We start from the raw sequence: 57,671 nt of genomic DNA, 5'->3' as shown, positions 1-57,671 counted from the left end.
AGGTGATAGTCCGCGAGAATCAGCTCCGGTGCCCTGCCCTGCAACGCAACCAGCGCGCCGGCCTGGTCGGTCGCAGTGACCACCTCGCAGCCCCACTGCCCAAGCAGCGCGCTCATGCTGTCGAGGATGCTGACTTCGTTATCCAGCACCAGCAGCCGCCTCCCCGGCAGCGGGTTGCCGGTGCTCGGTTGCGCGGCCACCACACTGATGGGCAGCGGCATGTCCTCGCTGATGGGGACTTCGATGCTGAACATCGAACCGCGCCCCGGCCACGAACGCACCGCCACCGGATAACCGAGGACCTCGGCGATACGCTCGACAATCGCCAACCCCAGTCCCACGCCCTTGCGGTCGGCGGCGCGGCCCACGTCCAGTTGATTGAACTCCAGGAAGATGGCGTCCAGGCGGTCCGCCGCAATTCCGCGCCCGGTGTCCCAAACCTCCAGGCGCAACCGCTCACCCCGGCGGCGGGCGCCCAGCAGGATGGAGCCCGCGCTCGTGTAGCGGCAGGCGTTGCTGAGGAAATTGCGCAGGATCCGCGTCACCAGCCGCAGGTCGGTGTTGATTGCGTAATGGCCTGTACGCGCCCGCAGGTTCAGCCCGGACGCCGCGGCCACCGACTGGAATTCCGAGACCAGCGGTGCGAACAGTTCGTCGAGACGGTACAGGGCGATGTCCGGCTTGACCGCCGCTTGATCGAGTCGGGAAATGTCCAGCAAGTCGGTGAGCAAATCCTCGGCGCCTTCCAGGGCCTGATGGGTGCGCTCCACCAACACGTGTTCGACGCTGGGCAAGTTGCGCTCGCGCAGGGTGGAAATCAGCAAGCGTGCGGCGTTGAGGGGTTGCAGCAGGTCATGACTGGCGGCGGCAAGGTATTTGTCCTTGCTGCGGTTGGCGGCCTGGGCGGCATCCCGGGCATCGCGCAAGTCCTGCTCGATCTTCTCGCGCTGGGCGATTTGCTGTTGCAGGTTGCGGTTGGCTTCCAGCAACTCGTCGGTACGCGCCGCGACCCGCTGTTCCAATTCGTCGTTGAGGCGGATGTAGCGATTGCGCTCGGCTTCCAGCTCGTCGAGGCGCGCGGTCAGTTCGGGGTAATGACTCTTGCGCGCCGAGTGGTTGCCCAGCCCCAGGAGCCCCGCGAGTGCCCGTTGCTGATCGTCAGAGAGCTTCGCCATAGACGACCTCGACGTCACGCTGGCTGGACTCACGCGGGTTGGTAAGGATGCACGGGTCGTGCATGGCGTGCTGCGACAGAAAGGGAATGTCCGCCACTCGAATCCCATGCAGGCCGAGGGTTTCATGGAAGCCGATCGCATGCTTCAACGCGATCAAATGGTCCACCAGCCGGCCGCAGATTTGCCGGTGGTTGAGGCCCCGGCAATCAATGCCGAAGGTCTCGGCAATCACCTTGAAACGCTCCGGTGCCGCGCTGTAGTTGAACGCCACCACATGTTCCACCAGCACCGCGTTGCACAGGCCATGGGGCAGGTCGAGAAAGCCGCCAAGGCTGTGGGACATGGCATGCACCGCGCCGAGGATCGCGTTGGAAAACGCCAGCCCGGCCTGCATGCTGCCCAGCATGATTTTCTCCCGCAGGGCGATGTCGCCGGGGTTGGCGATCATCTGCACCAGGTTGCCATTGATCAGGCGCATGGCTTCCAGCGCGTGGGGATCGGTCAGCGGGCCGTGGCCGGTGGACACGAAGGCCTCGATGGCATGCACCAGCGCATCGATGCCGGTACAGGCCGAGAGAAACGGGTCCATGCTCGCCGTGGTTTCCGGGTCGATCAGTGAAACATCGGGCACCACCGCCTTGCTGACGATGGAGAACTTCATGCGCTCCTGCTGGTTGGAAATGATCACGAACTGCGAGACATCCGCCGAGGAGCCCGCGGTGGTCGGGATCAGGATCAGCGGCGGGCTCGGCACGCGGATGGTGTCGACGCCTTCGAAGTCGAGGATGCTGCAGCCATGGGCGACCACGATGCCGATGGCCTTGCCGCAGTCCATCGGGCTGCCGCCACCGACGGCGACGATCACATCGCAATGGTTTTCACGGTAGACCTCGGCGCCGAGCATCACCTCTTCAACCCGGGGGTTGGGCGAAACGGCGGTGTACAGGCAGTAGTCGATGCCGATCGCTTGCAGGCTGGCCTCGACATCGGCCACCCAGCCGACAGCAACCACGCCGGGATCACTCACCACCAACACCTTGCGCGCGCCAAAGGTCTTGGCGTAGTTGCCTACGTTGTGCCGGCAGCCGGCGCCAAAGATGATTTCAGGGGAAACGAATTTACGCAGGAGACTCAGGTTCGGGCTCATTGGTAAGCCTGTTTTTATTATTCTGGAAGATGCGCTCCACACTAACCCATCCGACACTGAATGCAATCAGACCAATGGGTGGCGCTGAAACCGCGACGTACGGCACGATCTACTACTTTGGTACTGATTCCCCTCTCTATCGTCGCATTCCCAAGGCATCGAGACTGGCATGTAATGGGCGCATGACCCTATGGATCGGACCTGCTTGAATAAGCAAAAATAATAAGGCGAACGTCCATGTACAAAATTCTGATAGCCGACGATCACCCACTGTTTCGCGAGGCGATCCACAACGTCATCAGCGACGGGTTCCCGGGCAGCGAAGTGATGGAAACCGGCGACCTGGACAGCGCCCTGGCCCTGAGCCAGGAGCACGACGACCTGGATCTGATCCTGCTGGACCTGAACATGCCGGGCATGCACGGCCTCAATGGCCTGATCAACCTGCGCAACGAGTCGCCGACGATTCCGGTGGTGATCGTGTCTGCCGAGCAGGACAAGCAGGTCGTGCTGCAAGCCATCACCTATGGCGCGGTGGGGTTTATCACCAAGTCCTCGCCCAGGCTGCAGATGACCGAGGCAATCCAACAGATTCTCAACGGCAATGTGTATTTGCCGCCGGAGATTATTCGCAGCCAGAAAATCGGCGGGCAACGCCGCATGAATGATTGCCTGGGGCTTGCGCCGGAGCTGCTGCAGGCCCTGACCCGCAAGCAATTGCTGGTGCTGGAGCGGATGACCAAGGGTGACTCGAACAAGCAGATCGCCTATAGCCTGGAGATTGCCGAGACCACGGTGAAGGCCCATGTCTCGGCAATCCTGCGCAAGTTGAACGTGCACAATCGGGTGCAGGCGATTCTCAGCGCCGGGGACATCGACTTTGGTGCCTACCTGCGGCGCTGATACCCGTGCATTTCAAGGCACCTGCATGAGGGCCCGAAACAGCATGCCCGCCGCCACCAGCACACACAGGGTGGCAAAACCCACCTGCAAGGTGCGCGCCTTGATCACCGAGCACAGGCGCCGCCCCGCCAACATGCCGACAATGCTCGACCCGATAAACACCCAGCCCATCGGCTCGATACTGACCCCGGCATGAAACGCGCCGATCACGCCGATCAACGAGATCAGGCTGATCACCATCAGCGAGGTGGCGACGATGCCGCGCATCTGCACATCGGTCAGTTGCTTGAACGCCGGTACGATCAGGAAGCCGCCGCCCACGCCGAGCAGGCCCGATACCGCACCGGTCACTGCGCCGAGGGCGGCCAGGGTGGCGGTGCATTTGGCGGTCCAGGAAAAGCGCCCGGTCTGCTGGTCGAGCATGCAGTTCTTCTGGCCCCACGACGCGGTGCCGTGGTCGCTCGGCCCGGCCTCAAGCTTCTCCCGTTGCAGCATGCGCCAGGCCACCAGCACCATCAGCGCACTGAACAGGCCCATCAGGACTTTCTCCGACATCTGGTGGGCGAAGAACACTCCCAGCGGCGAAAACAGCGCGCCGAGCAGCGCAATCAGCAGCGCCGCACGGTAGCGCACCAGGCCATGGCGCAAACCGTCGACAGCCCCCACGGCAGCGGCCGCGCCCACCGCGAACAACGACACGGGCGCGGCCTGGGTCATGGTCAACCCCAGCCCCAATACCAGGGCCGGGACACCAAGAATGCCGCCTCCGGCACCGGTCAAGCCCATGACCAACCCCATCACCACGCCCAGAAAACTTGCCAGCAGCATAGGGTTGCCTCAATCCACCTTGGCCAGACGGGTCAGCCACTCGCGGCCCTTGAGCATGCCGTTCCAGTAGAACCACGGCAGGAAACTCGCCTTGAGGAACCACGCCGAACGCCGCGCCACAGTCGGGTCGAGGGGAAAGGTCGGCAGCAACTTGCCGCCATAGCCGAACTCGGCCAGTACCACCTTGCCCTTCTCCACCGTCAGCGGGCAGGAACCGTAGCCGTCGTACTTGAGGGACAACGGTGCCTGTCTGCGCAGGGCCAGCAGGTTTTCCGCCACCACCACGATTTGCTTGCGCACCGCCGCGGCGGTCTTGGCGTTGGTGGTGGAACACACATCGCCCAGGCCGAAGATGTGCGGGTAGCGCAGGTGTTGCAGGCTCTGGGGATTCACTTCGCACCAGCCGGCGGCATCGGCCAGGGGGCTGTGGCGAATGAAGTCCGGCGAGACCTGTGGCGGAACGACGTGCAGCAGGTCGAAGGTTTTCTCTTCGACGCGCACATTGCCTTCGGCGTCCTTGATTTCGAACCAGGCCTTGCGCGCGGGGCCGTCGACCTTGACCAGGTTGGAGTTGAATGCCAGTTGCGCCGAGTACTTTTCAACGTACTTCATCAGCGGCGGCACGAAGGTCGGCACGCCGAACAAGGCGGCACCAGCCAGGTTGAATTCGACCTTGATGTTTTTCAGGTCACCCTGGCGGAGCCAGTGATCGCACGACAGGTACATGGCTTTTTGCGGAGCGCCGGCACATTTGATCGGCATGGCCGGCTGGGTGAACAGCGCCTTGCCATTTTTGAGTTGCCGCACCAGCTGCCAGGTGTAGGCGGCGTGTTCATAGCTGTAGTTGGACGTTACGCCATGCCGGCCGAGGGTCTCTTGCAGGCCTTCGATCTTCTCCCAGGCCAGGCGCAGGCCCGGGCACACGATGAGGTTCTTCCAGCTGACGCGCTGGCCGCTGTCGAGCACCAGGGTTTGCTCGTCGGGCAGTAATTCGCTGACCGCGGCCTGGATCCAGGTGACGCCGTTGGGCAGCACGTCGGCCATGGGGCGCACGGTCCTGGTAACGTCATAAGCCCCACCGCCCACCAGGGTCCAGGCCGGCTGGTAGTAGTGGTGGTCGCTGGGCTCGATCAGGATGATGTTCAGGTGCGGGTCGCGCTTGAGCAGGCTGGCCAGCAGGCCGATGCCTGCCGAGCCGCCACCGATGACAACGATATCGCCACTGATGGTAGGTCCCCAGTGTTGGTCGTTCATGGTCTATGGCCTTTTTCAGTTAATGCACGCAAGGGTCGTTGCCGTATGGCACCACGCCCTAGCTGTTTGCCACCACGATGCCATCCTTTGCCTCGGGTCCTTTAATTCACTTAAGCTCACAAGGTTATGTGGAAACCTAACTGAATGTAAGTCGCCATTAGCTATCTGGGAAACCCGTCATGTCAGCGTTGATTCAATCCTTTCTGGACGAGGCGTCGTCGACCTACACCTACGTCGTCTATGAAACGGACGGTGGCCCATGCGCCATCGTTGATTCGGTGCTCAACTACGACCCGGCCTCCGGACGCACCGGCACCGGCCAGGCGGACAAGGTGATCGCGTTTGTGCGCGAGCATGGCTTGCAGGTGCAGTGGTTGCTGGAAACCCACGCCCATGCGGATCATCTGTCGGCTGCGCCTTATTTGCGTCGCCAGCTGGGGGGCAAGATCGCGATTGGCCAGTCCATCAGCAAGGTGCAGGGAGTGTTCAAGAACCTGTTCAACCTGGAGCCGGAGTTTCGGGTGGATGGGTCGCAGTTCGACCATCTGTTTGCGCCGGATGAGGTGTTTCACATCGGCAACCTGAAGGCCCAGGCGCTGCATGTGCCGGGGCATACGCCGGCGGATATGGCTTACCTGATTGATGACCAGTTGATTCTGGTGGGCGACACGCTGTTCATGCCGGACGTGGGCACGGCGCGCTGCGATTTCCCTGGTGGGGATGCGCGCCAGCTGTATGGGTCGATGCGCAAGTTGTTGGCCTTCGCGCCTGAAACCCGCCTTTATGTGTGCCATGACTATCCGCCCGAAGGACGCGCAGCCAAGTGCCTGACCACGGTGGCTGAACAGCGGGCGGGGAATATTCATGTGCATGACGGGGTGGATGAGGCGGCGTTTGTCGAGATGCGCACCACGCGGGATGCCGGGTTGGGCATGCCGACGCTGTTGTTGCCGGCGATTCAGGTGAATGTGCGGGCCGGGGTGATGCCGCCGGCGGAAGGAAATGGGGTGGTTTATTTGAAGATTCCCCTCAACCAGCTTTGAAATGCACTACAAAATGTGGGAGCGGGCTTGCTCGCGAATGCGGTGTATCAGTCTATATTTTCGGTGACTGACACTCCCCATTCGCGAGCAAGCCCGCTCCCACATTTGTTTTGTGTCGTTCGTTAGCCGAGGTTGATGCCGTTAGCCGGTAGCGGCAGCGCGGTCTTGTAGCGCACTTGCTTGAGGGCAAAGCTGGAGCGGATGTTGGCGACACCCGGGACTTTGGTCAGGAAGTCCATCATGAAACGCTCCAGGGACTGGATGGTCGGCACCAGCACCCGAATCAGATAATCGGGGTCGCCGGCCATCAGGTAGCACTCCATCACTTCGGGGCGATCCGAAATCGCCCCTTCGAATTGCTGCAATGCCAATTCGTTCTGCTTTTCCAGGCTGACGTGGATGAACACATTGACGTGCAGCCCCAGCAGGTCGGCGTCCAGCAGCGTCACCTGGTCGCGAATCAGCCCCAGTTCTTCCATGGCCTTGACCCGGTTGAAACACGGCGTGGGCGACAGGTTGACCGAACGGGCCAGGTCGGCGTTGGTGATGCGAGCGTTCTCCTGAAGGGCGTTCAGAATGCCGATATCGATACGGTCCAGTTTGCGCATGAGACAAAACCACCTGTTTATTATGTTTATGCAGTTTTTTTATCCCCAAATGATCTCCAACGCAATGAAACAGAGATAAATATTCTTCTGAGCCGAGCCTATGATTGTTGTAGGACAAGATTTCTTCTACCCGAAGAAGGACTGTCAGCTACCGCGCCCACTACAAGAAATTCACAAGATAGAGCGTAGAAAGCCATGACTCAGCAGTACGAACCACTGCGCCTGCACGTTCCCGAACCCTCGGGCCGCCCAGGCTGCAAGACCGACTTTACCTACCTGCGCCTGACTGACGCTGGCCTGGTGCGCAAACCCCCAATCGACGTAGAACCCGCCGACACCGCCGACCTGGCCAAGGGCCTGATTCGCGTACTCGACGATCAGGGCCAGGCCCTCGGCCCATGGGCTGAAGGCGTGCCGGTGGAGATTCTGCGCAAGGGCATGCGCGCCATGCTCAAGACGCGGATCTTCGACAACCGCATGGTGGTCGCCCAGCGTCAGAAGAAGATGTCGTTCTACATGCAGAGCCTCGGCGAAGAAGCCATCGGCAGCGCCCAGGCCCTGGCCTTGAACATCGACGACATGTGCTTCCCCACCTACCGCCAGCAAAGCATCCTGATGGCCCGGGAAGTGCCGCTGGTAGACCTGATCTGCCAGCTGCTGTCCAACGAGCGCGACCCGCTCAAGGGCCGCCAGTTGCCGATCATGTACTCGGTAAAAGATGCCGGCTTCTTCACGATTTCCGGCAACCTCGCCACCCAATTCGTACAAGGCGTGGGCTGGGGCATGGCCTCGGCCATCAAGGGCGATACCAAGATTGCCTCGGCCTGGATCGGCGACGGCGCCACCGCTGAGTCCGACTTCCACACCGCCCTCACCTTCGCCCACGTGTACCGGGCACCCGTGATTCTTAACGTAGTGAATAACCAGTGGGCGATCTCCACCTTCCAGGCCATTGCCGGCGGTGAAGCCACAACCTTTGCCGGACGCGGCGTGGGTTGCGGCATCGCCTCCCTGCGGGTGGACGGCAACGACTTTGTCGCGGTGTACGCCGCCTCCGCCTGGGCCGCCGAACGTGCCCGCCGCAACCTGGGCCCGACCCTGATCGAATGGGTGACCTACCGTGCCGGCCCGCACTCCACCTCCGATGACCCGTCCAAATACCGTCCCGCCGACGACTGGAGCCACTTCCCGCTGGGCGACCCGATCGCCCGCCTCAAGCAGCACCTGATCAAGATTGGTCAGTGGTCCGAAGAGGAACACGCGGCGGTCAGTGCCGAACTTGAAGCCGAAGTGCTCAAGGCCCAGAAAGAAGCCGAACAGTACGGCACCCTGGCCGGTGGCCAGATTCCAAGCGCCGCGACCATGTTCGAAGACGTTTATAAAGAGATGCCGGAGCACTTGAAGCGCCAGCGTCAAGAGTTGGGGATCTGACATGAACGATCACAACAACAATATCGAGCTGGAAACCGCCATGACCACCACGACCATGACCATGATCCAGGCCTTGCGCTCGGCCATGGATGTGATGCTTGAGCGAGACGACAATGTGGTGGTGTTCGGCCAGGACGTCGGTTACTTCGGCGGCGTGTTCCGTTGCACCGAAGGCTTGCAGAACAAGTACGGCACCTCGCGGGTGTTCGACGCACCGATCTCCGAAAGCGGGATCGTCGGCGTGGCGGTCGGCATGGGCGCCTATGGCCTGCGGCCGGTGGCCGAGATTCAGTTCGCCGACTACGTGTACCCTGCCACCGACCAGATCATTTCCGAAGCCGCCCGCCTGCGTTATCGCTCGGCCGGCCAGTTCACTGCACCGCTGACCATGCGCATGCCCTGCGGCGGCGGCATCTACGGCGGCCAGACCCACAGCCAGAGTATTGAAGCGGTGTTCACCCAGGTCTGCGGCCTGCGCACGGTGATGCCGTCCAATCCGTACGACGCCAAGGGCCTGCTGATCGCCTCCATCGAAAACGATGACCCGGTGATCTTCCTCGAACCCAAGCGCCTGTATAACGGCCCGTTCGACGGCCACCACGACCGCCCGGTAACCCCGTGGTCGAAACACCCGCAAGCGCAGGTGCCGGACGGTTACTACACCGTGCCGCTGGATGTGGCCGCCATCGCCCGCCCGGGCAAGGACGTGACGATCCTCACCTACGGCACCACGGTGTATGTGTCGCAAGTCGCCGCCGAAGAAACCGGCATCGACGCCGAAGTCATCGACCTGCGCAGCCTGTGGCCGCTGGACCTGGAAACCATCGTCAATTCCGTGAAGAAAACCCGTCGCTGCGTGATCGTTCACGAAGCCACCCGTACCTGCGGGTTCGGCGCCGAGCTGGTGGCGCTGGTGCAGGAGCATTGCTTCCACTACCTGGAAGCGCCGATCGAGCGCGTCACCGGTTGGGATACCCCGTATCCCCACGCGCAAGAGTGGGCGTATTTCCCTGGCCCGACCCGAGTGGGCGCGGCTTTGCATCGGGTTATGGAGGTCTGAATGGGCACGCACGTTATCAAGATGCCGGACATTGGCGAAGGCATCGCAGAAGTTGAATTGTCGGTATGGCACGTCAAGGTCGGCGACCTGGTGGTAGAAGACCAGGTGCTGGCGGACGTGATGACCGACAAGGCCATGGTGGACATTCCGTCGCCGGTGCACGGCAAGGTGATTTCCCTCGGCGGCGAGCCGGGGGAAGTCATGGCGGTGGGCAGTGTTTTGATCAGTATCGAAGTGGAAGGCGCGGGCAATACCAGGGAGTCGGCGTTGTCGGCGGTGGTTGAAGAGGTCGCGCCGGCACCGGCTCCTGCACCGAAAGTCGAAGCCAGGGCCGCGCCGGTGGTTGAACCCAAGCCGGCAGCCAAACCTGCGGTGGCGGCTGCGCAAGCGCCCGTGGCCCGCGAGGCCGATGACCGCCCGCTGGCCTCCCCGGCCGTGCGCAAACATGCGCTGGATGCTGGCATCCAGCTACGACTGGTCCAGGGCTCCGGCCCGGCCGGCCGGATTCTGCATGAAGATCTGGACGCTTACTTGCTCCAGGGTCCGGCGAAAAATTCCGGGGCCTCCAACCCGTACGCCGAACGCAACGACGAGCAGCAAATCCCGGTGATCGGCATGCGCCGCAAGATCGCCCAGCGCATGCAGGACGCCACCCGGCGCGCCGCGCATTTCAGCTATGTGGAAGAGATCGACGTCACGGCCCTCGATGAGTTGCGCGTGCACCTCAACGAGAAACACGGCGCTACCCGCGGCAAGCTGACCCTGCTGCCGTTCCTGGTGCGGGCCATGGTCGTCGCATTGCGCGACTATCCGCAGATCAACGCGCGTTATGACGACGAAGCCCAGGTCATCACCCGCCTCGGCGCGGTGCATGTGGGTGTCGCCACCCAGAGCGATGTCGGCCTGATGGTGCCGGTGGTGCGTCACGCCGAAGCCCGCGACCTGTGGGGCACGGCGCAAGAAATCAATCGCTTGGCGAATGCGGCGCGCAATGGCAAGGCCAGTCGCGATGAGCTGTCGGGCTCGAGCATCACCCTGACCAGCCTCGGTGCGTTGGGCGGGATTGTCAGCACCCCGGTGCTGAACCTGCCGGAAGTGGCCATCGTCGGGGTCAACCGCATTGTCGAGCGGCCGATGGTGATCAAGGGCCAGATCGTGATCCGCAAGATGATGAACCTCTCCAGCTCCTTCGATCACCGGGTGGTCGATGGCATGGACGCGGCGCAATTCATCCAGGCCATCCGTGGCCTGCTCGAACAACCCGCCAGCCTGTTCCTGGAGTAACCCATGTCTCAAACATTGCACACCACGCTGCTGATCATCGGCGGCGGGCCTGGCGGTTACGTGGCAGCGATTCGCGCCGGCCAGCTGGGCATCCCGACCATCCTGGTGGAAGGCCAATCGCTGGGCGGCACCTGCCTGAACATCGGCTGCATTCCGTCCAAGGCGCTGATCCATGTCGCCGAACAGTTCCAGCAAACCGTGCACCACAGCCAGGGTTCGCCGTTGGGTATCGAAGTCGATGTGCCGACCCTGGACATCGGCAAAAGCGTTGAATGGAAAGACGGCATCGTCGACCGCCTGACCACCGGCGTAGCCGCGCTGCTGAAAAAACACAAGGTCCAGGTCATCCAGGGCTGGGCCAAGGTCGTGGACGGCAAGACCGTCGATGTCGGCGACCAGCGCATCCAGTGTGAACACCTGTTGCTGGCCACCGGCTCGAAAAGTGTCAACCTGCCGATGCTGCCGATTGGCGGGCCGATCATCTCCTCCACCGAAGCCCTGGCGCCGAAACGCATCCCGAAACGCTTGATCGTGGTGGGCGGCGGCTACATTGGCCTGGAATTGGGGATTGCCTATCGCAAGCTCGGTGCCGAGGTCAGCGTGGTTGAGGCCCAGGACCGGATTTTGCCGGCCTACGACGCCGAACTGACCCAACCGGTGGCCGAATCCCTGAAGCAACTGGGGGTGAAGGTGTTCCTCAAACACAGCGTCACCGGTTTCGAGAACAATACCCTGCAAGTGCGCGACCCCAGCGGCGAGACGCTGTCGCTGGAAACCGACCAGGTGTTGGTTGCCGTTGGTCGCAAACCCAACACCCAGGGCTGGAACCTCGAAGCCTTGAACCTGGACATGAACGGCTCGGCGATCAAGATCGACAGCCGTTGCCAGACCAGCATGCGCAATGTGTGGGCCATCGGTGACCTCAGCGGTGAACCGATGCTCGCCCACCGGGCCATGGCCCAGGGCGAAATGGTCGCCGAACTGATCAGCGGTAAATCCCGCGAATTCAACCCGGCCGCGATCCCGGCGGTGTGCTTCACCGACCCCGAACTGGTAGTGGTCGGCAAGACCCCGGACGAAGCCAGGGCGGCCGGGCTGGACTGCATCGTGTCGAGCTTCCCGTTCGCCGCCAATGGCCGAGCCATGACCCTGGAGTCGAAAACCGGCTTCGTGCGGGTAGTGGCGCGCCGCGACAATCACCTGATCGTCGGCTGGCAGGCGGTAGGCGTTGGCGTCTCGGAACTGTCCACGGCCTTCGGCCTGAGCCTGGAAATGGGTTCACGCCTGGAAGACGTGGCGGGCACCATCCACGCCCACCCGACCCTCGGCGAAGCGGTACAGGAAGCAGCCCTGCGGGCCCTGGGGCATGCATTGCATCTATAAAATGGCGAAGTTCAAATGTGGGAGCGGGCTTGCTCGCGAAAGCGGTGGATCAGCACCGAATGCATCGAATGACACGCCGCATTCGCGAGCAAGCCCGCTCCCACACAAGCCAAGAATGAAGTATTGTTGCGCCCATCCAGAAATAAACCATAAGCCTGCCTTCGACCAGGCGGTTGACAAAAGATAGAGGGTGTCATGGGTAACGAAAGCATCAATTGGGACAAGCTGGGTTTTGACTACATCAAGACCGACAAGCGTTTCCTCCAGACCTGGAAAGACGGCGAGTGGCAAAAAGGCACCCTGACCGACGACAACGTGCTGCACATCAGCGAGGGCTCCACCGCCCTGCACTACGGCCAGCAATGCTTTGAAGGCCTCAAGGCCTACCGCTGCAAGGACGGTTCGATCAACCTGTTCCGCCCCGACCAGAATGCCGCGCGCATGCAGCGCAGCTGTGGCCGCCTGCTGATGCCACAAGTGCCGACCGACGCCTTCATCGAAGCCTGCAAGGAAGTGGTCCGCGCCAACGAGCGGTTCATCCCGCCGTACGGCACCGGCGGCGCGCTGTACCTGCGCCCGTTCGTGATCGGCACCGGTGACAACATCGGCGTGCGCACCGCGCCGGAATTCATCTTCTCGATCTTCTGCATCCCGGTCGGCGCCTACTTCAAGGGCGGCCTGACCCCGCACAACTTCCTGATCTCCGGCTACGACCGTGCGGCTCCCAACGGCACCGGCGCAGCCAAGGTCGGTGGCAACTACGCCGCCAGCCTGATGCCCGGTTCCCTGGCGAAAAAAGCCAACTTCGCCGACTGCATCTACCTCGACCCGGCCACCCACTCGAAGATCGAAGAAGTCGGCTCGGCCAACTTCTTCGGGATCACCCACGACAACAAGTTCGTCACCCCGAACTCGCCGTCGGTGTTGCCAGGCATCACCCGCCTGTCGCTGATCGAGCTGGCAAAATCGCGCCTGGGCCTGGAAGTGGTTGAAGGCGACGTGCTGATCGACAAGCTGTCGGACTTCAAGGAAGCCGGCGCCTGCGGCACCGCCGCCGTGATCACCCCGATCGGCGGCATCGAGTACAAAGACAAGCTGCACGTGTTCTACAGCGAAAAAGAAGTCGGCCCGGTCACCCAGAAGCTCTACAAAGAGCTGACTGGCGTACAGTCCGGCGACGTCGAAGCGCCTGAGGGCTGGATCGTCAAGGTCTAAGCAACACTGCAAAACCAAACTGTGGGAGCGGGCTTGCTCGCGAATACGGAGTGTCAGTCGACAGATTTATTGACTGATCCACCGCATTCGCGAGCAAGCCCGCTCCCACATTTGCTTTCAGTGCTTGGAAAACCGGGCTTCAGGCCTTATCCATCGGGATGTTTTCCAGGATCTTCTTGCCCATGCTGATCCGCGGCTCCGCGCCATAACCCAGCGCCTCATAAAACCCCATCACCGCGTCATTGCCACTGGTGATCTGCAGGTTGATCTTCATGCAACCCAGCGCCGTCAACGCCTGCTCCGCATGCCGCACCAACGAGGCGCCCAGGCCCTGGCGGCGATAGTCGTTGTGCACCGCCACTGAATACAACCAGCCACGATGCCCGTCGTAGCCGGCGAGGATGGTACCGATCACCGCCTTCTTGTCGGTGGCCACGAAGAACAACCCATCGTTGACCGCCAGCTTCTTGTCGATCGCCAGGCTCGGCAGGTTATGCGCCGCGTCATAACCAAACGCCGCCTGCCACAACGCCACCACCTGCGCCCGATGGGCCCGATCGCGATAGACGCCGATGGGATGGCGGGATGACAACGCCTTCTCCATCACCAGCGTGCGTTCATTACCATGGTAGACATCGCGCACCGTGTGGAAACCCAGCTTGGTGTAGAACGGCTCGGCCGTCAGCGAAGACGGCACATGCAACAAGGTCACCCCGGCTTCCCGGGCACGCAGCTCGATTTCAATCATCAGCAAGCGCCCGATGCCCTGCCCTTGCAGCGCCGGATTGACGAAGACCGAGCGCACCACATTGGCGTCAAGTGCCGCCGTGGCAACGATCACCTCATCCTGAATGGCCACCAGCACCGTTCGACGCGCGAGCAACGCCACGACAGCCTCGGGAGTAAAGTTGCTCGCCACCCGCGCAATCACATCCGCCGGATAATCCCGGGCGTTGCTGTCATGCAGGGCCGCCAGGATGACCTGGCTGATGCCCTCGGCATCGGTAGTTTGGGCGAGACGAACTTCAGTGGGCATGGTTTCTCCATCCAGACAAAAAACCTCAGGCAACACAATACCAATGTGGGAGCGGGCTTGCTCGCGAAGGCGGTGTATCAGCCACCGAATTTATTAACTGACCCACCGCTTTCGCGAGCAAGCCCGCTCCCACATTTTGATCTCCACTCACCTCCACAGCCGATTCGGCTGCCCCACCCCACTTTTCAGCTTTCCCGGCTGAGCCACCCCCTCAGTTCAGCCGGGATTCTTCCTTCACACCGCACAAAATAGCCTCACTGCCCACCCCATGGACCCGTGCCCCCATGCAAACCACCAACACTGTCCTGATGATCCGCCCGGCGCACTTCGCCTTCAACCCGGACACCGCGATCAACAACCGCTTCCAGCGTGCGCCCCTCGACCCGTTGGCGGCACAGCAGAAAGCGCTGGAAGAGTTCGACGGCTACGTCGACACCCTGCGCCACCACGGCGTGGAAGTGCTGGTGGTACAAGACACCCCCGCTCCCCATACCCCGGATTCGATCTTCCCCAACAACTGGTGGAGCAGCCACGCCGACGGCAGCCTGGTGCTGTATCCGATGGAAGGCCGGAACCGACGACTGGAACGCGACAAAGGCGTGCTGCAAGTGCTGGAGCAACGCTTCGCGATCCACAACACCATCGACTTCAGCCACCTCGAACAACAGAACATGTTCCTCGAAGGCACCGGCAGCATGGTCCTCGACCGCCAGCACCGCATCAGCTACGCCTGCCATTCCGGGCGGACCCATCAGGATGCCCTGCGCCAGTTCGCCGAACGCCTTGACTACCAGGTCTGCGTATTCCACGCCGTCGACCGCCACCACGCGCCGATCTACCACAGCAACGTAATGATGAGTGTCGGCCGCGACCTCTCCGTGGTGTGCCTGCAAGCCCTGCCCGATGACCACGAGCGCCAGGGCCTTGAACGCTCCCTGCGCGACACCGGCAAAGACATCGTCGCCCTGGACTTCGATCAGTTGGAAGCCTTCGCCGGCAACATGCTGGAAGTCCACGACCGCGACGGCCAGCCGCTGCTGGTGATGTCGGCCAGCGCCTGGGGCTCGCTCAAGCCCGCCCAGCGTCAGCATGTGGAGCGTCACACCCGGCCGGTGGTGGTGAACATCGACAACATCGAACGCATCGGCGGCGGCAGTGCCCGCTGCATGTTGGCGGAAGTGCATCTGCCCACCCGCCCCTCATTTCAATAAGGAGTCTTCCCATGACCCGCTATATCGACGTCAACGACTTGAGCTACCTGGTTTCGCAAAAAGGCCTGCAAACCTGCATTACCGAGATGGCCGAGTACATCCGCGCCGACTACCTGCGCTGGCAGGACTTTGAAAAATGCGCGCGCCTGGCCAACCACTCGCCCGAGGGCGTGATCGAGCTGATGCCGGTGTCCGACGCGTCGCTGTACGCCTTCAAATACGTGAACGGCCACCCGAAAAACACCCAGAGCGGCATGCTCACCGTCATGGCCTTCGGCGCCCTGGGTGATGTGGACACCGGCAAACCGGTACTGCTGGCGGAAATGACCCTGACCACCGCGATCCGCACGGCCGCCACCTCGGCCCTGGTGGCGCGCTACCTGGCCCGGGACAACAGCCGCAGCATGGCGCTGATCGGCAACGGCTCCCAGAGTGAGTTCCAGGCCCTGGCCTTCCACGCGATGCTGGGCATCACTGAAATCCGCCTGTTCGACATCGACGCCAAGGCCACCGCCAAACTGGCCGCCAACCTCAAAGCCTTCCCGGCGATCAAGGTGATCCTGGCAGGCAGCGTGGCCGAAGCCGTGAAAGGCGCCGACATCGTCACCACCGTCACCGCCGACAAGGCCTACGCCACCATCCTCACGGACGAGATGATCGAACCGGGCATGCACCTGAATGCCGTCGGTGGCGACTGCCCCGGCAAGACCGAACTGGACCGACGAATCGTCGAACGGGCCCGCGTGATTGTCGAGTACGAGCCACAAAGCCGCATCGAAGGCGAAATCCAGCACATGCCGGAAGATTCGCCGGTCACCGAGCTGTGGCAAGTGATCAACGGCCAGGCGCCAGGCCGCGAAAACGCGCGCCAGGTCACCCTGTTCGACTCGGTAGGTTTTGCCATCGAAGACTACTCCGCCCTGCGTTACGTACTGGACGTGGCCAAGGCGCTGGACGTGGGCAGCGAACTGGAACTGGTGCCGGACCTTGCCGACCCCAAGGACCTGTTTGCCCGCCTGGCCCAAGCACCGGTGGCACAGCAGAAAAAGCGCGCCTGAGACCGCTCTGGCCTGCCGCTTTGCGTGAAAGGCAGGCCGGAAAAACCCGGTCAACAAGCCGATTCAGCGGGTGCCGCAGCCGTTTCCGCTGTGACCCGCGTTTTAACAGCACATTCCGCCCGCCGCAGCGGGGGTAAACGACACAAAAAACGCACCATCTTGAAGCATTCTCTCTGACAACAAACAGCCCAATTTAGTGAGGCAGCCCAATGTGGCGAGGGAGCTTGCTCCCGCTGGAGTGCGTAGCGCTCCCGGGATTTTGGGGCCGCTGCGCAGCCCAGCGGGAGCAAGCTCCCTCGCCACAAAAGCCAGCTCGCCTTAGCTTTCAACTTTTCTACTGCCCTGACATCAATTACAAAATATAGGGAATACACATGACTCCGCTCCGATCACTTTTCGCTGCGCTGCTCCTGCCATTGGCCGCAACCGCTGCCCAGGCTCAGGAATGGAAAGAAATCCGCTTTGGGGTTTTCCCCGAATACCCACCGTTTGAATCCGTCGCCGCCGACGGCAGCCTGCAAGGTTTCGACATCGACCTGGGCAACGCCATCTGCGCCAAGCTGGAAGTCAAATGCGTGTGGGTCCACAACGAATTCGACGGCATGATCCCGGCCCTGCGCGCCCGCAAGTTCGACGCCATCATGTCCTCCATGGCCGTGACCCCGGCCCGCCAGAAAGTCATCGACTTCAGCGACCGGCTGTTCCTCAGCCCGACCTCGGTGATCACCCGCAAAAGCGCCGACTTCGGCGACACCCCCGAATCCCTGAAAGGCAAACAGGTCGGCGTGCTGCAAGGCTCGCTGCAGGAAGCCTACGCCCGTGCGCACCTGGCAAAACTTGGCGCGCAGATCAAGGCGTACCAGTCCCAGGAACAGAACTACGCCGACCTGCAAAACGGTCGTCTCGACGCCACCCTGACCGACAAGCTTGAAGCCCAGCTCAACTTCCTGTCCAAACCTGAAGGCGCCGACTTCAAGACCGGCCCGGCCTTCAAGGACCCGACCCTGCCGCTCGACATCGCCATGGGCCTGCGCAAGAACGACAAGGACCTGGTGGAGCTGATCAACAAAGGCATCGCCGCCGTCCAGGCCGATGGCACCTACACACAGATCCAGAAGAAATACTTCGGCGATCAGGATATCTACAACGAGTGACGCCTCATGTGGGAGCGAGCTTGTGTGGGAGCGGGCTTGCTCGCGAAAGCGGTGGGTCAGTCACACATGTATTGACTGAAACTCTGTCTTCGCGAGCAAGCCCGCTCCCACACAAGCTCGCTCCCACCGTAAAACTCTGCGCCCCATCGAGATACTTCCCATGAATGAACTCCTCAACTTGCAAGGCTTCGGCCCGCTGCTGGCCCAGGGTGCCTGGATGACGGTCAAGCTGGCGTTCCTGGCGCTGCTGCTGAGCCTGTCCCTGGGACTGCTCGCCGCCGCCGCCAAGCTCTCCAGCGTCAAGCTGCTGCGGGTTCCGGCCACGCTCTACACCACGCTGATTCGCAGCGTGCCGGACCTGGTGCTGATCCTGCTGATTTTCTACAGCCTGCAACTGTGGCTGAACGACCTGAGTGAAATGCTCGGCTGGGCCTACTTCGAAATCGACCCGTTCACCGCCGGTGTCATCACCCTCGGTTTTATCTACGGTGCGTATTTCACCGAAAACTTTCGCGGGGCGATTCTCAGCGTGCCCGCCGGCCAACTCGAAGCCGCCACCGCCTACGGCCTGAGCCGCTGGCAGCGCTTTCGCCTGGTGCTGTTCCCGCAACTGATGCGCTTTGCCCTGCCGGGCCTGGGCAACAACTGGCTGGTGCTGCTCAAGTCTACCGCGCTGGTGTCGATCATCGGCCTGTCAGACCTGGTCAAGGCCGCACAAAACGCCGGCAAGACCACCAATGACCCGCTGTATTTCCTGATCCTCGCGGGCCTGGTGTACCTGGTGATCACCACCCTCTCCAACCGCATCTTCAAACGCCTGGAACGGCGCTACAACGTGGGCATCAAGGGGATGGTGCGATGATCGAACTGATCCAGCAATACGGCCTGGCCTACCTGTTCACCGACGGTAACGGCTTTTCCGGGGTGGCGATGACCCTGTGGCTGTTCATTATCTCGGTGGTGCTGGGCTTCATCCTGTCGATCCCGCTGGCGATCGCGCGGGTGTCGGAACACTTCTGGATTCGCTGGCCAGTGGAGGTCTACACCTACCTGTTTCGCGGCACGCCGCTGTATATCCAGTTGCTGATTTGCTACACCGGCCTCTACGGCCTGGACGTGGTGCAGGACAACGCCCTGCTCAACCAGTTTTTTCGCAATGCACTGAACTGCACGCTGCTGGCGTTTGTACTGAACACGTGCGCCTACACCGTGGAAATCTTTGCCGGGGCGATTCGCAACATCCCCCACGGCGAGATCGAAGCCGCCAAGGCCTACGGCCTGCATGGCTGGCGCCTGAACCTGTTTGTGGTAGTGCCCGCCGCACTGCGTCGCGCACTGCCGGCCTACAGCAATGAAATGATCCTGATGCTGCACGCCACGTCCCTGGCGTTCACCGCCACCATTGCCGACATCCTCAAGGTGGCCCGCGACGCCAACGCCGAGACGTTCCTGACGTTCCAGGCCTTCGGCATCGCTGCCCTGTTGTACATGCTGCTGTCCTTTGCACTGGTGGGCCTGTTTCGACTGGCCGAACGTCGCTGGATGCGTTTTCTTGTTCCTACCCGAGGCTAACCCATGAATCAGTCCGCGCAGGCCCTGGCCGCTTATCCCACCGATGTACGCCCCGCTACCCAGCCGGTCGCCGTGGCCGAAAACGCCAACGTCAAACTCCAGGTCGAAGGCCTGCACAAACGCTATGGCGAGCATGAGGTGCTCAAGGGCGTTTCACTGAACGCGCGCAACGGCGACGTGATCAGCCTGATCGGCGCCAGCGGCTCCGGCAAGAGCACGATGCTGCGATGCATCAACTTCCTCGAACAGCCGGACGCCGGGGTTATCACCCTCGATGGCATCAGCATCGAAATGCAGCAAGGCCGCGCCGGCACGCGCGCGCCGCACCAGGCGCAATTGCAGAACCTGCGCACCCGCCTGGCCATGGTGTTCCAGCACTTCAACCTGTGGAGCCACATGACCGTGCTGGAAAACATCACCATGGCGCCGCGCCGGGTGCTGGGGGTGAGCGCCGCCGAGGCGGAAAAACGCGCACGCCTGTACCTCGACAAGGTCGGCCTGCCGGGCCGGGTGGCGGACCAATACCCGGCATTCCTCTCCGGCGGCCAGCAACAGCGCGTGGCCATCGCCCGGGCCCTGGCGATGGAACCGGAGATCATTCTGTTCGACGAACCCACTTCGGCCCTCGACCCTGAACTTGTAGGAGAAGTGCTCAAAGTCATACAGACGTTGGCGGAGGAAGGTCGTACCATGCTCATGGTCACCCACGAAATGGGCTTTGCCCGCCAGGTGTCCAGCCAAGTGCTGTTCCTGCATCAGGGCCGCGTCGAGGAACAAGGCGCAGCGGATATCCTCGACCAGCCGAACAGCGAACGCTTGCAGCAATTTCTTTCCAACCGATTGAAGTGAACACCACACACCATGGATACCAAGGCCACCGGACCGAACGCCTCACCTGTGCTGGACCGCATCGATGAAGCCATCATCGACGTGTTACGGCACCAGGGACGCATCACCTACGAAAAACTCTCGTCGCTGGTGCACCTGACGCCCAGGCCGTGCCTGGAACGGGTACGCAAGCTGGAACGACGCGGGGTCATCCGGGGTTATGGGGCGATCATCGACGTGCAGATGGTCTCGCCGGGGCTGTCACTGCTGGTGCTGGTGGCCCTCTCCAACCAGAGCGGGCGCTCGGCGCAGAAGGCGTTCGAGGCATGTGTCAAAGCCTGCCCGCAAGTGTTCGAGTGCCAGTTGATCAGCGGGCCGTTCGACTACAGCCTGCGCATGCGCTGCCGGGACATGGAGCACTACCGCGTGCTGACGGAAACCTGGCTGAACAATGATGAATTGCACATCGATAAATTGGTGGCGCATCCCGAGCTGGCGGTCGTAAAAAACACCGCCACCGAACTGGCCTGAACCCGCCCCTACAGGCAATAGAGATCAAATGTGGGAGCGGGCTTGCTCGCTCCCACATTTAACCGTGCCCGCTTGAAATTCGCTTGCCTGGACGCGCCCCAATCATCTTCGCCTGCCCATCCCGCTGCTTGCCCGTACGCGCCTCGCTGATCAGTCCCGGAATCAACTTGCCCTCCGGCAGATTCTTCCAGAACCGGCTCGGCAAATGCCCTTCCATCACCTTCGGATTCAACCGCGCCGGGTTAAAGATATGGCTGTAGTACGTCAACCACATCGCACTGTGGGGATCCTCGACATTCTGCGCCAACGCCTGCCATTCCACCGGGCATTGCCGCTGGTGAATCAACTGCTCCCCGTCGTAATAAACCCCATCCAGGGGCGTGGCGATCATCCAGCGATGACGCCCCATGCGCCCGACAAAATGCTGGCTGGCCACCTTCAAGATGTCGTGGGCCGGCTCATGCCACGCCACGTACTCCGGCAACTGCGGCCCCGCCTCTGCCGGCAATGCGATAAACCGCACAAACGCATGCAGGTGATGGGCCTCGCGCTGCACCTGCTTGATCCGCCGCTGCAATTCGCTGCCCAGCTTGTCCCCCGACATCATCGCCGTGCGGTCCCCATGGCTGACGCGCCACAGCACCTCATACAGCAGGCTCCAGCGCTGTTCACCGTGATAACACGCGGCAGACTCCAGCAGCTCCAGCAGCGCCTTGGGAATCCGCGCCTGGAACGGCCCGCACTCGGCCGGGTACTGCTCGTCGGTGGCAAACAGGTCCGCCACCTCGGCCACGCCCCAACTCACGTGGCTGGGGTCGATCTGATGGCTGAGCAACCAGCGCGCCTGCTCGCGCCAGGTGCTGAACAGGTTGTCGCATTCCAGGCTGATCATCCCCACAGCCCCATTTGCTGCGGCTGCGGGCGGTCGCGCAGTTGTTCGCGCAGCAGCACGCTGTTGCTTTCCGCTTGCTGCGGGTGGTAGTCGCTGGTGATGAAAAACGGCTTGGCCTTGGTCAGCACACACCGCATGCGCGCCAGGTCTTCGAAGCGGATCTTGCGCTGGCGACGCAGGTCCACCAGCCGCTGGGTGGTGCGCAGGCCAATTCCGGGAATGCGCGCAATAAGCGTTGGCTCGGCCCGGTTCAAGTCCAGCGGGAACACCTCGCGGTGCTCCAGCGCCCAGGCCAGCTTGGGGTCGATATCCAGGGCCAGGTCGCCCGGCCCGTCAAACAGTTCATTGGCGCTGAACCCGTAGCTGCGCAACAGGAAATCCGCCTGGTACAAGCGGTGCTCGCGCATCAGCGGCGGCGCGGCCAGGGGCACGCTTTTCGGGCTGTTGGGGATCGGGCTGAACGCCGAGTAATACACCCGGCGCAGTTTGAAATTGCCGTACAACGCCTCGGCGCTGTGGAGGATGGTGCTGTCGTCGGTGTCATCGGCGCCGACGATCATCTGCGTGCTCTGCCCGGCCGGCGCGAAACGCGGCGCGCGGGGTTCGTTGAGCACCGTCTGCTCACCGGTATAGATGGTTTGCATGGCCTGCTTGATCGAGACGATCTGCTTCTCGGGCGCCAGGGTTTGCAGGCTCTTGTCCGTTGGCAACTCGATATTCACGCTGAGGCGATCGGCATACCGCCCCGCCTCGGCAATCAGTGCCGGGTCGGCTTCGGGAATGGTCTTGAGGTGGATGTAGCCGCGAAAGTCATGCTCTTCGCGCAGGAGTTTGGCGACCCGCACCAGCTGCTCCATGGTGTAGTCGGCCGAACGGATGATGCCGGAGCTGAGAAACAGCCCGCTGACGCAGTTGCGCCGGTAAAAGTCGAGGGTCAGGGTCACCACCTCCTCCGGGCTGAAGCGTGCACGGGGCACGTCGCTGGAGCGGCGGTTGACGCAGTATTGGCAGTCGTAGAGGCAGAAGTTGGTCAGCAGCACCTTGAGCAACGACACGCAGCGACCGTCGGGCGTGTAGCTGTGGCAGATGCCCATGCCATCGGTGGAACCCAGCCCCGCCTTGCCTTCCGAGCTGCGCTTGGGCGCACCGCTGCTGGCGCAGGACGCGTCGTACTTGGCGGCGTCGGCGAGGATGCTGAGTTTTTCGATCAACTGCATGGGGCTTCTACCGATACTGGTTTTTTGTACAGTATCAGCAGCCGCCCCCGCGGTTCAAGTGCAGCCTGTCAGCTGGCGGTGGCCAGCAACACGTCCTGCACCGAACGGCTCTTGCCGCGGCTGCGGTCGTACTCGTACAGCGACGCGGCAATCTCGTCGGCACGGATCGGCAGGATCGACAGCAAGGTATCGCTCAGGCCATGGCTGGCCTGGCTGAAGCCCTGCATGTAGATGCCGGCCTTGCAGCGCTCGTCGGTGACGATGCGGTAGTCGCGGCTGACTTCAAAGTCGCCCATATAGTCGGCCAACGGTGCGAGCAACTGACGATGCATCTGGCGCTCGTAACCGGTGGCCAGTACGACGGCATCGTAATGGTTGAGGCTGGTTTCGCCGGTGGCGTTGTTGCGCAGCGCCAACTCCACACCCAGCGGCCCGGCCGTGGCTTTTTCCACGGTGGTCAGGGTACGGAACGCGTGACGGGCAATGCCGGAAACTTTCTGGCGGTAGAAGATCCCGTAGATGCGCTCGATCAGGTCCAGGTCCACCACCGAATAGTTGGTGTTGTGGTACTCGTTGACCAGGCGCTCGCGTTCGCTGCCGTTCTGCTGGAACACCAGGTCGGTGAACTCCGGCGAGAACACTTCGTTGACGAACGGGCTGTCATCCGCAGGCTTGAGGGCCGAGCCGCGCAGGATCATGTCGACCTGCACCGACGGGAAGCTGTCGTTGAGGTCGATAAACGCCTCGGCTGCGCTCTGGCCACCACCGATGATCGCGATGCGCATCGGCTTGCCGTCGACACACGGTTGCTGGGCCATGCGTTCCAGGTACTGGGAGTGATGGAACACCCGACCGTCATCCTTGAGCGCCTTGAACGACGCCGGAATACGCGGCGTACCACCGGCGCTGACCACCACCGAGCGGGTGGTGCGCACGTGCTGTTCACCCTGGGCGTCCCGGGAAATCACCCGCAGCGCCTCTACCTGCTGCTGATGCAGGATCGGCTCGATGGCCAGCACTTCCTCGCCGTAGCGGCTTTGCGCCTGGAACTGCCCGGAGACCCAGCGCAGGTAGTCGTTGTACTCCATGCGGCACGGATAGAAGGTACCCAGGTTGATGAAATCCACCAGGCGCCCGTGGGCCTTCAGGTAATTGACGAAGGAATAAGGGCTGGTGGGATTGCGCAGGGTCACCAGGTCCTTGAGGAAGGAAATCTGCAATTCACTCTGGGTGACCAGGGTGTTGCCGTGCCAGCGGTAGTCGGCCTGTTTGTCGAGGAACAGCACGTCCAGTTTGCCCTGGGCTTTCTCGCGTTCCTGCAGGGCGATGGCCAGCGCCAGGTTCGAAGGGCCGAACCCGATACCGATCAGGTCGTGAACGGCGGGCGATGCAATTGCCTGTGTCATTCCAGTGTCCTCTGGATAAGCCCCGTGGCAGTGGGGCGGGAAAGCCTCAGAGACCTGAAGGCACAGCAACAGGTCGTGTGTTGATAGGAGACGAGGACAATGAAATAAAATTTAGCTAACGCTGGAATCAGTGCGCATCCCACTCACGCATGCGCGCCCGGCAATGCTTCATGGCATTGACGATGTGTTTTTCCACCAGCGCGCGGGAAATACCCAGGCGCTCGGCGATTTGCAGGTGGGACAGGCCGTCGAGCTTGCGCAACAGGAAACTGTCACGGCAGAGCGCCGGCAGCTCGGCCAGCGCGCGCTCAAGCATTTCCAGGCGCTGGCCGTGGTCCAGGCAGTGATGGGGCGAAGACAGCGAAAAACGCTCCTCGCTGTCGAGTACTTCCAGGGGTTCATCCTGGCGCAGGGCGTTGCGCCGATGACCGTCGATCACCAGGTTCAGCGCCGTGCGATAGAGAAACGCCCGGGGCTGCTCGATCGGGACCTCGCTGGCACGCCCCAGCACCCGCACATAAGCGTCATGCACCACATCTTCGGCCACCTGACGGTTGCCCAGCTTGGCGTTGAGGAAACACACCAGCTCGCGATAGTAGTTTTCCAACATGACTCCCGACCGCCTGTAGGCGGCATTAGGTCCTTTGAGTACGAAGATAACGGCCGATTCGATGATGGCAGTTTGAGGTGCGTGTAATTTATAGTAATTCTCATCTAGTTTTAAACAAGACTTGCAACGCCGGCCAATTATTTTGCCTGACACACCTGTAACGGCATATGTAACGGCCTAAATCCCCGGACAATTTCCTCGTCTACCTGTCAGCTTCCCGCTCCTGCGGGCCGATCTTTCCTGGCTGGAACTCTGCATGAAACGTCCTCGACCTGCCCGACGCGCCCTGCTTGTGGTCGCGTGCCTGATCCCCGTCATCGCTTTAGCTGCCTGGCAGGTCCTGCCGCCGGGCCGGGACAAGCTGGCGACCGTCACCGTGACCCGGGGCGATATCGAAAGCAGCGTCACCGCCCTGGGCACCCTGCAACCCCGGCGCTACGTCGACGTGGGCGCCCAGGCGTCCGGACAGATCCAGAAGATTCATGTCGAGGCCGGTGCCCAGGTCAAGGAAGGCCAATTGCTGGTAGAGATCGACCCCTCCACGCAAAAAGCCAAGCTCGATGCCAGCCGCTACGCCATCGAGAACCTGCAGGCCCAGTTGCAGGAGCAACGGGCCCAGCACGAACTGGCCCGCCAGAAGTACCAGCGCCAGCAACGCCTGGTCGCCGGCAACGCCACCCGCGAGGAAGACGTGCAAACTGCCAGGGCCGAACTGAGCGCCACCCAGGCGCGGGTCGAGATGTTCCTGGCGCAGATTCGCCAGGCCAGGGCCAGCCTGCGCAGTGACGAGGCAGAGTTGGGCTACACGCGCATTTATGCGCCAATGAGCGGCACCGTGGTCGCGGTGGACGCCCGGGAAGGCCAGACCCTCAACGCCCAGCAGCAAACCCCGCTGATCCTGCGGATCGCCAAGCTTTCGCCGATGACCGTATGGGCCGAAGTCTCGGAAGCCGACATCGGCCATGTCAAACCCGGCATGACGGCCTACTTCACCACCCTGAGCGGCGGCAGCCGGCGCTGGACCAGCACCGTACGGCAGATTTTGCCGATCCCGCCCAAGCCGCTCAACGAAACCAGCCAGGGCGGTGGCAGCCCGAGCAGCGCCAGCAAAAGCGGCACCGGGCGAGTGGTGCTTTACACGGTGCTGCTGGACGTCGACAACACCGATAACGCCTTGATGGCGGAAATGACCACCCAGGTATTCTTCGTCGCCGGCCAGGCCAGGGACACCCTGACCGCGCCGGTCGCCGCCCTGCAAGGCAGCCTCGGCGGCGACAAACAGATCGCCCGCGTGGTGGCGAAAAACGGCAGCATCGAGCAACGCGAAATCCGCCTGGGCCTCAGCGACCGCCTGCGAGTCCAGGTGCTGGAAGGCCTGAACGAAGGCGATCACCTGCTGATCGGCCCGGCCGATGGCAGCGGAGGTTGAATGTCGACCCCACTGATCGAACTCAAGGGCATCCGCAAATCCTACGGCGGCGGCGACACGCCGCAGGTTGATGTGCTGCGCGGCATCGACCTGGCGATCCATGCCGGGGAATTCGTGGCGATTGTCGGCGCCTCCGGCTCCGGCAAATCCACGCTGATGAATATCCTCGGCTGCCTCGACCGCCCCACCGAGGGCGACTACCTGTTCGCCGGGGAAAACGTCGCCCGGCTCGACAGCGACGAACTCGCCTGGCTGCGCCGCGAGGCCTTCGGTTTCGTGTTCCAGGGCTATCACCTGATCCCTTCCGGCTCGGCCCAGGAAAACGTCGAGATGCCGGCGATCTATGCCGGCATCAGCGCCGCCGAACGCCATGCCCGCGCCAAGGCCCTGCTCACGCGCCTGGGCCTGGCCGAGCGCACCGGCAACCGCCCGCACCAGCTTTCCGGCGGCCAGCAACAGCGGGTGTCGATTGCCCGGGCGTTGATGAACGGCGGGCATATCATCCTCGCCGACGAACCCACCGGCGCCCTCGACAGCCACAGCGGCGCCGAGGTCATGACCCTGCTGGACGAACTGGCCAGCCAGGGCCACGTGGTCATCCTGATCACCCACGACCGCGAAGTCGCGGCGCGGGCCAATCGCATCATCGAGATCCGCGACGGGCTGATCATCAGCGACTCTGCCGAGACCAGCGAGACGCCCCCCGTGGCCATCTCCGGCGCGTTGCAAGCCGTGGACCTGCGCCAGCGCCTGGCCGATGGCGCCGAGCACAACGGCGCCTGGAAAGCCGAGCTGCTGGATGCCGTGCAAGCCGCGTGGCGGGTGATGTGGATCAACCGTTTTCGCACGGCGCTGACGCTGCTGGGGATCATCATCGGCGTGGCGTCGGTGGTGGTGATGCTGGCGGTGGGCGAAGGCAGCAAGCGCCAGGTGATGGCGCAGATGGGCGCTTTCGGCTCCAATATCCTCTACGTCAGCGGGTCGGCGCCCAACCCGCGCACACCACCCGGCGTGATCACCCTCAACGACGTGGCCGCCCTGGCGGCCCTGCCTCAGGTCAAGCGCATCATGCCGGTGAACGGCGCAGAGGCCGGCGTTCGCTTTGGCAACGTCGACCATATGGCGTATGTCGGGGGCAATGACACCAATTTCCCGGCCATTTTCAACTGGCCAGTGGTCGAGGGGAGTTACTTCACCGAGGCCGACGAGCGCGCCGGAGCCACGGTGGCAGTGATCGGCAAACGGGTACGCGACAAGCTGTTCAAGGATGTGACCGACCCGATCGGGCAATACATCCTGATCGAAAACGTTCCATTCCAGGTGGTCGGTGTGCTCGCCGAAAAAGGCGCCAGCTCCGGCGACAAAGACAGCGACGACCGTATCGCCATCCCCTACTCTGCCGCCAGCGTGCGTCTGTTCGGCAGCTATAACCCCGAATACGTAGTGATTGCCGCCGCCGACGCGCGCAACGTGCACGACGCCGAACAGGCTATCAATCAGTTGTTGCTGCGCCTGCACAACGGCAAGCACGACTTTGAACTGACCAACAATGCCGCGATGATCCAGGCCGAGGCACGCACCCAGAACACCTTGTCACTGATGCTCGGCTCGATTGCCGCGATTTCGCTGCTGGTGGGAGGTATCGGGGTGATGAATATCATGCTGATGACCGTACGTGAACGCACCCGGGAAATCGGCATTCGCATGGCCACCGGGGCGCGGCAGCGGGACATCCTGCGCCAGTTCCTCACTGAAGCGGTGATGCTCTCTGTGGTCGGCGGCGTCACCGGCATCGGCCTGGCCCTGCTGGTGGGCGGCGTGCTGATCCTCAGCAACGTGGCCGTCGCGTTCTCGATTCCGGCCGCCGTGGGGGCCTTCTTCTGCGCCCTGGTCACCGGCGTTATCTTCGGTTTCATGCCGGCCCGCAAAGCCGCTCGACTTGACCCGGTCAAGGCCCTTACCAGTGAATGATCGCCCTATGAAAGTGTCCCTGACCCTCCTCGCCGCCAGCCTGCTGCTGGCCGCCTGCAGCAGCCCCGCACCGCGTCCGGGCGCAGGCATGCAACCACCGCCCGCCTGGCACAGCGCAAGCGACGCAACGGCGCTGCGGGCCAACCAGCAATGGTGGACAAGTTTCGACAGCCCCCAGCTCAACCAACTGATCGAACAGGCCCGCAGCGGCAGTTACGACCTGGCCAGCGCCATGGCCCGGGTGCGCCAGGCCCAGGCCAGCGCAGTGATAGCCGGCGCACCGTTGCTGCCTGAACTGACCGGCGCGTTCAATGCAAACCGCCAGAAGCTGCTGCGGGGCAAGGGCTACAGCCAGCTGGACGCTACCAGCAGCAACAAGGCCGTGGATTACTTCGATGCGCGCCTGAGCGCCACTTACGAAATTGATTTCTGGGGTGGCAAGCGCGCCGCCCGGGACAGCGCCGTGGAAGAGGTGCGCGCCAGCGAGTTCGACCAGGCCACCGTGGAACTGACCCTGCTCAGCGGTGTTGCGACCAGCTATACCCAGTGGCTGTCATTGCGTGAGCAACTGCGCATCGCCCAACTCAACCTGGACAACGCCCAAAACGTGTTGAAGCTGGTGCAGACTCGCCACGATGCAGGCTCCGCCACCGCCCTGGAACTGGCCCAGCAAAAAAGCCTCGTGGCCGCACAACAACGCCAACTGCCGCTGGCACAGCAACAGGCCGACGAGGCCTTGATCAGCCTCGCGGCACTGCTGGGCACACCGGTGCAGGACCTGCACCTGGCCCCGCAACCCTTTGCACAATTGAACTGGCCGAGCATCACCGCCGGCGTGCCCAGCCAACTGCTCAGTCGCCGTCCCGACATCGCCAGTGCCGAGGCCCGGCTGGCAGCAGCCCAGGCAGACGTCACCGTCGCCCGGGCAGCCATGTTGCCCACCCTCACCCTCAGTGCCGACCTTGGCTCGGGTGCCAACAAGCTCGCCGACGTAGTGCGCAGCCCGTTCTACAACCTCACTTCCGGCCTGGTCGCACCGATCTTCAACAATGGCCGCCTGAGCGCCGAGCGGGACAAGGCCCGGGCGCGTCAGGATGAGCTGCTGCAGACTTACCGGGGAGCGATCATCAATGGCTTTGCCGATGTGGAAAAAGCCCTGAGCAGCATTCGCGGGCTGGATGCGCAGCGTCAGTGGCAGAGCGAGGAACTGAGGGAGGCGCAGACTGCCTTCGAGATTGCCCAGAGTCGCTATGAAGCCGGTGCGGAGGACTTGCTGACGGTGCTGGAGACGCAGCGCACGTTATATGCGGCGCAGGACATGAATGTGCAATTACGCCGATCGCGGCTGAACGCAAGCATTGCATTGTATAAGGCACTGGGGGGCGGCTGGCAGGTGCCAGCAAGCACAATCAACTGAATGAAAGCCGGGCTTGCCCGGCCCCCACCGTTGAGCGGCGCGCTTTAGAGCACCCGCTCCTTGACCTTCAAATGGCGCGCGTACCAGGGACGCTTCGGCACCTTGCGAAACAGCCCGGCCAGCCTGTCCTCATCCGCCCCGAAGGTAATCCGCAGCGCCAGCTTCATGGTCTCCGGGTCCATCTCCATCGACTTGCCCATCTGCAACCCCGGCGTGGTGCTGCAACCATGGGTGTCCGGCCCCAGCCACGGGTCATCCACCTCCACCCAGCGCCCCGGCGCAAACCAGGGCACGCCGTTGACCTCCAGCCGGCTCACTTCACCTGGATGAAAACGCTCGTGGGCACGAAACCAATCCTCGATGCGGTCATCGATCCAACCATGAAAACGCCAGAACACCGGATTCACGTGAGAAGAAAACGGATCTCCAAGGAAGTCATTCTCTGCCACGTACCAACGCGCGGCAAAGTCAGCCGGGTCCCGTGCAAAAGGCACCGGCGCGCCGTTGGACGGGTCCCGCGGCACCGAGGCCCAGCGCATATGCAGCCAGTCGTGCAGGCCCAGCTCCACCTCCGAGCCGAACTGCCCCAAGGTGAGTTTCGCCAGGTAGCGCGGGTCGCGGTACTGCGACTCCCAGACCTCAAAGTTACTGTGGTAAGTCTCGGCCGCCTTGATATCGCTGACCCACTGGGTATACGCACTGTCATTCGCCGCCATCCAGGTAGGCGGCAACGCGAAACCGTCATGATTGTCGAAATAACGCACAAACCCCTGGCGATCACGCTCCAGCCCCGGCTGTGGCTGAGGGAAGTACGTCCACGATGGCAAGTCCTGCATCGAACGTGCGGCGCCCAGCATGTGCCGATGCATGAAAAAGAAGTCGATGCCCGAACCGTTGCGATCCTTGCGCGGCCCCCGTGCATCGCGCTCCCGGTCACGCGGACCAGGCTGCCAGCCGATCCCCCGCAAGGCATTACGCTTGTCTTCGGAGAGTTTGTGCCACTGGTCACGGGAAGCGTGCCAGAGCTGGTGAAACAGGCGATGTTCGGGAGCAATCAACCAGGCCAATAGAACCGGGTTGAGACCGATGCGCTCACGCGCCTCGGGAAACAGCCGCTTGGTGGCGACAAAATGATTGTCCCGTTCGAGCAGGGCCAATGGGCGGTCCAGGCTGAGGATCTGCCCACTCAGGGTGCCGCTGCCGGCGTTACCGAATTCGGCCCAGACTTCATCAAGGGTCATTGTGAACTCGTAGGCCGGAGCCCCATCCACGGCATCGCGGTCGATCAGGCGCCAGTACAGATGCGCCCCGTCGCCGGGAGTCAGGTCACCCAACACACGATAGCGCGGCTCGCCGTCGGCACGCAGTTGTTCGCCAGTGTCGAGGTAGCCCCGCAGGCCACGCCCACGCGGGGCAACGTCGAGGAGCAATTCCAGGCCCTCCAGGGGCAGGCCTTTCAGGCCGGCATCGCGGCCTGCCAACTGCACATGCCAAACGCCACGCAGGCTGTCCGCCAAATGCTGGCCGGCGGTGTCTGCCAGATCCACCGTGGCTTCGCCCGGGGTAATCGGAAACTCTTCACGCGTCAGCTCGCGATGGGCATAAAAGGCCGCAGGCACTGCAGCGCCAGTCAGCGCCAGGCCGGCGATGAACCCTCGTCGAGAAATCGTCATTGCTTTACCTGTGTCAGCCATCAAGCAGGCTTTATCCAAGCTAGAACGTTCGCTGACAGGGGAAATTTAGCACCGCGCCTCCCAGGCTTAAATTTTCCCGCCCATCGCTCGTTCATCCCAGATAGCAAAGGCCTCAACTGACTGAGATGGCAATGACAAAACCACGTTCGAAAAAGGCGTTGTACTTCGGCCTGCCGCTGGTCCTGGCCATTGGCGCCGGGGCCGGGTTCCTGGCTTGGGACCATTGGTTCAGGGGCAATGCCGGGTACCCGTTGGCGGTAATCAAGCAGGCCAATGAGATGCAGGACCGCCTGCTGTCGTTCGACAGTCACATCACCGTGCCGCTCAACTTTGGTACCGCCGGCAACGAAGCCGACAAGGACGGCAGCGGCCAGTTCGACCTGGCCAAGGCCAGCCGGGGGCGCCTGTCGGGTGCAGCCCTGACGATTTTCGGCTGGCCGGAAATGTGGAACGGCCCCAATGCGCCCCACAAGCCCACCGCGGGTTTTGTCGAAGAAGCCCGCCACCAGCAGGAGACTCGCTACAAGATCATCTCGGGCATGGTCCGCGACTTCCCCAACCAAGTGGGCATTGCCTACACCCCGGATGATTTCCGGCGTCTGCATGGCGAAGGCAAGTTTGCGATCTTTATCAGCATGCTCAACGCCTACCCGCTGGGTGATGACCTTAATCAGTTGAACCTGTGGACCGCGCGCGGCATGCGCATGTTCGGTTTCAGCTACATCGGCAACAACGCCTGGTCGGACTCGTCACGCCCACTGCCGTTTTTCAATGACTCACCCGATGCCCTCGACGGCCTCTCGGATATCGGCAAGCAAGCCGTGCATCGCCTCAATGACCTGGGGGTAATCATTGATGTCTCGCAGATGTCCACCAAGGCCCTGGAGCAAGTTGCGCAACTGAGCCGCACACCGATGGTGGCCTCCCACTCGGCGCCACGGGCGTCGGTGGACATACCGCGCAACCTCAGCGACAAGGAACTGCAACTGATCAAGAACAGCGGCGGTGTCGTTCAGGTGGTGGGCTTCCCAGCTTACCTGCGCCCCCTCAGCCAGCCCACCCAGGACAAACTCAACGCGTTGCGCGCGCGCTTCGACCTGCCGCCACTGCCCAACCTGGCCGTAGCCCTGATGCCCGGCGACCCGATCATCTCGGCCTGGCCAGAACAAAAGTTTGGCCAATACGCCAGTGCGCTGTACGCCATCCTCGAAGAAGAACCCAAGGCCACCCTCAAGGACTTGGGCGATGCCATCGATTACACCGTGCGCAAGGTTGGCATCGACCACGTCGGCATCGCCTCGGACTTCAACGACGGCGGCGGCCTCAAGGGCTGGGAGAACGTCGGCGAAGTGCGCAACGTGACTGCGGAACTGATCCAGCGCGGCTACTCCGAAGCCGATATCGCCAAGCTCTGGGGAGGCAACTTCCTGCGGGTCTGGGACCAGGTACAAAAAGCTGCCAAGCCATTGGCCAACCGCTGAACCACCCTCAATGAATGAAGTGAATTCATGACCGACCGCCGTACGTTTCTCAAGCAGGCCGGGCTTCTTGCCGCGAGCCTGCCGCTGGGCACTGCCATCATCCCCCAGGCACTGGCAGGCAATGCGGCACCACCTGGCGACCCTTGGGCAGGCTTTCGCCAACTGTTTACCCAGGACCCGGACTACCTGCACTTTTCGAATTTCCTGGTGGCCTCGCACCCCAAGCCGGTGCGTGAGGCCATCGAGCGCTATCGCGCGCAGATCGACCGCAACCCCGGCCTGGCCATGGATTGGGACCTGCAAGAGACATGGAAGCGTGAAGGCCAGGTGCGCGAATGGGCCGGCCGCTACCTGAATGCCAGGCCCGGCCAGATAGCCCTGACCGGCAGCACCTCCGAAGGCCTGGCGATGATTTACGGCGGGATCCAGGTACGCCCCGACCAGGAAATCCTCACCACTGTTCACGAACATTACGCCACCGCCTACAGCCTCGATTTCCGGGTACGCAAGGAAGGCACCCAGGTACGCAAGATCAAATTGTTCGAGAGCGCCCATTCGGTGTCCGTCGATGAAGTGCTCGGTTCTATCGAGCGCAATATCCGCCCCAATACCCGCGTGCTCGGCATGACCTGGGTGCAATCCGGCAGCGGCATCAAGCTGCCGATCGGCGCGATCGGCAAGCTGGTGGATGAACACAACCGCAACCGTGACGACAAGGACCGCATCCTCTACGTGGTCGATGGTGTGCATGGCTTTGGCGTCGAGAACCTCGACTTCCCGGACATGCATTGCGACTTTTTCATTGCCGGCACCCACAAGTGGATGTTCGGCCCGCGGGGCACCGGGATCATTTGCGCCCGCTCGGAGCAGAACACCGACGTGACACCGATGGTGCCGACCTTCTCCGAAGACACCAACTTCGCCACCACCATGACACCCGGCGGCTACCACGCCTTTGAACATCGCTGGGCTGCGGATGAAGCCTTCAAACTGCACTTGCAGTTGGGCAAGCCGCAGGTACAGGCACGCATTCATCAGCTCAACGACGAACTGAAGACCCAACTGCTGGCGCACTCGAAGATAGAGCTGGTGACACCCCGCAGTAGCGAGTTGTCGGCAGGCTTCACCTTCTTCCGGGTCAACGGCCAGGACAGCCGCGACGTGGCCGCCCACATGATGAAAAACCGGGTAGTGATCGACTCGGTATATCGGGACGCCGGCCCGGTGATTCGCACTTCCCCGGGCCTGCTCAACACATCGGCCGAGATCCAGCGCTTCATGACGTTGCTGAGCCAACGGTTGTGACGCCTCTTTTTCATTTCAGCGAGATGCTCCCATGAACCATCACCCGCACCTGAAACCGCTGGCCGCAGTGATTCTGACAACACTGTGCAGTGCCCTGCTACCGGGGCTGGCCCAGGCGGCCACGCCGACACCCGGTAAAGTGTTCAAGGACTGCAAGGACTGCCCGGAAATGGTCGTGTTGCCCGCCGGTACGTTCACCATGGGCACCCCGGAAGACGAAGTGGGCCGCGAGCCTGATGAAGGCCCGATGCACCCGGTCACCTTTGCCAGGCCCTTCGCCATGAGCCGCTTCCAGGTCACCGCCGGCGAGTGGGACAGCTATGTACGCCAGTCCGGGGTCAAGATTGCCAATGGCGATGAACGACCCGGCCGCGAGTGCGTCGCCAGCAAGCCACGCTACCCCCAGGGGCCGCGCCAACCTGCCGTGTGCATGGACTTCGAGGATGTGCAGAACTACGTCGCCTGGCTATCGAAGAAAACCGGCCATCACTACCAGATGGTCAGTGAAGCCCAACGTGAATACGCCGCCCGCGCCGGCTCCACCGGCCCGTTCCCCTTCCCGTTCGACGAGGGCAAGGGCTACAGCATTGCCCAGCATGCCAACACCTACGGCCCGGCGGATGGCTACAGCTACTCGTCCCCGGTGGGCAGCTACCCGCCCAACGCATTCGGCATGTACGACATGCACGGCAACGTCTACGAGTGGACAGCCGATTGCTACAACGACGATTACGTCGGCGCCCCAAGCGACGGCAGCGCCTGGCTGACCGGTAAATGCCAGTTCAGACGCATCCGCGGCAACGACTGGGGTGAAGCCCCCGTGTTCTCCCGCTCCGGCAACCGCAATGCGTTGGTACCGGACAACCGCGGTGACTGGATCGGCTTTCGCGTCGTGCGGGATCTGTAAGGCAGCCAGCCCTCTAAATTAACCCTCCCCCCAGTCGTTTTACAGGTGTGTGTGACCCGTCATGCAACGCATTGCGGCGCACCACCGCCCTCTATGCCACCCAGGCCGAGCCCGCGACCGAAGCCGGGCCCGGCCGATCTTCAAGCAGGGAACCTCCATGAGCAAACCAACACGTGGGGTGATCAATGAATTGTTCACCCTGCTCAAACCCTTTCGGCTGATCGTTGTCGGCTCCATTCTGCTCGGCATGGTCGGCGGCCTCAGCGTCACGGTATTGCTGGCGACCATCAATACCGTGCTGCACGCCGACAACGGCCTGACCAACACCGTGGTCGGCGCCTTTGCCGGCCTCTGCCTGCTGGCACTGGTCAGTTCGATCTTTTCCGATATCGGCACCAATTATGTGGGGCAAAAGATCATCGCCCGGCTGCGCAAGGAGCTTGGGGAAAAAGTCCTGTCGGCGCCCATCGAACAGATTGAGCGCTACCGCAGCCACCGCCTGATCCCGGTGCTCACCCACGACGTCGACACCATCAGCGATTTCGCGTTCGCCTTCGCCCCGCTGGCCATTTCGCTGACCGTCACCCTTGGCTGCATGGGCTACCTGGCGATGCTGTCATGGCCGATGTTCCTGATCATGGTGGTCGCGATCATCATCGGCACGGTCGTCCAGTACATCGCCCGGGGCCGGGGAATCAAAGGCTTCATGGAGGCCCGCGACGCCGAAGACGAACTGCAGAAACACTACAATTCCATCGCCGAGGGCGCCAAGGAGCTGCGCATCCATCGTCCGCGCAGGCACCGCATGTTTGTGTCGGGGATAGAAAGCACCGCCGACAAAATCTGCGACACACAAATTCGTTCGGTGAATATTTTCGTCGTCGCCAAGACCCTCGGCTCCATGCTGTTTTTCGTGGTCATCGGGCTGGCACTCGCCCTGCAATCACTGTGGCCGAGTGCCGACAAATCAGTGATGAGCGGCTTTGTGCTGGTGCTGCTGTACATGAAAGGGCCGCTGGAGCATCTGATCGGCACCCTGCCAATCGTCAGCCGCGCGCAGATCGCATTCCGCCGTATCGCCGCGCTGTCGGAGCAGTTTTCCTCGCCCGAACCCCACCTGCTGCTCAGCGACCAAGGCAACCAGAGTACGCCGGTGCAGAGCCTGGAATTGACGGACGTGTCCTACAGTTTCCCCGCCACCGAAGGCAGCGCACCGTTTCGCCTGGGCCCGGTCAACCTGAAGATCGAGCAAGGCGACATCATCTTCATTGTCGGCGAAAACGGTTGCGGCAAGACCACCCTGATCAAGCTGCTGCTAGGCCTGTACGCCCCGCAGCAGGGGGAAATCCGCCTCAACGGGCAGCCCGTGACGGCAGTGACACGTGACGACTATCGCCAGTTGTTCACCACGATCTTCGCTGACTACTACCTGTTCGACGACGTGGTGCAGGGCGATACCCATATTCCCGAAGATGCCAACCAATACCTGCAGCGCCTGGAAATCGGCCACAAGGTCAGCGTGCGTGACGGTTCGTTCACCACCACCGACCTGTCCACCGGCCAGCGCAAGCGCCTGGCGCTGGTCAATGCATGGCTGGAGGAACGCCCGGTGCTGGTGTTTGACGAATGGGCCGCAGACCAGGACCCGACCTTCCGGCGGATTTTCTACACCGAGCTGCTGCCGGATCTCAAGCGCCTGGGCAAAACCATCATCGTGATTTCCCACGACGATCGTTACTTCGACATTGCCGACCAACTGGTCCGCATGGAAGCCGGGAAAGTAGCCACCGAACTGCAACCGGCATGAATAAGTTAGATTCTCATTCTGGTTTTTTCGGCCTCGTGCGTCTAATTAAGAATCGCTAACAACTACGCAACCATTAAAACCAGTAAGAGTGAGCACAATGTCAGCAATTGCGGGGATTCCACGTTTTACCAAAGCCTTGTTCATGCGCCGTATGCTGCAGCCGGGCTTCAGCGCCACCGCGTTCAGCATGGCGCTGGCGTTGCCGTTCAGTGCGCAGGTTCAGGCCCAGGAGATCAACTTCAATATCCCGGCACAATCACTGGCAAGCGCCCTGCAGGCGCTGGGCACCCAGTCGAACATGCAAGTGCTGTACAGCGCCGATGATGTAAAGGGCCAGCACAGCCAGCCGGTGAGCGGCCGGTTGTCGCCTGAACAGGCGTTGTCGCAGATGCTGGTGGGGACCGGCGATGTGTTCACCGTTCAAGCCAACACCGTCACCGTACGTGCCCGGGCAACGGGTGATTCACTGGAGCTGGGTGCCACCACCATCAGTGGCCAGGCTGTTGAATCGGCCTACGGCCCCGTGGACGGCTACGTTGCCACCCGCAGCGCCACCGGCACCAAGACCGATACGCCCCTCCTGGAAATCCCGCAAACCGTCAACGTGGTCACCGCTAAACAGATCGAAACCCAGGGCGCACTCAACCTGACCCAGGCCTTGCGCTACACGCCAGGCCTGAACACCGGCGGCTTCACCGACCGCAATGCGATCGCCGACGAAATCACCAGCCGTGGCTTCGCCCCTACCCAGCTGTACCTGGACGGCGCTTACTTGCCCTATGCCGGCAGCCTCGGCGGCGCCCCGCAAATCGATCCGTATACCCTGGAGCGCATCGAAGTGCTCAAGGGCCCATCGTCGGTGCTCTTTGGCCAGAACCAGCCAGGCGGCCTGATCAACATGGTCTCCAAGCGACCGACCACCGAACAACGCAGCGAGGTCAAGATCGGTGCCGGCAGCTACAACCGGGTCAACGGCGCATTCGACACCAGCGGTCCGCTCGACGATCAGAAAGAGTTCAGCTATCGCATCGTCGGCGTCGCGAAGAAAGGCAACCAGCAGGTCGATCATACCCACAGCGAACGCATGCTGCTGGCACCCAGCCTGACCTGGGCCCCGAACGATGACACATCCCTGACCGTACTGGCGCAGATCCAGCGGGACCGAGGCCTGGAAGACTATCAGGCGTTGCCAATGATCGGCTCTCTCGAGCGCGGCCCCAACGGCAAACGCATCGACCGCAACTTCTTCTCCGGCGACTCGAAATACAACGACTACAAACGTGACCAGTTCATCCTGGGCTACGACTTGACCCACAGCTTCAGCGAAAACCTGAAAGGTCGCTCCACCGCCCGCTACACCGACGTACGCGACGACTACAAAGGCTTCTACCTGCGCAGCTTCGTCACCGATGCAGTCACCGGTGCGGTCGACCAGACCCGGGCCAACCGTGTCAAACTCGACTGGCGCCAGCACAACACCGCCTACACCATCGATAACAACCTGGAATACAAATTCAACACCGGCGCGCTGGAGCACACCACCCTGGTCGGCCTGGACTATCGCAACTTCAACCGCAAATACACCGGCTACAACGCCTACAACGTACTGCCGATCAACCTCTACGGCGAAAACAACAACTACGACACCAGCAGCGTGACCCCGGAAAAAACCACCAAGTGGGACAACACCGTGCGCCAGACCGGCGTCTACCTGCAGGACCAGATCAAACTGGACAAGTGGATCCTGACCATTGGTGGCCGTCAGGACTGGGCCGAAGTTGAAAACAAGGACCTGATTGCAAACTCCATCACCGAACAGCGTGACAACAAGTTCACCGGCCGTGTCGGCCTGACCTATGTCACCGACTTCGGGCTGGCGCCGTACGTCAGCTACTCCGAATCCTTCCTGCCGACCGTTGGCACTACCGCGCCCGAACGTGGCGGCAAGGCCTTCGCGCCGACCGAAGGCGAACAGTACGAAGTGGGTGTGAAGTACCAGCCGTTCGAGAAGACGCTGATCACGGCTTCCGTGTACCAGATCAAGCAGAAAAACGTGTTGAGCCAGGATAACGAGTACACCCAGTACTCGGTCCAGCAAGGCCAGGTTCGCTCCCGCGGTGTTGAACTGGAAGTCAAATCGACGATTGCCAACGTCGACGTACTGGCTGCTGCGTCCTACCTCGACGCGTTCTACATCAAGAACAACTACGGCAACACCGGTAACCGCACCGAGCAACAGGCTCCGGTTTCGGCATCGCTGTGGGTTGACTACCACTTCACCCAGGCGGTGCTCAATGGCCTGACCTTCGGTGCCGGCGCCCGCTACACCGGCCCCAAACCCGGTGATGCCGCCAACTCGTTCGAGGTCCCGGGCTTTGTGGTCTATGACACCACCGTCAGCTACGACCTGAGCAAGGTATCGCCAAGCCTGCGTGGCGTGGAGACCAGCCTGAACGTGCAGAACGTGTTCAACCGCGAGTACGTGTCCCACTGCAACTACTCGTTCGGCTGCTACTACGGCCAGGAACGCGTCGCCTCGGTTGACGTGACGTACAACTTCTAGCCGACACCCACAAAAAAACCGGGCCTGGCCCGGTTTTTTTGTGCCTGTTCTCAAGCTGCCAGCGCGGCTCGCAATGCCTGGGTCAATTGACCGTACACCTCGTCGATATCCGGCACCACGCTCTGCAGGCGCAGGAAATCGTGAATCAACCCGGTGTACTCGATCACTTCCACCGCCACCCCCTGCTCCTGCAACCGTCGGGCATAGGCACGCCCTTCATCCAGCAGCGGGTCATGACCGGCCAACGCAATCAGCGCCGGTGGCATGCCCGGGTACCCCGGCGCCAGTAACGGCGAGAAGCGCCAGTCAAGACGATCCGCCGCCTCCCGGGCGTAATGCCGGTAGAACCATTCCAGTGTCTCGGTCTCCAGCAGATAGCCCTCGCCGAACAGCTCGCTCGACGGGCTATGGGTGGAAGCGTCCGTCACCGGATAGCACAGCAGTTGCCAGCAGGGTTTAATTGCCAGCGTCGCGGGCTCGAGCACCGACTGCAACGCCAGCACCGTCGCCAGCGTGGCCCCCACACTGTCGCCACCGAAAGCCACGCGGGTGAGGTCCAGGCCTTCGGCTGCAGCGTTATCGGCCAGCCAGGCCATGGCATCGGCGCCATCGTTCAGCGGCGTCGGGAACCTGTGCTCCGGCGCCAGTCGATAACCCACTGAAACCACCGCACACGGAGTTCTGGCGCAGAATTCGCGGCACACCCCGTCATGGGATTCCAGGCTGCCGACCACGTAGCCACCGCCATGGAAGTACACCAGCACCGGCAGGCTCTGCGCCGAAACGTCAGCGGGACGGTACACACGCAACGCCAGCGTCGCGCCATCGCGTGCCGTGAATTCGATGTGGCTGCAGCGCACCTGCGCAGGCGCCTGCCAGCGCAGTTGCGCGGTGGTGCGCTCGAACGCCTCACGAGCTTGGGCGGGCGTTGACAGGTGAAACGGCCCAGGACCGTCCGCCTGGCTTTCTTGCGCCAGGTCGAGGAAGGCATTGAGTTCCGGATGCAAGGACATCGCAGGTTTCCTTATGAAAAAGCCACAGACGAAAGAGGAGCCACAAGGGCCCCTCTTTGTATAACGATGGATCGGCCTCAATCCTTAAGCCGCTTGTGCCACGCAATGCTCGATCAGCGCCTCCAGTTCGGCCTGGTACTCTCGCATCAACTGTTCGACGGTTTCGGCACGGTAGCGGCGCGTGCTGAAAATACAGCGCATCGCCAGGCGTCCGTCATACACCTGCCCCACCACTTCCAGCCAATTGCCCAGGGCCGCCTGCGGGCTGTAGCAACTGCCATAGCTCTCCTGAGCCGGCACCAGCATCGCCTTGTCATCGAAGCTCTGGTCGAACTGCCCCAGGTAGTTGAAGGTGACACGCGCCTGGGGTGCCAGGCGCAAGGTATCGGCCATCGACACACCGCTCATGTGACGCAGGATGCCGTAGCCCAGGCCCTTGTTCGGTACGGCCGCCAATTGCCGCTGCACCGCACGCACCGAGCTCCCGATATCAGCCCCGGCACCGGGTGCCAGGCGCACCGGGAACATGCTGGTGAACCAGCCCAGGCTGCGGCTCAGGTCGATGTCCTTGACCAGGTCTTCGCGGCCATGGCCTTCGAGCTGGATCAATACCGAAGGCTGCCCGCTCCAGCGGCACAACACCCGGCTCAGCGCGGCGAGCAACACATCGTTGATCTGCGTCTGGTAGACCGCAGGCACTTGCTTGAGCAACTGCTGGGTATGTTCCTGCGACAGGCCCATCAGCGCGACCGACTGGTACTGCACCTGGTTCTTGCCACGCGGGTTATCGCACGGCAGCTCACTGCCCGGCTGGTCGATCTGCTCAAGCCACCAGGCTTGCTCCTGCGCCGGATAATTCGCCGCGTACGCTTGCAGCCCCTCGGCCCAGGCCCGGTAGCTGCTGGTACGAATCGGCAGGGCCGGCGCCTGGCCATTGCGGTAAGCCTCATAAGCGACCTGCAAATCCTGCAGCAGCAAACGCCAGGAAACGGTGTCGATCACCAAATGATGGATCACCATCAATACCCGCACCTGGCCATCGCCCAACGTCACATGAGCGGTACGCCACACCGGCCCGTCTTGCAGGTCCAGGCTGCGCTGTACCTGTTCGGCGTACAGCTCAAGCTCCGCTTCATCGGCCACGGTGTGTTGCCATAACAAGGGCTCAGTGGCCCATTGCGCCTGCATGTCCTCCAGCGGCTGGTAATGCTGGTAATAGCGTGCGCCCACCTCACGAAAGCGCAGGCGCAGGGCGTCGTGCTGCTTCAACATGCAGCGCAATGCCAGCTCCAGCGCCGGCAGATTCAGCGCCTGGCGTGCACGCAGCATCAATGCCTGGTTGTAATGGTGCGGCTCGCTCATACGCTGGTCGAACAGCCACTGCTGGATCGGAATCAGGTTGAACTGGCCCTCGGCGGCCACCTGCGAAACATCCTCGATCAGCGTGGCGACGGTGCTTGAACGCTGCTCGAAAATCGCCTCGATGGTCTGCCCGCGCATCAGGTCCCGCAGCTTGAGGTCCATCTTCAGTTCAGGGTGGTTGCGTACCCGCGAGACGACTTGCAGGCTGAGGATCGAGTCACCGCCCAACTCGAAGAAGTTGTCGGTGATGCCCACGCGTTCCACTTGCAACACATCAGCCCAGACCTGTGCCAGCAGTTGCTCGTCACGAGTACGGCCGGGAACATACTCGCCGCCCTTGAATTCAGGCTCCGGCAAGGCCTGGCGATCCAGCTTGCCGTTGGGCGTGACAGGCAGCGCCGCCATGCAGATGACCTGGGTGGGCACCATGTAATCCGGCAATTGCGCGCGCAAGTCCGCCTTGAGGCGATCACCGATGGCCATGCCATCGGGCGTCACCACATAACCGATCAGTTGCTTGCCCGACGCACTGTCACGGGCGATCACCAACGCGTCACTGACATCGTCCAGTTGCCGCAGGCTCGCCTCGATTTCCCCCAGTTCAATGCGAAAGCCCCGGACCTTGATCTGGTGGTCAATACGCCCGACGTAATCAAGCACACCATCAACACGCTGGCGTACCAGGTCGCCGCTGCGGTAGAGGCGATCGCCCGGCGACCCGAACGGGTCCGGCACAAAGCGCTCGGCACTCAGGTCCGGACGACGGTAATAGCCGCGGGCAATGCCCTGGCCACCGATGTAGAGCTCACCGGCAATCCCCGGCGGCAGCGGGTTGAGGTCTTCGTCCAGCACGTACAGCGCGCGCTCGCCGACAGCACGCCCGATCGGCGCATAGGCAGCCTCGCACCGGGTGTCGACCGGGACCTTCCAGAGCATCGGCGTGACCACGGTTTCGGTGGGGCCATAGCCGTTGGTAAAGAACTGTGGACGCAGTGACGCTTTCACTTGTTCGAAGGTCTGGTCCGGCACCGCATCGCCACCGAAGCAATACACCCGTACCGCGGGTGGTTCCTGTTGGCTATGGGCCGCGTACTCGGCCAACTGCTTGAGGTAGGCCGGCGGGAAACAGGCAATCGTGATGCCGTGTTGATGCAAGGCGTCGAAGGTCTGCTCCGGTGTCCACAGGCTGGCATCGCGGATCACCAGCGTGCCCCCGCTCAATAGCGTACTGAGCCAGCGCTCATGAGCGCCGTCGAAGGCAAATGACATGAAATGCAGCTCGCGGGTGCGCTCATCCATGTCATACAGCCCGGCGATGGCCTGGCAATGCATGCTCATCGGCCCATGCGCCACTGCCACGCCTTTCGGCCGACCGGTGGAGCCCGAGGTATAAATCAAGTAGGCCAGATTGGCGCCCAGCAAACTGCTGGCGGGCGGCGTGTCGCTGTAGCCGGCGCGGTCAAACGTGTCGATGGCCAGCTGCGCCAGGCCTTCCACCGCCGGAAGGCGCGCCTGCACCTGGCTATGGGTCAGCAACAGCGCCATCGCCGAGTCTTGCATCATGAACGCCAGGCGTTCGGGCGGATAGTCGATGTCCAACGGCACATAAGCCGCGCCGCTTTTCATCACCGCCAGTAACGCCACGATCATCTCGACGGAGCGCTCCAGGGCCACCCCGACCACCACTTCCGGCCCAGCCCCCAGCTCGATCAAGCGATGGGCCAGGCCATTGGCTCGACGTTCCAGCTCACCGTAGCTCAGCGAATCGCCCCCACACACCAGTGCCGTCGCCTCGCCACGCGAATCGGCATGGCGTGCGATCAGTTCCGGCAAGAGCTGCGCGTGATAGCTGGCATTCGGCGCCGCACTCCACTGCTCAAAGGCTCGCCACTGCTCGGCCCCAAGGCGCTGAAGGTTGCCCAGGCGCGCCGTCGGCGTAACGATCATGGCCTCGAGGGTGTCTTCCATGCAGCGGCGAATCTGCTCTACCGCCTCGACACTGAAGGCATTGCGCAGGAACAGATATTCGATCGACAACTGTTCGCCGAGATTGACCGCCAGGTCCATCGCAAAGTTGGTCACGTCATGGTTACGCGACTCGCCGAAACTCAGGCCGGTGTCCTGTTGCTCACCCAGGCGCTCATCGATCGGGTAGTTTTCAAACACGATGATGCTGTCGAACAGCCCTTGCCCACCCAGCCCCGACCAGCGCTGGATATCCGCCAGCGGCGCGTGTGCGTACTCACGGATGTCCATGTTGCAGGCCTGCAACGCTTGCAGCCACTGATCCAGCGGCTGCGCGGGTTCCAGGGTCTGGATCACCGGTAGCGTATTGATGAACAGCCCCAGGATGTTGTCGGCATTGGCCAACCCCGCAGGACGGCCAGCCACGGTGGCACCGAACACCACAGTGTTCTGCCCGGTAAAGCGTTGCAGCAACAACAGCCACGCGCCCTGGATCAGCGTGTTGGGGGTGATTTGCAAGGCGCGGCAAGCCTGTTGCAGGCGTGCGGTTTGCACCGCATCCCAACGTGAGTAAAGCGCCTGGTGCCCGGGCAAATCCTCGACATGCCGCGGGAACATCGCCTGGTTCAGCGAGGTGGCCTGCTCCAGCGTCGCAAGACGGCTTCTCCAGAAGCCCTCCAGCGCCCGTTGATCCTGGCGTTGCAGCCATTCGATGAACTCGCGGTAACGACCGTTGCGTGTCGGCACGTGGCCCTGGGCATAAAACTGCATTACCTCGCCAAACAGTCGCGAACTGCTCCAGCCGTCCATCAGGATGTGATGGCAGGTCCAGATCATCTGGTAGCGGTCGTCCTCAAGCCGCAGCAACAGCACACGCTGCAACGGCGCACGGGCCAGATCGAACCCTTGCAGGTAATCAGCCGTTGCGCGCTCGCCGATCGCCTGTTCGCTGATGTCCCGGCCGCGCCAGTCTTCGATCAGCAGCGGCAATTCGGCCTGGCGGTGGACAATTTGCACCGGGGCGCTCAAGCCATCCTGCCAGTGAAAGCTGGTCCGCAGAATGTCCTCACGCTCAATCACCGATTGCCAGGCTGCGGCGAAGCGTTCGGTATCCAGCCCGTGTACCGGCAGGCTGATCTGGTTGATGTACAAACCGCTGCTGTCGTCGGCCAGGGTGTGGAACAGCATGCCTTCTTGCATCGGTGACAACGCATAGACGTCTTGCACCTGCGCCACGGGCACCGGCAAGCCGTCAAGGTGCGCCTGGGTCAAACGGGCCAGCGGGAAGTCAGACGGCGTCAGGCCCTGATGCTCTTCGCCGCAGCAATGCTCTATCAGTGCCTGCAACGCGACGCCGTAGGCATCGGCCAATTGCTGGACGGTGGCCTCATCAAAAACGTCGCGGCTGAAGGTCCAGTCCAGGGACAACTGGCCGTTGTACACCCGGCCATCGATGGTCAGCCAGTTGCCCAGCGCCACGTCATCAGCGTGCCCAGCCCCGCTGCCCTCCTCGCTCGGCGCGAATAACGCCTGCTCATCAAAGCTCTGGTCGAACTGGCCGAGGTAGTTGAAGGTAATCCGGGCCTGCGCGAGTTTCGCCAGACGCGAGCGGACATCCTCTGCACCGAGGTAACGCAGCACGCCATAACCCAGGCCCTTGTTCGGCACCGCGCGCAGCTGTTCCTTGATGCCCTTGATGGTGTCTGCCGCGTGCACCGATGGGGTCAATACCACCGGGAACAGGCTGGTGAACCAGCCCAACGTGCGGCTCAGGTCGACGTCGCCGAACAGTTCCTCACGGCCATGGCCTTCCAGTTGCACCAGGCACGCAGGTTGCGCAGTCCACTGGCAAATCACCTGCGCCAGGGCACTGAGCAAAAGGTCGTTGACCTGGGTGCGATAGGCCGACGGTGCCTGCTTGAGCAGGCGCCGAGTCTGTTCTGTATCCAGACGCGTGTTGACCGAATGGCCATGCACCGAAGCCTGGCTGCCCTCAGGCCGCGCCCGTGGCAGTTCCGGCAACGCATGGGCCTGTTGCCCGGTCCAGTAACTCAACTCCCGAGCCAGCCCTTCGCTGTGGGCGTAGCCCTGCAACTGCTCGGCCCACGCCTTGAACGCGGTGGACTTGGGTGGCAACACCACAGGCTGGTTTACCGCCAGTTGCCGGTAGGCCGTTTGCAAGTCTTCCAGCAGCACGCGCCACGACACACCGTCCATCACCAGATGGTGAATCGCCAGATGCAGGCGCGAACTGCCGTCCTGCACTGCGATCAGGCTGCAACGCAACAGCGGGCCGTGTTGCAGGTCGAGGCTGCGTTGCGCCTGGTTGGCAATGGCGATGATCTCATCGGCGTTCTCTGCCTGGCGCTGCCAGAGGCCTACCGGTTGTGCGCCGACGGCCTCATGGCTGGCCTGCCAGGTACCATCGCCCGATTGCACGAAGCGCAAGCGCAAGGCGTCATGATGGGCCACCACGTGCTCAAGGGCCTGCTGCAGACATGCGCCGTCCAATGGCTCGCGCGGGGTCAGCATCAGCGACTGGTTCCAGTGGTCACGGTGCGCCATGTCATTGGCGAAGAACCAGTGCTGCATCGGAACCAGATGGCTGTCACCGCTGACCGGCCCCTGATCGATCGTTGCGGCTTGATCGGCGCTCGCAGCCCGGGCCAGCGCCTGGATGTTCTGGTGCAGGAACAGGTCCTTGGGGGCCAGGCCGATTCCCTGCTGACGTGCACGGCTGACCACTTGAATCGAATTGATCGAGTCACCGCCCAAGGCGAAGAAGTTATCGGCAGTGCCCACCCGGGCCACGCCGAGCACGGCTTGCCAGATCTCGACCAGGGCACTTTCGACTGCATTGGCGGGAGCCACGAAGTCCTGCTGTACCTCAGCCATGTCTGGCACCGGGAGAGCCTTGCGGTCGAGTTTGCCGTTGGGGCTCAGAGGCATTTTTTCCAGCGGCGTCAGGTGCGTCGGCACCATGTGTTCCGGCAGGGTCTGGCGCAGATGCGCAGTCAGCGCCTCGCGCAGTGCCGGCCAGTCGCTGGCGGCGCCAGGCTGGGTAACGACGTAGCCACTCAGGGCTTTGCCGTTGCGGCTGTCCTGCGCCACCACCACGGCTTCGCGCACGGCCCCGTGCTCCAGCAGACGGGCCTCGATTTCACCCAGCTCGATACGAAAGCCGCGGATTTTCACCTGATGGTCGATACGGCCAATGTAATCAATCACCCCGTCAACGCGGTAACGGGCCAAGTCGCCCGTGCGGTACAGCCGTTCACCCGCGACAAACGGGCTTGCCACGAATCGTTCGGCCGTCAGCTCCGGGCGACGGTGATACCCACGCGCCAGTCCCTGGCCGCTGAGGTACAGTTCGCCGTTGACGCCGCAGGGCACCGGGTTGAGCTCGGCGTCGAGAATGTAGGTCATCAAGTTCGCAATCGGCTCGCCGATGGGCACGGCGTCACGGCCCTCGTCACGACAGGTCCAGTGGGTGACATCAATTGCGGCTTCGGTAGGGCCGTAGAGATTGAACAGCCCCGCGCCCGGCAGCTTGGCGAAGACCTGCTGCTGCGCATCGATCGGCAACGCTTCGCCACTGCAAACGATACGGGTGAGGCTGGTGCAGCGGCTGACATTGGCATCCAGCACGAACGCTTGCAGCATCGACGGGACGAAATGCAGGGTAGTAATGCCTTCGCGCTCGATCAATTGGACCAGCTTCTGTGGATCGCGATGATCCCCTGGCGACGCCACGACCAAGCGGACGCCGGTCATAAGCGGCCAGAAAAACTCCCAGACGGACACATCGAAGCTGAACGGCGTTTTTTGCAGCACGCGGTCGTCGGCGTGCAACCCGTAGGCCTGTTGCATCCAGCACAACCGGTTGGTCAGGGCACCGTGGCTGTTGCCAGCCCCTTTGGGTTTGCCAGTGGATCCGGAGGTGTAAATCACATAGGCGAGGTTTTGCGCGACGGCCCGCGACTCGGGGTTGCCTTGCGCCTCACCGGCCAGCCAGGCATCGTCACCATCGAGTATCAGCGTGCGCACCCGTTCCGGCAGCGGCAAGGTTGCGACCAGCGCTTGCTGGGTCAGCAACCATTCGATGCCGCTGTCGTCGATCATGTAGGACAGGCGTTCCGGCGGGTATTCCGGGTCCAGCGGTACATAAGCGCCGCCGGCCTTCAGGATCGCCAACAGGCCCACCACCATTTCCAGGCTGCGGTGCAGTGCAATGCCCACCAGCACATCGGGGCCTACGCCACGCGCGATCAAGGCATGAGCCAATCGGTTGGCCCGCGCGTTGAGCTGGGCATAGGTCAGCGACTGCCCCTCGAACACCAACGCCACGGCATGCGGGGCCCGCTCCACCTGGGCTTCGATCAAGTGGTGCACCGGCTGGTTGTTCGGGTAATGGGCGAACGTGCGGTTCCAGTCCTCAACCATCATCCGGCGCTGCACCGCATCGAGCATCGGTAATTCGGCGATGCGCTGGGTGGGGTTGGCCACAATCGCGCGCAGCAGGTTCAGCCAGTGTTCGCCCAGGCGTGCGACGGTGGCTGGCTCAAACAAGTCAGAGGCATAGGACAGTGCGGCACTGATGCCTTCGCTGTACTCGAACGTATCCAGGGAGAGGTCGAACTGCACGCTGCCCGAATCCCAGGTCAATTGCTCCAGGCTCAACCCCGGCAGTTCAATCGCCTCGCGACGAGCATCACTGGCATGGTTGAACATGGCCTGGAACAATGGCGTATGGCTCAGGTTGCGTGCAGGTGCAAGCAGCTCCACCAGTTGCTCGAACGGCAGGTCCTGATGGGCCTGTGCTCCCAGTACCCGCTGCTTGACCTGATGAAGCAATTGGTCAAAGCGCAGGTGCCCCTCAATGTCGGCCCGGAGTACCTGGGTGTTGACGAAGAAACCCAGCATCCCTTCGGTTTCCAGGCGATTGCGGTTGGCAATCGGTACCCCGACACGAATATCCTGCTGCCCGCTGTAGCGGTGCAACAAGGTCTGGAAGCCGGCCAGCAGCAGCATGAACAGTGTGGTGTTTTGCTGCTGCGCCAGGCGCTTGAGACTCTCGGCCAGGGACGGCTCGAGGGTGATCGGCAGCCGGGCCCCACGATAGCTTTGCTGAACCGGACGTGGATGGTCGGTTGGCAGTTCAAGGACCGGTTGCTCGCCGCCCAACTGTTCTGTCCAGTAGCTGAGCTGCCGTTGCTGCTCACCCGCCGCCAGCCACTGACGCTGCCACTGTGCGTAATCGGCATACTGGATCGGCAGTGCCGCCAACGCCGCCGGTTGGCCTTGACTGAAGCCGCGGTATAACTGCATCAGCTCATCGATCATGACCCGCATCGACCAGGCATCCGACACGATGTGGTGCTGGGTCAGGATCAGCACGTGATCTTCAGCGCCCAGTTGCAACAGCTTGACCCGCAGCAACGGCCCACGCTGCAGATCAAAGAGTTGGCGGGTTTCAGTTTCAATCAAGCCGCGCAGGCCAGGGTCATCCAGCCCGGCAGCCGCCGACTCAAGCGCAATCGCCACCGGTGCCGGCGCGTCGACCCGTTGTACGGGACGCTCGTTCTCCAGCACAAACCGGGTACGCAAGCTCTCATGACGCGCCACCAGGGCGTCAAAACACTGTTGCAAGGACGCCAGATCAAGGTGTCCGCGCAAACGCAGGGCCGCGGGAATATGGTAGGCGCTGCTGGTGGGCTCCAATTGCCACAAAAACCATTGCCGTTGCTGGGCATATGACAGGGCAAGCGGCTGGTCGCGTGCAACGCGCGGGATGGCCTGTTCAGGAGTCAACGATGCCGGGGCCATCGCCTCGACAAATGCTTGCAGGGTGTTATGGGCGAACAGCAGGCGCAAAGGCACCTGGACTTGCAGTTGCTGGCGAATCCGCGAAACCATTTGGGTCGCCAGCAGCGAATGGCCGCCCAGCTCGAAAAAGTTGTCACTCAGGCCAACCCGCGGCACGTTGAGCACCTCGGCCCAGATCGCCGCCACCGCTTGCTGCACCGGTGTCTGCGCAGCCACGTAGGTTTTCTGCCATTGGCTGGCATCGGGCTTGGGCAGTTGCCTGCGGTCCAGCTTGCCATTGGGGGTCAGCGGGAACCTTGGCAACAGCACCATATGCGCCGGCACCATGTAGTCGGGCAAGTTGGCCTTGAGCCGGGCGTTCAGGCTGTCGCGCAGGCGACCCTGGCCGTCGGCATCCAGGCCCTGCCATTCGGCGGCGGGGACCACATACGCCACCAACGCCTGGCCGCCCGGGGCATCCTGGGCCAGTACCGCGGCTTCACGTACAGCGTCCTGCTCCAGCAGGCGCGCTTCGATTTCCCCGAGCTCGATGCGGAAACCGCGAATTTTCACCTGATGGTCGATCCGCCCCAGGTATTCGAGGATACCGTCCGGGCGCTGACGTGCGAGGTCGCCGGTGCGGTAAAGCCGCTCGCCGGTGCTGGAAAACGGATGGGGAACAAAACGTTCGGCGGTCAATCCCGGGCGCTGGAAGTAACCCCGCGCCAGGCCGTCCCCGCCGATCAGCAATTCGCCGGCAACACCATAGGGCACCGGCATCAGGTCTGCACCGACGATGTACAGCGATGTGTTGTCGATTGGCCCGCCCAGCCAAGGTTGCGCAGCCTGCGGACGCAGCCGGTGCAACGCCGACCAGACCGTGGTTTCCGTCGGGCCATAGAGATTCCAGACTTCACCGCCAAGGCCAAGCATGCGCACCGCCAGTTCCTGGGGCAACGCCTCGCCGCCGCACAGGCACGTGCACCCCTGGAGCACGTGGGCCTGTTCATTGTCGAGCAACATGCGCCAGGTCGAGGGAGTCGCCTGCACCACGTTGACCTGTTCGGCGTCGATCAGGGCCAGCACGGCGTACGGGTCCTGCGCCACCTCCTGGCCGGTCAGCACGATGCACGCGCCGACCATCAGGGGTACGTAGATTTCCAGGCCGAAAATATCAAACGAGAACGTGGTCAGTGACAACGCCCGATCCTGGGCGGTCATGCCCGGCACCCTGGCCATGCTTGCGACAAAGTTGGTCAGGGCGCCATGTCGCACCATCACCCCTTTCGGCTGGCCGGTGGAGCCGGACGTGTAGATGACATAAGCCAGGTGCTCCGGATCCAGCCGGGTTGGCAGATCGTCACCGGCATGGCCGTCAAGCCAATTGCCTGGTTGATCCAGCACCAGCGTAGTGACCGTGTCAGGCACCGGGATCTGGCTGAGCAGTGAATGTTGGGTCAGCAACAGGTCGATGCCACTGTCCTCAATCATGTAGGCGAGGCGATCCTGCGGGAACGCGGGATCGAGAGGCAGATAGGCGCCGCCGGCCTTGAGGATTGCCAACAACCCGATCAGCATGTGCGGGCTGCGTTCGACGGCAATGCCCACCAGCACACCCGCGCCCACCCCGTGACGTTGCAGCTCCACCGCCAACTGATTGGCCCGGGTATTGAGTTGCCCGTAGCTCAAGCGCTGGCCATTGATGACCAGCGCCTGCGCCTCCGGCGAGCGGGCCACCTGAGCCTCGAACAATCGATGAACATAACCCGCCTGCGGGGTGGCTACCGACGTGCGGACGCAATCGTCGAGCTGCGCTTGGCGCTGTTCAGCGTCAAGCAACGGCAGCTCACCGATGCTTTGTGCCGGGTTCGCGACGATTGCCTGCAGCAGGTTTTGCCAGTGCCCGGCCATCCGCGCAACCGTGTCTGCACCGAACAGATCCGTGGCATAGATCAGCGCCGCAGACAGGCCATCGGGGCGCTCCATGGTTTCCAGGGTCAAGTCGAACTGTGCACTATGGGTATCCCAGCGCAGCCCCTCGACCTTCAATTCACCGGCCGGCCCCTCGCCCGCCGGGCCTTGGGTCTGGTGGTTGAACATCACCTGAAACAGCGGGCTGTGGCTCAGGTTGCGTTGCGGCTGCAAGGCTTCCACCAGTTGCTCGAACGGCAGGTCCTGATGCGCCTGGGCATCCAGCGCAGTCTGCTTGACCTGTTGCAGCAAGGCACTGAAGGAGCCCTGGCTGTCGACCTCACTCTTGAGCACTTGGGTGTTGACGAAAAAGCCGATCAACCCCTCGGTCTCCACCCGGTTACGGTTCGCGGTCGGCACGCCAACCCGAATGTCGTTCTGCCCGCTGTAGCGATGCAGCAAGGCCTGGTAGGAGGCCAGCAGGATCATGAACAGACTGACCCCTTCGCGCTGGGCCATCTGCTTGAGGCCGCAGGCCAGCGCGGCGTCGATATCCAACTCCAGCCGGGCACCGCGATAGCTCATCACGGCCGGGCGCGCAACGTCAGTCGGGAGCTCAAGCACCGGCTGCTCGCCGCCCAGTTGCGCGGTCCAGTATTGCAACTGCCGCTCCCGCTCGCCGGCCTCCATCCAGTGCCGCTGCCAGATGGCGTAGTCGCTGTATTGAATCGGCAACGCTGGCAGTTCCAGGCTCAACCCTCGACTGAACGCGGCGTAACCCTTGACCAACTCCTCGACCATTACCTGCATCGACCAGCCATCGGAAACGATGTGGTGCAAGGTGACAATCAGCACATGGTCATCCGCGCCCAGTTGCAACAGGCACGTACGCAACAAGGGCCCCTGCTGCAAGTCGAACAGCCGGCGCGTCTCGTCTTCGATCAAATGCCGCAGTTGCGCCGCATCCGGCACCTGGGCCAGAGGCTGCACCTGCAGACTTACCGGTGCAGCCTCCTGCACTTGCTGCACCACTTGCTCGCCGTGCACCACGAAGGTGGTACGCAGGCTCTCATGGCGCGCGACCAGCGCACTGAAACTCTGTTGCAGCGCCGCAATGTCCAATGGACCGCGCAAGCGCAGGGCCGTAGGCATGTGATAAGCCGCGCTTTCCGGGTCCAGCTGCCACAAAAACCATTGACGCTCCTGGGCAAAGGACAATGACAACGTGTCGAACTCGGCACTGACAGGCGGAATCGGCAGGTTCGCCGGGGAAACGTCCTCTTCGAGCATTTTCTGCAGGTAAAGACGGCGTTTTTCCAGCGGCAGCGTTATGAAGCGCCTGGCAATACGTTGTGCGACAGCGGTGTCCATCAAACCTCCTCGAATTCATCAAGCAGCGCTTCAAGCTTGCTCAATTTTGACGTGCTCATTGACGTGCCGGTCTGCTCCAGTTGCGCGACAAACGCACCGAGGACCGGAAATTGGAATATCAATTGGGGCGTTAACTTCATGCCCAGTTCGAGCTGCAGGCGCGACACCACATTCACCACCAGCAGCGAATGCCCGCCCAGCTCGAAGAAATCATCCGCCAGACCGACCTGCTCAACGTTGAGCACGCCTTGCCAGATGGCCGCGACCTTGCATTCCAGATCGCTTTGCGGCGCCAGGTAAGCCGAATGCAGCGCGCGGGTATCCGGCGCGGGCAATGCCTTGCGGTCGAGTTTGCCGTTGGGTGTAAGCGGCAGTTGATCGAGGAAGACCAGATGGGTGGGCACCATGAAGTCCGGCATCTGTTGTGCCAGCCGCGCCTTGAGCTGTTCACTCAAGCGCGCCTCGGCCGCCCTATCCAGGCTGCTGTCCTGGCTGACAAGCCAACCCACCAGGCTCGTGCCGGTCGCCGTTTCCCGAGCCAGCACTACCGCGTCTCGTACTTCAGGTTGAGCGTGGAGGCGGGCTTCGATTTCACCCAGCTCAATGCGCAGGCCACGGATTTTCACCTGATGGTCAATCCGGCCGATGTATTCGATTACGCCATTTTCGGCGTGGCGCACCAGGTCGCCGGTGCGATACAGGCGTGCAGCGGCCGACTCGCCAAACGGATCGGGAACGAAGCGCTCGGCGGTCAGCCCTGGACGCTGGTGATAACCACGGGCCAGGGATTCACCACCGATGTACAACTCGCCAATCGCCCCCACGGCGCAAGGCTGCAAGGCGCCGTCCAGCACATAGGTGCATACGTTGTTGATCGGACGACCGATGGCGATGATTCGCCCGTCGTCTTCGACAGTGGCCGCCACGGCATGGCTGCTGGTATCAATCGTGGCCTCCGTGGGGCCATAAAGATTGCGCAGCTCGCCATCGAAGAGGCCCAGGACCTGGCGGGAAAGGTGCGCACTCAGCGCTTCACCGCCGCACATCAGCAGGCGCAAGGAGGCCAGGTGTTCACGGGTCGCCAGCGGCAACAGCGCCTGCAGCAACGATGGCGCCATTTGCAGCACACTGATCCCCCAACGCTCCACCTCGACCCACAAGGTGGTCAAGTCCAGGTTCAATTGCGGCGCGGCCAATACCAGTTGCGCGCCGCTCATCAGTGGCAACCAGAACTCCCACACCGAGGCGTCGAAACTGATGGCGGTCTTCTGCAGGACACGGTCACTGTGATCCAGCTTCAGGCAACCCTGCATCCATTCCATATGGTTGCTCAGGGCGCCATGGCGAATCGTCACGCCTTTGGGTTTCCCGGTGGAACCGGAGGTATAGATCACATAGGCGAGGTTCTGGCTGTCGACGGTTACCGAAGGCTCATGCTCGCCGTAGCCATCGAACCGCTCGGGCAGTGCGTCCAGCAGCAGGCAGTCCACGGCCACGTCGGCGAAGTACGGCTGTACGCTGGTTTCGGTCAACAGCAAGGCAATGCCGCTGTCCTCGACCATGTACATCAAACGATCCTGTGGATAAGCGGGGTCCAGCGGTACATAGGCACCACCGGCCTTGAGGATCGCCAGTAGCCCGACGACCATCTGCACGCAGCGCGGCATGCACAGTCCCACCAACACGTCCGGGCCTACACCCCGCTCGATCAACGCATGAGCCAGGCGATTGGCGCGCAGGTTGAGCTGGGCATAGGTCAGCGACGCTTGATCGGCCAACAGGGCCGGCGCATCAGGCGTGCGTCGAGCCTGGGACTCGAACCATTGATGAACGTGGCGTCGGTCGGTGGCCGGCACTGCCGTGGCATTCCAGTCGCGCAACAGCACGGTGCGCGTCGCCGCGCCAACCAGGTCGATATCGCCCAGGCTACGGTCGGCGGCCAGGCTCACCATCTGTGCGAGCACGTGCTCCACCTGCTCAGCCAGGCGCTGGATTGTATGTGTATGGAACGCAGCATGGGCATAAGTGAAGTGCAGGCTCAGGGTCTCATTGAGATTAACGGCCAGGGTCAACGGGAAATTAGTCTGTTCCTGATTACCCACCGTGCCGAAGCTCAGGCCTGACGGTGCCTGCGCTTGCAGGGCCTCGGCCAGCGGGTAGTTTTCGAACACCAGCAGCGTGTCGAACAGGCCTTCACCGCCCTGCCCGGCCCAGCGCTGAATCTCGAACAGCGGCGTGTGTTCATGCTCGCGCAACGCAACGTTGCGGGCCTGAAGCTGTTGCAGCAGGCTGGTGACCGATTGTTCCGGCCGGGGGCTGGCAATCACCGGCAAGGTATTGATGAACAGGCCTATCTGCTGTTCGACGCCTTTGAGTTCGCCGGGGCGTCCGGACACCGTGGCGCCGAAGGCCACCGTGTCATGCCCGGTGTAATGTTGCAGGAGCAGCAACCAGGCCGCCTGGACCACGGTGTTGAGGGTGACCTTTTGCTGGCGGGCGAATTCGCCCAGGCGTTGGGTCTGCTGTTGGGACAGTGAGTGATACAGGCTGGCATGGCTGGTCTCGACAGCCGGCTGCGGCGCGGCGAAACGGTTTTCGGCGAGGCGCGTCGGCGCGTCGAGCGCGTGCAGTTGCGCACGCCAGAACGTTTCACTGGCCTTGGCATCACGCCCTTGCAGCCAGGCGATGTAGTCACGATAGCGGCCGGCCGGGCGCGGCAGCACCTGGCCATCGTAACGTTGCAACACCTCGCCCAGCAGCTGCGAGTTGCTCCAGCCGTCCATCAGAATGTGGTGATGGGTATAAATCAGGTGATAACGCTGTTCAGCGGTCTTGACCAGCACCAGCCGCAGCAGCGGCGCGAGGGCGAGGTCGAAACCCTGGTCGCGCTCGCTGGACGCCAACTCGACGAGGGCCTGCGGGGCATCCGTGCGTGTGCTCCAATCCAGCGCGGTGAAGGGTACGCGCACCTGTTTATGCACCACCTGCACCGGTTGCTCGCTGCCTTCCCAGATGAAACTGCTGCGCAAAATGTCATGGGCGTCGACCGCCGCCTGCCAGGCATCTTCGAAACGCTGTGGGTCGAGACCGTCGATGTCCAGGCACATCTGATTGATGTACTGACCGCTGCCGTGTTCGTACAAGCTGTGGAACAGCATGCCCTGCTGCATCGGCGCCAGCGGGTAGATGTCATCCACCGAACGGGCGGCGAGGCCCAGGTTATCGAGCTGCGGTTGGGTAAAGCTGGCCAGCGGGAAGTCGGAAGGCGTCATGCCATGGTTTGCAGGATCGCAGCAATGACCGATCAACAGAGCCAGTTCCACGGCATAATCGTCGGCCAGTTGCTGGATGGTGGCCTGCTCGAACTGTTGGTGGCTGAACGTCCAGCCCAGGCTCAGTGCGCCATCAAATACCCGCCCGTTGAGGCTCAGCCAATTGCCCAGGGGCGCCATCGCGCTTTGCTCTTCACCGGCGCTTTCGCTGGCCGGGCTGAACAACGCGCCCTGTTCCTTATCGAAGCTGGCGTCGAACTGCCCCAGGTAGTTGAAGGTAATGCGCGGCACCGGCAGCGCTTGCAAGGCTGACCGGCTGGCCTCGTCACCGAGGAAGCGCAGCGCGCCGAAACCCACCCCCTTGTCCGGGATCGATCGCAACCCTTGCTTGATCGACTTGATCGAGTCCCCGAGTGCCGCCGCCGGCGACAACTGGACCGGGAACATACTGGTGAACCACCCCACGGTGCGCGTCAGGTCGATGTTGGCAAACAACTCTTCGCGACCATGGCCTTCAAGCTGGATCAAGGTACTTGCATGCCCGGTCCAACGGCAGACCACCCGCGCCAGGGCGGTCAGCAACAGGTCGTTGACCTGAGTGCGATAGGCGGCCGGCGCTTCCTGCAGCAGTTGCCGCGTCAGGTGTTTGTCCAGGCGCGTATGAACAGTGATGGCCTGGCCGTTCTGTGGGCTCGCCTCGGGGTTGAGGCACGGCAGGTCAGCCGGCGCACCTTGCAGTTGCGCCTGCCAGTAGGCCAACTGCTGCTGCAATTGCGCGCTGCGTGCATGCGCTTGCAACTGTTCGGCAAACGCCTTGACCGAGCTGGTCTTGGCCGGCAATTGCAAGGCTTGCCCGGCGAGCAATTGGTTGTAGGCCGTTTGCAGGTCGTCGAACAGAATCCGCCACGACACACCGTCCACCGCCAGGTGATGGATCACCAGCAACAGCCGCTGGGTGCCATCGTCCAGGGTCGCCAACACGGCGCGCAGCAAGGGTCCGGTTTGCAGGTTCAGGCTGCGCTGGGCTTGATTGGCCAGCACTTCCAGCGCGCCAGCATCGGCCACCGGGCGCACCCATAACAGATCATTGCGCATCGATGCGTCGCGATGGCTGGCACTCCAGCCTTCGGCGCTTTCGTTGAACATCACCCGCAACGCATCGTGATGCAGCACCAGCGCCTGCAATGCTTGCTCCACCAGCGCCGCTTGCAGCGCACGGGCCGGTTGCAGCAGCACCGACTGGTTGTAGTGATGACGCTGCGGGATGGCGTCGGCAAAGTAAGCCTGTTGAATCGGTAGCAGCAACGCCGGGCCCTGCACCGCAGCCTGATCGATTACCTGCACCGGGTCACCGGTCTGCGCGACAGTCGCCAATGCCTGCACCGTCTGGTGCTGGAACAGGTCTTTTGGACTAAAGCGGATGCCGGACTGCCGGGCGCGGCTGACCACTTGAATCGAGATAATCGAGTCGCCACCCAGTTCGAAGAAGTTGTCGGTGAGACCAACCCGCTCCAGTTTCAGCACGTCTTGCCAGACGGTTGCGATTTGCTGT

General features: G+C 62.4%; 36 protein-coding genes (1 of these 36 running past the window's edge). 22 read left to right on the top strand and 14 right to left on the bottom strand.

The window, feature by feature from the left end; genetic code table 11:
* Positions 1 to 1,175 carry the 5' portion of a hybrid sensor histidine kinase/response regulator gene (locus HX817_RS25515; protein ID WP_177041552.1) on the bottom strand. It extends 196 nt beyond the left edge of the window, so the window shows 1,175 of its 1,371 coding nt (coding positions 1-1,175); it begins with the start codon at positions 1,173 to 1,175; its stop codon lies off the left edge, out of view.
* Positions 1,159 to 2,322 (bottom strand): alcohol dehydrogenase-like regulatory protein ErcA, encoded by a 1,164-nt coding sequence (ercA, locus tag HX817_RS25510; protein ID WP_003207798.1) that lies wholly within the window; start codon positions 2,320 to 2,322, stop codon positions 1,159 to 1,161. Before ercA ends, HX817_RS25515 begins: the two co-directional genes overlap by 17 nt.
* Positions 2,323 to 2,559: 237 nt before the next feature.
* Between ercA and HX817_RS25505 the strand changes: the two genes are divergently transcribed.
* Complete coding sequence (locus tag HX817_RS25505; RefSeq protein WP_063028558.1) at positions 2,560 to 3,225, top strand: response regulator transcription factor; 666 nt, start codon at positions 2,560 to 2,562, stop codon at positions 3,223 to 3,225.
* Between the two features lie 12 nt (positions 3,226 to 3,237).
* Here the strand turns inward: HX817_RS25505 and HX817_RS25500 are convergent, their stop codons facing one another.
* Positions 3,238 to 4,053 carry a sulfite exporter TauE/SafE family protein gene (locus HX817_RS25500; RefSeq protein WP_177041549.1) on the bottom strand — a complete coding sequence of 272 codons (816 nt, stop codon included), beginning with the start codon at positions 4,051 to 4,053 and terminating at the stop codon, positions 3,238 to 3,240.
* A gap of 9 nt (positions 4,054 to 4,062) precedes the next feature.
* Positions 4,063 to 5,307, bottom strand: a complete 1,245-nt coding sequence (locus HX817_RS25495; RefSeq protein ID WP_177041547.1) for an FAD/NAD(P)-binding oxidoreductase — start codon at positions 5,305 to 5,307, stop codon at positions 4,063 to 4,065.
* Between the two features lie 179 nt (positions 5,308 to 5,486).
* On the opposite strand from HX817_RS25495, the gene HX817_RS25490 reads away from it, so the two are divergent.
* Positions 5,487 to 6,350 carry an MBL fold metallo-hydrolase gene (locus tag HX817_RS25490; protein WP_003207791.1) on the top strand — a complete coding sequence of 288 codons (864 nt, stop codon included), beginning with the start codon at positions 5,487 to 5,489 and terminating at the stop codon, positions 6,348 to 6,350.
* 122 nt (positions 6,351 to 6,472) lie between these two features.
* Here the strand turns inward: HX817_RS25490 and bkdR are convergent, their stop codons facing one another.
* Positions 6,473 to 6,958 (bottom strand): Bkd operon transcriptional regulator BkdR, encoded by a 486-nt coding sequence (gene bkdR / locus HX817_RS25485; protein ID WP_003212855.1) that lies wholly within the window; start codon positions 6,956 to 6,958, stop codon positions 6,473 to 6,475.
* A 195-nt stretch (positions 6,959 to 7,153) separates the two neighbouring features.
* Between bkdR and HX817_RS25480 the strand changes: the two genes are divergently transcribed.
* The 5 genes from HX817_RS25480 to HX817_RS25460 all read left to right on the top strand — a co-directional run bounded on the left by HX817_RS25480 (position 7,154) and on the right by HX817_RS25460 (position 13,331).
* A complete protein-coding gene (locus HX817_RS25480) occupies positions 7,154 to 8,389 on the top strand; it encodes a 3-methyl-2-oxobutanoate dehydrogenase (2-methylpropanoyl-transferring) subunit alpha (RefSeq protein ID WP_003212857.1) in 1,236 nt (411 codons plus the stop codon).
* 1 nt (position 8,390) lies between these two features.
* Positions 8,391 to 9,449: an alpha-ketoacid dehydrogenase subunit beta gene (locus HX817_RS25475; protein WP_003212859.1), complete on the top strand. Its 1,059-nt coding sequence runs from the start codon at positions 8,391 to 8,393 to the stop codon at positions 9,447 to 9,449.
* Positions 9,450 to 10,733, top strand: a complete 1,284-nt coding sequence (locus HX817_RS25470; RefSeq protein WP_102369558.1) for a dihydrolipoamide acetyltransferase family protein — start codon at positions 9,450 to 9,452, stop codon at positions 10,731 to 10,733. It abuts the gene before it with no gap.
* Between the two features lie 3 nt (positions 10,734 to 10,736).
* A complete protein-coding gene (gene lpdA, locus HX817_RS25465; RefSeq protein ID WP_008434480.1) occupies positions 10,737 to 12,116 on the top strand; it encodes a dihydrolipoyl dehydrogenase in 1,380 nt (459 codons plus the stop codon).
* Between the two features lie 195 nt (positions 12,117 to 12,311).
* Entirely contained in the window at positions 12,312 to 13,331 is a 1,020-nt protein-coding gene (locus tag HX817_RS25460) for a branched-chain amino acid aminotransferase (protein WP_003212864.1), read from the top strand.
* Between the two features lie 139 nt (positions 13,332 to 13,470).
* Here HX817_RS25460 and HX817_RS25455 read toward each other — a convergent pair whose 3' ends face one another.
* Positions 13,471 to 14,367, bottom strand: coding sequence for a GNAT family acetyltransferase (locus tag HX817_RS25455; RefSeq protein ID WP_008434482.1), 897 nt, complete (start codon positions 14,365 to 14,367; stop codon positions 13,471 to 13,473).
* A 284-nt stretch (positions 14,368 to 14,651) separates the two neighbouring features.
* On the opposite strand from HX817_RS25455, the gene ctlX reads away from it, so the two are divergent.
* The 7 genes from ctlX (at position 14,652) to HX817_RS25420 (ending at position 20,721) form a co-directional block, all read left to right on the top strand.
* On the top strand, positions 14,652 to 15,578 hold the full coding sequence (ctlX, locus tag HX817_RS25450; protein WP_177041545.1) for a citrulline utilization hydrolase CtlX: 927 nt from the start codon (positions 14,652 to 14,654) through the stop codon (positions 15,576 to 15,578).
* An 11-nt stretch (positions 15,579 to 15,589) separates the two neighbouring features.
* Entirely contained in the window at positions 15,590 to 16,636 is a 1,047-nt protein-coding gene (locus HX817_RS25445; protein WP_003212869.1) for an ornithine cyclodeaminase, read from the top strand.
* Positions 16,637 to 17,010: 374 nt separating this feature from the next.
* The gene (locus HX817_RS25440; RefSeq protein WP_003212870.1) at positions 17,011 to 17,790 is read left to right on the top strand and encodes an ABC transporter substrate-binding protein; all 780 of its coding nucleotides are present in this window, start codon (positions 17,011 to 17,013) and stop codon (positions 17,788 to 17,790) included.
* A 160-nt stretch (positions 17,791 to 17,950) separates the two neighbouring features.
* The gene (locus HX817_RS25435; RefSeq protein ID WP_008434488.1) at positions 17,951 to 18,652 is read left to right on the top strand and encodes an ABC transporter permease; all 702 of its coding nucleotides are present in this window, start codon (positions 17,951 to 17,953) and stop codon (positions 18,650 to 18,652) included.
* Complete coding sequence (locus HX817_RS25430; protein ID WP_003208574.1) at positions 18,649 to 19,362, top strand: ABC transporter permease; 714 nt, start codon at positions 18,649 to 18,651, stop codon at positions 19,360 to 19,362. Before HX817_RS25435 ends, HX817_RS25430 begins: the two co-directional genes overlap by 4 nt.
* 3 nt (positions 19,363 to 19,365) lie before the next feature.
* Positions 19,366 to 20,211: an ABC transporter ATP-binding protein gene (locus HX817_RS25425; RefSeq protein ID WP_256344069.1), complete on the top strand. Its 846-nt coding sequence runs from the start codon at positions 19,366 to 19,368 to the stop codon at positions 20,209 to 20,211.
* A 12-nt stretch (positions 20,212 to 20,223) separates the two neighbouring features.
* The gene (locus HX817_RS25420; protein ID WP_003208571.1) at positions 20,224 to 20,721 is read left to right on the top strand and encodes an Lrp/AsnC family transcriptional regulator; all 498 of its coding nucleotides are present in this window, start codon (positions 20,224 to 20,226) and stop codon (positions 20,719 to 20,721) included.
* 58 nt (positions 20,722 to 20,779) lie between these two features.
* Here the strand turns inward: HX817_RS25420 and HX817_RS25415 are convergent, their stop codons facing one another.
* The 4 genes from HX817_RS25415 to HX817_RS25400 all read right to left on the bottom strand — a co-directional run bounded on the left by HX817_RS25415 (position 20,780) and on the right by HX817_RS25400 (position 24,846).
* Positions 20,780 to 21,613: a TIGR03915 family putative DNA repair protein gene (locus HX817_RS25415; RefSeq protein ID WP_003208569.1), complete on the bottom strand. Its 834-nt coding sequence runs from the start codon at positions 21,611 to 21,613 to the stop codon at positions 20,780 to 20,782.
* Positions 21,610 to 22,830 (bottom strand): putative DNA modification/repair radical SAM protein, encoded by a 1,221-nt coding sequence (locus HX817_RS25410; RefSeq protein ID WP_177041543.1) that lies wholly within the window; start codon positions 22,828 to 22,830, stop codon positions 21,610 to 21,612. The genes HX817_RS25415 and HX817_RS25410 overlap by 4 nt, the downstream gene beginning before the upstream one ends.
* 68 nt (positions 22,831 to 22,898) lie before the next feature.
* A complete protein-coding gene (locus tag HX817_RS25405) occupies positions 22,899 to 24,236 on the bottom strand; it encodes a lysine N(6)-hydroxylase/L-ornithine N(5)-oxygenase family protein (protein WP_177041542.1) in 1,338 nt (445 codons plus the stop codon).
* A gap of 127 nt (positions 24,237 to 24,363) precedes the next feature.
* A complete protein-coding gene (locus HX817_RS25400; protein ID WP_032899291.1) occupies positions 24,364 to 24,846 on the bottom strand; it encodes a sigma-70 family RNA polymerase sigma factor in 483 nt (160 codons plus the stop codon).
* A gap of 256 nt (positions 24,847 to 25,102) precedes the next feature.
* Here HX817_RS25400 and HX817_RS25395 point away from each other — a divergent pair, with 256 nt between their 5' ends.
* The 3 genes from HX817_RS25395 to HX817_RS25385 are packed head-to-tail and all read left to right on the top strand — an operon-like array spanning position 25,103 to position 29,663.
* On the top strand, positions 25,103 to 26,275 hold the full coding sequence (locus HX817_RS25395; protein ID WP_177041540.1) for an efflux RND transporter periplasmic adaptor subunit: 1,173 nt from the start codon (positions 25,103 to 25,105) through the stop codon (positions 26,273 to 26,275).
* Positions 26,276 to 28,246, top strand: a complete 1,971-nt coding sequence (locus tag HX817_RS25390; RefSeq protein WP_177041538.1) for a MacB family efflux pump subunit — start codon at positions 26,276 to 26,278, stop codon at positions 28,244 to 28,246.
* A 7-nt stretch (positions 28,247 to 28,253) separates the two neighbouring features.
* Positions 28,254 to 29,663: an efflux transporter outer membrane subunit gene (locus HX817_RS25385; RefSeq protein ID WP_177041536.1), complete on the top strand. Its 1,410-nt coding sequence runs from the start codon at positions 28,254 to 28,256 to the stop codon at positions 29,661 to 29,663.
* Positions 29,664 to 29,707: 44 nt separating this feature from the next.
* Here the strand turns inward: HX817_RS25385 and HX817_RS25380 are convergent, their stop codons facing one another.
* Positions 29,708 to 31,336, bottom strand: coding sequence for a PvdJ/PvdD/PvdP-like protein (locus HX817_RS25380; RefSeq protein WP_102369565.1), 1,629 nt, complete (start codon positions 31,334 to 31,336; stop codon positions 29,708 to 29,710).
* Between the two features lie 152 nt (positions 31,337 to 31,488).
* Between HX817_RS25380 and pvdM the strand changes: the two genes are divergently transcribed.
* From pvdM to HX817_RS25355, 5 genes are all read left to right on the top strand, one after another.
* Complete coding sequence (gene pvdM, locus HX817_RS25375) at positions 31,489 to 32,838, top strand: pyoverdine-tailoring dipeptidase-like protein PvdM (RefSeq protein WP_008434503.1); 1,350 nt, start codon at positions 31,489 to 31,491, stop codon at positions 32,836 to 32,838.
* A 27-nt stretch (positions 32,839 to 32,865) separates the two neighbouring features.
* Positions 32,866 to 34,143 (top strand): aminotransferase class V-fold PLP-dependent enzyme, encoded by a 1,278-nt coding sequence (locus HX817_RS25370; protein ID WP_177041533.1) that lies wholly within the window; start codon positions 32,866 to 32,868, stop codon positions 34,141 to 34,143.
* A gap of 31 nt (positions 34,144 to 34,174) precedes the next feature.
* Positions 34,175 to 35,050: a formylglycine-generating enzyme family protein gene (locus tag HX817_RS25365; protein WP_003208550.1), complete on the top strand. Its 876-nt coding sequence runs from the start codon at positions 34,175 to 34,177 to the stop codon at positions 35,048 to 35,050.
* Positions 35,051 to 35,207: 157 nt separating this feature from the next.
* Positions 35,208 to 36,857 carry a cyclic peptide export ABC transporter gene (locus tag HX817_RS25360; RefSeq protein WP_177041531.1) on the top strand — a complete coding sequence of 550 codons (1,650 nt, stop codon included), beginning with the start codon at positions 35,208 to 35,210 and terminating at the stop codon, positions 36,855 to 36,857.
* Positions 36,858 to 36,954: 97 nt separating this feature from the next.
* Positions 36,955 to 39,420 carry a TonB-dependent siderophore receptor gene (locus HX817_RS25355; protein ID WP_177041529.1) on the top strand — a complete coding sequence of 822 codons (2,466 nt, stop codon included), beginning with the start codon at positions 36,955 to 36,957 and terminating at the stop codon, positions 39,418 to 39,420.
* A 50-nt stretch (positions 39,421 to 39,470) separates the two neighbouring features.
* Here HX817_RS25355 and HX817_RS25350 read toward each other — a convergent pair whose 3' ends face one another.
* From HX817_RS25350 to HX817_RS25340, 3 genes are all read right to left on the bottom strand, one after another.
* Positions 39,471 to 40,433, bottom strand: coding sequence for an alpha/beta hydrolase (locus HX817_RS25350; RefSeq protein ID WP_087693353.1), 963 nt, complete (start codon positions 40,431 to 40,433; stop codon positions 39,471 to 39,473).
* 84 nt (positions 40,434 to 40,517) lie between these two features.
* A complete protein-coding gene (locus tag HX817_RS25345) occupies positions 40,518 to 52,847 on the bottom strand; it encodes a non-ribosomal peptide synthase/polyketide synthase (protein ID WP_177041527.1) in 12,330 nt (4,109 codons plus the stop codon).
* On the bottom strand, positions 52,847 to 57,671 hold a 4,825-nt coding region (locus HX817_RS25340; RefSeq protein ID WP_177041525.1), incomplete at its 5' end, for a non-ribosomal peptide synthetase. The genes HX817_RS25340 and HX817_RS25345, both read right to left, overlap by 1 nt.

Source organism: Pseudomonas sp. C6002 (assembly GCF_013385805.1).
Taxonomy (GTDB): domain Bacteria; phylum Pseudomonadota; class Gammaproteobacteria; order Pseudomonadales; family Pseudomonadaceae; genus Aquipseudomonas.
This window is presented reverse-complemented; position numbering and strand designations above follow the sequence as displayed.

What these genes read in the sequence shown, in the direction of transcription:
- HX817_RS25420 (WP_003208571.1), top strand. Translation starts at nt 20,224, where the DNA reads ATGGATACCAAGGCCACCGGACCGAACGCCTCACCTGTGCTGGACCGC.
- HX817_RS25380 (WP_102369565.1), bottom strand. Translation starts at nt 31,336, where the DNA reads ATGACGATTTCTCGACGAGGGTTCATCGCCGGCCTGGCGCTGACTGGC.
- HX817_RS25455 (WP_008434482.1), bottom strand. Translation starts at nt 14,367, where the DNA reads ATGCCCACTGAAGTTCGTCTCGCCCAAACTACCGATGCCGAGGGCATC.
- HX817_RS25415 (WP_003208569.1), bottom strand. Translation starts at nt 21,613, where the DNA reads ATGATCAGCCTGGAATGCGACAACCTGTTCAGCACCTGGCGCGAGCAG.
- HX817_RS25505 (WP_063028558.1), top strand. Translation starts at nt 2,560, where the DNA reads ATGTACAAAATTCTGATAGCCGACGATCACCCACTGTTTCGCGAGGCG.
- HX817_RS25495 (WP_177041547.1), bottom strand. Translation starts at nt 5,307, where the DNA reads ATGAACGACCAACACTGGGGACCTACCATCAGTGGCGATATCGTTGTC.
- HX817_RS25475 (WP_003212859.1), top strand. Translation starts at nt 8,391, where the DNA reads ATGAACGATCACAACAACAATATCGAGCTGGAAACCGCCATGACCACC.
- HX817_RS25500 (WP_177041549.1), bottom strand. Translation starts at nt 4,053, where the DNA reads ATGCTGCTGGCAAGTTTTCTGGGCGTGGTGATGGGGTTGGTCATGGGC.
- HX817_RS25470 (WP_102369558.1), top strand. Translation starts at nt 9,450, where the DNA reads ATGGGCACGCACGTTATCAAGATGCCGGACATTGGCGAAGGCATCGCA.
- HX817_RS25490 (WP_003207791.1), top strand. Translation starts at nt 5,487, where the DNA reads ATGTCAGCGTTGATTCAATCCTTTCTGGACGAGGCGTCGTCGACCTAC.
- HX817_RS25355 (WP_177041529.1), top strand. Translation starts at nt 36,955, where the DNA reads ATGTCAGCAATTGCGGGGATTCCACGTTTTACCAAAGCCTTGTTCATG.
- HX817_RS25360 (WP_177041531.1), top strand. Translation starts at nt 35,208, where the DNA reads ATGAGCAAACCAACACGTGGGGTGATCAATGAATTGTTCACCCTGCTC.
- HX817_RS25365 (WP_003208550.1), top strand. Translation starts at nt 34,175, where the DNA reads ATGAACCATCACCCGCACCTGAAACCGCTGGCCGCAGTGATTCTGACA.
- HX817_RS25460 (WP_003212864.1), top strand. Translation starts at nt 12,312, where the DNA reads ATGGGTAACGAAAGCATCAATTGGGACAAGCTGGGTTTTGACTACATC.
- HX817_RS25480 (WP_003212857.1), top strand. Translation starts at nt 7,154, where the DNA reads ATGACTCAGCAGTACGAACCACTGCGCCTGCACGTTCCCGAACCCTCG.
- pvdM (WP_008434503.1), top strand. Translation starts at nt 31,489, where the DNA reads ATGACAAAACCACGTTCGAAAAAGGCGTTGTACTTCGGCCTGCCGCTG.
- HX817_RS25350 (WP_087693353.1), bottom strand. Translation starts at nt 40,433, where the DNA reads ATGTCCTTGCATCCGGAACTCAATGCCTTCCTCGACCTGGCGCAAGAA.
- HX817_RS25425 (WP_256344069.1), top strand. Translation starts at nt 19,366, where the DNA reads ATGAATCAGTCCGCGCAGGCCCTGGCCGCTTATCCCACCGATGTACGC.
- HX817_RS25445 (WP_003212869.1), top strand. Translation starts at nt 15,590, where the DNA reads ATGACCCGCTATATCGACGTCAACGACTTGAGCTACCTGGTTTCGCAA.
- HX817_RS25410 (WP_177041543.1), bottom strand. Translation starts at nt 22,830, where the DNA reads ATGCAGTTGATCGAAAAACTCAGCATCCTCGCCGACGCCGCCAAGTAC.
- HX817_RS25345 (WP_177041527.1), bottom strand. Translation starts at nt 52,847, where the DNA reads ATGGACACCGCTGTCGCACAACGTATTGCCAGGCGCTTCATAACGCTG.
- HX817_RS25400 (WP_032899291.1), bottom strand. Translation starts at nt 24,846, where the DNA reads ATGTTGGAAAACTACTATCGCGAGCTGGTGTGTTTCCTCAACGCCAAG.
- ercA (WP_003207798.1), bottom strand. Translation starts at nt 2,322, where the DNA reads ATGAGCCCGAACCTGAGTCTCCTGCGTAAATTCGTTTCCCCTGAAATC.
- lpdA (WP_008434480.1), top strand. Translation starts at nt 10,737, where the DNA reads ATGTCTCAAACATTGCACACCACGCTGCTGATCATCGGCGGCGGGCCT.
- HX817_RS25405 (WP_177041542.1), bottom strand. Translation starts at nt 24,236, where the DNA reads ATGACACAGGCAATTGCATCGCCCGCCGTTCACGACCTGATCGGTATC.
- HX817_RS25440 (WP_003212870.1), top strand. Translation starts at nt 17,011, where the DNA reads ATGACTCCGCTCCGATCACTTTTCGCTGCGCTGCTCCTGCCATTGGCC.
- HX817_RS25430 (WP_003208574.1), top strand. Translation starts at nt 18,649, where the DNA reads ATGATCGAACTGATCCAGCAATACGGCCTGGCCTACCTGTTCACCGAC.
- HX817_RS25385 (WP_177041536.1), top strand. Translation starts at nt 28,254, where the DNA reads ATGAAAGTGTCCCTGACCCTCCTCGCCGCCAGCCTGCTGCTGGCCGCC.
- HX817_RS25370 (WP_177041533.1), top strand. Translation starts at nt 32,866, where the DNA reads ATGACCGACCGCCGTACGTTTCTCAAGCAGGCCGGGCTTCTTGCCGCG.
- ctlX (WP_177041545.1), top strand. Translation starts at nt 14,652, where the DNA reads ATGCAAACCACCAACACTGTCCTGATGATCCGCCCGGCGCACTTCGCC.
- HX817_RS25390 (WP_177041538.1), top strand. Translation starts at nt 26,276, where the DNA reads ATGTCGACCCCACTGATCGAACTCAAGGGCATCCGCAAATCCTACGGC.
- HX817_RS25395 (WP_177041540.1), top strand. Translation starts at nt 25,103, where the DNA reads ATGAAACGTCCTCGACCTGCCCGACGCGCCCTGCTTGTGGTCGCGTGC.
- HX817_RS25435 (WP_008434488.1), top strand. Translation starts at nt 17,951, where the DNA reads ATGAATGAACTCCTCAACTTGCAAGGCTTCGGCCCGCTGCTGGCCCAG.
- bkdR (WP_003212855.1), bottom strand. Translation starts at nt 6,958, where the DNA reads ATGCGCAAACTGGACCGTATCGATATCGGCATTCTGAACGCCCTTCAG.